57 protein-coding genes and 1 riboswitch (2 of these 58 running past the window's edge) are annotated in these 54,509 nt (G+C 70.7%); of the genes, 35 read left to right on the top strand and 22 right to left on the bottom strand.

Going from position 1 to position 54,509, the window contains the following annotated elements; all coding sequences use genetic code 11:
* Window positions 1-782, bottom strand: the 5' portion of a protein-coding gene (coxB, locus tag JUB13_RS06900; RefSeq protein ID WP_207478041.1) for a cytochrome c oxidase subunit II. 73 nt of this gene lie to the left of the window's left edge; only the first 782 of its 855 coding nucleotides appear in the window; its start codon is at window positions 780-782; its stop codon lies off the left edge, out of view.
* A gap of 325 nt (window positions 783-1,107) precedes the next feature.
* Window positions 1,108-2,427, bottom strand: coding sequence for a DUF3422 family protein (locus tag JUB13_RS06895; protein ID WP_207478040.1), 1,320 nt, complete (start codon window positions 2,425-2,427; stop codon window positions 1,108-1,110).
* 127 nt (window positions 2,428-2,554) lie between these two features.
* Here JUB13_RS06895 and tldD point away from each other — a divergent pair, with 127 nt between their 5' ends.
* Together tldD and JUB13_RS06885 are read left to right on the top strand one after the other, a co-directional pair.
* The gene (gene tldD, locus JUB13_RS06890) at window positions 2,555-3,988 is read left to right on the top strand and encodes a metalloprotease TldD (protein WP_207478039.1); all 1,434 of its coding nucleotides are present in this window, start codon (window positions 2,555-2,557) and stop codon (window positions 3,986-3,988) included.
* A 100-nt stretch (window positions 3,989-4,088) separates the two neighbouring features.
* Entirely contained in the window at window positions 4,089-4,472 is a 384-nt protein-coding gene (locus JUB13_RS06885) for a hypothetical protein (RefSeq protein WP_207478038.1), read from the top strand.
* A 22-nt stretch (window positions 4,473-4,494) separates the two neighbouring features.
* Here the strand turns inward: JUB13_RS06885 and JUB13_RS06880 are convergent, their stop codons facing one another.
* The 3 genes from JUB13_RS06880 to JUB13_RS06870 all read right to left on the bottom strand — a co-directional run bounded on the left by JUB13_RS06880 (window position 4,495) and on the right by JUB13_RS06870 (window position 6,909).
* A complete protein-coding gene (locus JUB13_RS06880) occupies window positions 4,495-4,689 on the bottom strand; it encodes a hypothetical protein (protein WP_207478037.1) in 195 nt (64 codons plus the stop codon).
* Between the two features lie 63 nt (window positions 4,690-4,752).
* Window positions 4,753-6,120 carry a glutamate--cysteine ligase gene (locus JUB13_RS06875; protein WP_207478036.1) on the bottom strand — a complete coding sequence of 456 codons (1,368 nt, stop codon included), beginning with the start codon at window positions 6,118-6,120 and terminating at the stop codon, window positions 4,753-4,755.
* Between the two features lie 6 nt (window positions 6,121-6,126).
* Window positions 6,127-6,909: a 16S rRNA (uracil(1498)-N(3))-methyltransferase gene (locus JUB13_RS06870; protein WP_207478035.1), complete on the bottom strand. Its 783-nt coding sequence runs from the start codon at window positions 6,907-6,909 to the stop codon at window positions 6,127-6,129.
* 318 nt (window positions 6,910-7,227) lie between these two features.
* On the opposite strand from JUB13_RS06870, the gene ubiA reads away from it, so the two are divergent.
* The 6 genes from ubiA to JUB13_RS06840 all read left to right on the top strand — a co-directional run bounded on the left by ubiA (window position 7,228) and on the right by JUB13_RS06840 (window position 13,379).
* Complete coding sequence (gene ubiA / locus JUB13_RS06865) at window positions 7,228-8,181, top strand: 4-hydroxybenzoate octaprenyltransferase (RefSeq protein ID WP_207478112.1); 954 nt, start codon at window positions 7,228-7,230, stop codon at window positions 8,179-8,181.
* Entirely contained in the window at window positions 8,178-8,861 is a 684-nt protein-coding gene (locus JUB13_RS06860; RefSeq protein ID WP_207478034.1) for a class I SAM-dependent methyltransferase, read from the top strand. The genes ubiA and JUB13_RS06860 overlap by 4 nt, the downstream gene beginning before the upstream one ends.
* 131 nt (window positions 8,862-8,992) lie before the next feature.
* Complete coding sequence (locus JUB13_RS06855) at window positions 8,993-10,504, top strand: UbiD family decarboxylase (RefSeq protein WP_207478033.1); 1,512 nt, start codon at window positions 8,993-8,995, stop codon at window positions 10,502-10,504.
* 140 nt (window positions 10,505-10,644) lie between these two features.
* Window positions 10,645-11,181, top strand: a complete 537-nt coding sequence (locus tag JUB13_RS06850; RefSeq protein ID WP_207478032.1) for an SNF7 family protein — start codon at window positions 10,645-10,647, stop codon at window positions 11,179-11,181.
* A gap of 6 nt (window positions 11,182-11,187) precedes the next feature.
* Window positions 11,188-11,859, top strand: coding sequence for a hypothetical protein (locus JUB13_RS06845; protein ID WP_207478031.1), 672 nt, complete (start codon window positions 11,188-11,190; stop codon window positions 11,857-11,859).
* 170 nt (window positions 11,860-12,029) lie between these two features.
* A complete protein-coding gene (locus JUB13_RS06840) occupies window positions 12,030-13,379 on the top strand; it encodes a TldD/PmbA family protein (protein WP_207478030.1) in 1,350 nt (449 codons plus the stop codon).
* 154 nt (window positions 13,380-13,533) lie between these two features.
* Here the strand turns inward: JUB13_RS06840 and JUB13_RS06835 are convergent, their stop codons facing one another.
* From JUB13_RS06835 to JUB13_RS06820, 4 genes are all read right to left on the bottom strand, one after another.
* Complete coding sequence (locus tag JUB13_RS06835; RefSeq protein ID WP_207478029.1) at window positions 13,534-13,986, bottom strand: Rrf2 family transcriptional regulator; 453 nt, start codon at window positions 13,984-13,986, stop codon at window positions 13,534-13,536.
* A gap of 77 nt (window positions 13,987-14,063) precedes the next feature.
* A complete protein-coding gene (locus JUB13_RS06830; RefSeq protein ID WP_207478028.1) occupies window positions 14,064-15,533 on the bottom strand; it encodes an oligosaccharide flippase family protein in 1,470 nt (489 codons plus the stop codon).
* A gap of 23 nt (window positions 15,534-15,556) precedes the next feature.
* Entirely contained in the window at window positions 15,557-16,621 is a 1,065-nt protein-coding gene (locus JUB13_RS06825) for a glycosyltransferase family 2 protein (protein ID WP_207478027.1), read from the bottom strand.
* 22 nt (window positions 16,622-16,643) lie between these two features.
* Complete coding sequence (locus JUB13_RS06820; RefSeq protein ID WP_207478026.1) at window positions 16,644-17,693, bottom strand: polysaccharide deacetylase family protein; 1,050 nt, start codon at window positions 17,691-17,693, stop codon at window positions 16,644-16,646.
* Window positions 17,694-17,913: 220 nt separating this feature from the next.
* Between JUB13_RS06820 and JUB13_RS06815 the strand changes: the two genes are divergently transcribed.
* Together JUB13_RS06815 and JUB13_RS06810 are read left to right on the top strand one after the other, a co-directional pair.
* Window positions 17,914-19,071 carry a GNAT family N-acetyltransferase gene (locus JUB13_RS06815; protein WP_207478025.1) on the top strand — a complete coding sequence of 386 codons (1,158 nt, stop codon included), beginning with the start codon at window positions 17,914-17,916 and terminating at the stop codon, window positions 19,069-19,071.
* A 178-nt stretch (window positions 19,072-19,249) separates the two neighbouring features.
* The gene (locus JUB13_RS06810; protein ID WP_207478024.1) at window positions 19,250-19,588 is read left to right on the top strand and encodes a Rieske (2Fe-2S) protein; all 339 of its coding nucleotides are present in this window, start codon (window positions 19,250-19,252) and stop codon (window positions 19,586-19,588) included.
* 51 nt (window positions 19,589-19,639) lie between these two features.
* Here JUB13_RS06810 and JUB13_RS06805 read toward each other — a convergent pair whose 3' ends face one another.
* Entirely contained in the window at window positions 19,640-20,215 is a 576-nt protein-coding gene (locus tag JUB13_RS06805; RefSeq protein WP_207478023.1) for a YqgE/AlgH family protein, read from the bottom strand.
* A gap of 132 nt (window positions 20,216-20,347) precedes the next feature.
* Between JUB13_RS06805 and JUB13_RS31785 the strand changes: the two genes are divergently transcribed.
* Entirely contained in the window at window positions 20,348-22,513 is a 2,166-nt protein-coding gene (locus tag JUB13_RS31785; RefSeq protein WP_207478022.1) for a protein-disulfide reductase DsbD family protein, read from the top strand.
* Between the two features lie 43 nt (window positions 22,514-22,556).
* The gene (locus tag JUB13_RS06795; RefSeq protein ID WP_207478021.1) at window positions 22,557-23,036 is read left to right on the top strand and encodes a peroxiredoxin; all 480 of its coding nucleotides are present in this window, start codon (window positions 22,557-22,559) and stop codon (window positions 23,034-23,036) included.
* Window positions 23,037-23,070: 34 nt separating this feature from the next.
* On the opposite strand, the gene JUB13_RS06790 is transcribed toward JUB13_RS06795, so the two are convergent.
* Window positions 23,071-23,736 (bottom strand): glutathione S-transferase, encoded by a 666-nt coding sequence (locus tag JUB13_RS06790; protein ID WP_207478020.1) that lies wholly within the window; start codon window positions 23,734-23,736, stop codon window positions 23,071-23,073.
* Between the two features lie 122 nt (window positions 23,737-23,858).
* Between JUB13_RS06790 and JUB13_RS06785 the strand changes: the two genes are divergently transcribed.
* From JUB13_RS06785 to JUB13_RS06755, 7 genes are all read left to right on the top strand, one after another.
* Window positions 23,859-24,749 (top strand): DMT family transporter, encoded by an 891-nt coding sequence (locus JUB13_RS06785; RefSeq protein WP_207478019.1) that lies wholly within the window; start codon window positions 23,859-23,861, stop codon window positions 24,747-24,749.
* Window positions 24,750-24,990: 241 nt separating this feature from the next.
* The gene (locus JUB13_RS06780) at window positions 24,991-26,049 is read left to right on the top strand and encodes an ATP-grasp domain-containing protein (protein ID WP_207478018.1); all 1,059 of its coding nucleotides are present in this window, start codon (window positions 24,991-24,993) and stop codon (window positions 26,047-26,049) included.
* Between the two features lie 139 nt (window positions 26,050-26,188).
* Entirely contained in the window at window positions 26,189-26,650 is a 462-nt protein-coding gene (locus JUB13_RS06775) for an acetyltransferase (protein WP_207478017.1), read from the top strand.
* A gap of 148 nt (window positions 26,651-26,798) precedes the next feature.
* On the top strand, window positions 26,799-28,292 hold the full coding sequence (locus JUB13_RS06770; protein WP_207478016.1) for a malonyl-CoA decarboxylase: 1,494 nt from the start codon (window positions 26,799-26,801) through the stop codon (window positions 28,290-28,292).
* A gap of 109 nt (window positions 28,293-28,401) precedes the next feature.
* Entirely contained in the window at window positions 28,402-28,662 is a 261-nt protein-coding gene (locus JUB13_RS06765) for a hypothetical protein (protein ID WP_207478015.1), read from the top strand.
* A gap of 99 nt (window positions 28,663-28,761) precedes the next feature.
* On the top strand, window positions 28,762-29,328 hold the full coding sequence (locus JUB13_RS06760; RefSeq protein ID WP_207478014.1) for a hypothetical protein: 567 nt from the start codon (window positions 28,762-28,764) through the stop codon (window positions 29,326-29,328).
* A 16-nt stretch (window positions 29,329-29,344) separates the two neighbouring features.
* Window positions 29,345-29,833: a hypothetical protein gene (locus tag JUB13_RS06755; RefSeq protein ID WP_207478013.1), complete on the top strand. Its 489-nt coding sequence runs from the start codon at window positions 29,345-29,347 to the stop codon at window positions 29,831-29,833.
* A gap of 198 nt (window positions 29,834-30,031) precedes the next feature.
* Here JUB13_RS06755 and JUB13_RS06750 read toward each other — a convergent pair whose 3' ends face one another.
* Window positions 30,032-30,199 (bottom strand): hypothetical protein, encoded by a 168-nt coding sequence (locus JUB13_RS06750; protein WP_207478012.1) that lies wholly within the window; start codon window positions 30,197-30,199, stop codon window positions 30,032-30,034.
* A gap of 57 nt (window positions 30,200-30,256) precedes the next feature.
* On the opposite strand from JUB13_RS06750, the gene JUB13_RS06745 reads away from it, so the two are divergent.
* The 4 genes from JUB13_RS06745 to JUB13_RS06730 all read left to right on the top strand — a co-directional run bounded on the left by JUB13_RS06745 (window position 30,257) and on the right by JUB13_RS06730 (window position 34,137).
* On the top strand, window positions 30,257-31,177 hold the full coding sequence (locus JUB13_RS06745) for an ABC transporter permease (RefSeq protein ID WP_207478011.1): 921 nt from the start codon (window positions 30,257-30,259) through the stop codon (window positions 31,175-31,177).
* Window positions 31,167-31,904 (top strand): ABC transporter ATP-binding protein, encoded by a 738-nt coding sequence (locus JUB13_RS06740; RefSeq protein WP_207478010.1) that lies wholly within the window; start codon window positions 31,167-31,169, stop codon window positions 31,902-31,904. The genes JUB13_RS06745 and JUB13_RS06740 overlap by 11 nt, the downstream gene beginning before the upstream one ends.
* Before the next feature lie 66 nt (window positions 31,905-31,970).
* Window positions 31,971-33,104, top strand: coding sequence for an ABC transporter substrate-binding protein (locus tag JUB13_RS06735; protein WP_207478009.1), 1,134 nt, complete (start codon window positions 31,971-31,973; stop codon window positions 33,102-33,104).
* A 52-nt stretch (window positions 33,105-33,156) separates the two neighbouring features.
* Complete coding sequence (locus JUB13_RS06730) at window positions 33,157-34,137, top strand: TauD/TfdA dioxygenase family protein (RefSeq protein ID WP_207478008.1); 981 nt, start codon at window positions 33,157-33,159, stop codon at window positions 34,135-34,137.
* Window positions 34,138-34,209: 72 nt separating this feature from the next.
* On the opposite strand, the gene JUB13_RS06725 is transcribed toward JUB13_RS06730, so the two are convergent.
* Window positions 34,210-35,289: a hypothetical protein gene (locus JUB13_RS06725; RefSeq protein WP_207478007.1), complete on the bottom strand. Its 1,080-nt coding sequence runs from the start codon at window positions 35,287-35,289 to the stop codon at window positions 34,210-34,212.
* A gap of 238 nt (window positions 35,290-35,527) precedes the next feature.
* On the opposite strand from JUB13_RS06725, the gene JUB13_RS06720 reads away from it, so the two are divergent.
* On the top strand, window positions 35,528-36,268 hold the full coding sequence (locus tag JUB13_RS06720) for a 3-oxoacyl-ACP reductase family protein (protein WP_207478006.1): 741 nt from the start codon (window positions 35,528-35,530) through the stop codon (window positions 36,266-36,268).
* A gap of 45 nt (window positions 36,269-36,313) precedes the next feature.
* Here JUB13_RS06720 and rnhA read toward each other — a convergent pair whose 3' ends face one another.
* The 6 genes from rnhA to ispH all read right to left on the bottom strand — a co-directional run bounded on the left by rnhA (window position 36,314) and on the right by ispH (window position 40,924).
* Window positions 36,314-36,772 (bottom strand): ribonuclease HI, encoded by a 459-nt coding sequence (rnhA, locus tag JUB13_RS06715; RefSeq protein ID WP_207478005.1) that lies wholly within the window; start codon window positions 36,770-36,772, stop codon window positions 36,314-36,316.
* Entirely contained in the window at window positions 36,769-37,734 is a 966-nt protein-coding gene (locus tag JUB13_RS06710; protein ID WP_207478004.1) for a homoserine kinase, read from the bottom strand. The genes rnhA and JUB13_RS06710 overlap by 4 nt, the downstream gene beginning before the upstream one ends.
* An 88-nt stretch (window positions 37,735-37,822) precedes the next feature.
* The gene (locus tag JUB13_RS31780) at window positions 37,823-38,188 is read right to left on the bottom strand and encodes a hypothetical protein (protein WP_207478121.1); all 366 of its coding nucleotides are present in this window, start codon (window positions 38,186-38,188) and stop codon (window positions 37,823-37,825) included.
* Between the two features lie 405 nt (window positions 38,189-38,593).
* Window positions 38,594-39,079, bottom strand: coding sequence for an HlyD family secretion protein (locus tag JUB13_RS06700; protein ID WP_207478003.1), 486 nt, complete (start codon window positions 39,077-39,079; stop codon window positions 38,594-38,596).
* Between the two features lie 187 nt (window positions 39,080-39,266).
* A complete protein-coding gene (locus JUB13_RS06695) occupies window positions 39,267-39,773 on the bottom strand; it encodes a MarR family winged helix-turn-helix transcriptional regulator (RefSeq protein ID WP_207478002.1) in 507 nt (168 codons plus the stop codon).
* Between the two features lie 191 nt (window positions 39,774-39,964).
* Window positions 39,965-40,924: a 4-hydroxy-3-methylbut-2-enyl diphosphate reductase gene (gene ispH, locus JUB13_RS06690; RefSeq protein WP_207478001.1), complete on the bottom strand. Its 960-nt coding sequence runs from the start codon at window positions 40,922-40,924 to the stop codon at window positions 39,965-39,967.
* Between the two features lie 102 nt (window positions 40,925-41,026).
* On the opposite strand from ispH, the gene JUB13_RS06685 reads away from it, so the two are divergent.
* Entirely contained in the window at window positions 41,027-41,635 is a 609-nt protein-coding gene (locus JUB13_RS06685; RefSeq protein WP_236024758.1) for a hypothetical protein, read from the top strand.
* Between the two features lie 7 nt (window positions 41,636-41,642).
* Window positions 41,643-42,323: a ribonuclease T2 family protein gene (locus JUB13_RS06680; RefSeq protein ID WP_207478000.1), complete on the top strand. Its 681-nt coding sequence runs from the start codon at window positions 41,643-41,645 to the stop codon at window positions 42,321-42,323.
* Window positions 42,324-42,336: 13 nt separating this feature from the next.
* Here the strand turns inward: JUB13_RS06680 and JUB13_RS06675 are convergent, their stop codons facing one another.
* Together JUB13_RS06675 and JUB13_RS06670 are read right to left on the bottom strand one after the other, a co-directional pair.
* Window positions 42,337-42,609: a hypothetical protein gene (locus tag JUB13_RS06675; RefSeq protein WP_207477999.1), complete on the bottom strand. Its 273-nt coding sequence runs from the start codon at window positions 42,607-42,609 to the stop codon at window positions 42,337-42,339.
* Between the two features lie 76 nt (window positions 42,610-42,685).
* On the bottom strand, window positions 42,686-42,877 hold the full coding sequence (locus tag JUB13_RS06670; protein ID WP_207477998.1) for a hypothetical protein: 192 nt from the start codon (window positions 42,875-42,877) through the stop codon (window positions 42,686-42,688).
* Between the two features lie 141 nt (window positions 42,878-43,018).
* Between JUB13_RS06670 and JUB13_RS06665 the strand changes: the two genes are divergently transcribed.
* Genes JUB13_RS06665 through JUB13_RS06655 form a run of 3 tightly spaced genes read left to right on the top strand, consistent with a single transcriptional unit; the run spans window position 43,019 to window position 46,746 of the window.
* A complete protein-coding gene (locus tag JUB13_RS06665; RefSeq protein ID WP_207477997.1) occupies window positions 43,019-46,039 on the top strand; it encodes an ATP-binding protein in 3,021 nt (1,006 codons plus the stop codon).
* Window positions 46,032-46,421 carry a response regulator gene (locus JUB13_RS06660; protein ID WP_207477996.1) on the top strand — a complete coding sequence of 130 codons (390 nt, stop codon included), beginning with the start codon at window positions 46,032-46,034 and terminating at the stop codon, window positions 46,419-46,421. The genes JUB13_RS06665 and JUB13_RS06660 overlap by 8 nt, the downstream gene beginning before the upstream one ends.
* A complete protein-coding gene (locus JUB13_RS06655; RefSeq protein WP_207477995.1) occupies window positions 46,414-46,746 on the top strand; it encodes an Hpt domain-containing protein in 333 nt (110 codons plus the stop codon). Before JUB13_RS06660 ends, JUB13_RS06655 begins: the two co-directional genes overlap by 8 nt.
* Before the next feature lie 27 nt (window positions 46,747-46,773).
* Here JUB13_RS06655 and JUB13_RS06650 read toward each other — a convergent pair whose 3' ends face one another.
* Window positions 46,774-47,136, bottom strand: coding sequence for a response regulator (locus JUB13_RS06650; RefSeq protein WP_207477994.1), 363 nt, complete (start codon window positions 47,134-47,136; stop codon window positions 46,774-46,776).
* Between the two features lie 172 nt (window positions 47,137-47,308).
* Window positions 47,309-47,396, top strand: a riboswitch (glycine riboswitch).
* Window positions 47,397-47,544: 148 nt separating this feature from the next.
* On the opposite strand from JUB13_RS06650, the gene gcvT reads away from it, so the two are divergent.
* The 6 genes from gcvT to nadE all read left to right on the top strand — a co-directional run.
* Complete coding sequence (gene gcvT / locus JUB13_RS06645) at window positions 47,545-48,657, top strand: glycine cleavage system aminomethyltransferase GcvT (RefSeq protein WP_207477993.1); 1,113 nt, start codon at window positions 47,545-47,547, stop codon at window positions 48,655-48,657.
* 23 nt (window positions 48,658-48,680) lie between these two features.
* A complete protein-coding gene (gene gcvH / locus JUB13_RS06640) occupies window positions 48,681-49,058 on the top strand; it encodes a glycine cleavage system protein GcvH (RefSeq protein ID WP_207477992.1) in 378 nt (125 codons plus the stop codon).
* The gene (gene gcvPA / locus JUB13_RS06635) at window positions 49,058-50,407 is read left to right on the top strand and encodes an aminomethyl-transferring glycine dehydrogenase subunit GcvPA (RefSeq protein ID WP_207477991.1); all 1,350 of its coding nucleotides are present in this window, start codon (window positions 49,058-49,060) and stop codon (window positions 50,405-50,407) included. The genes gcvH and gcvPA overlap by 1 nt, the downstream gene beginning before the upstream one ends.
* Window positions 50,404-51,969, top strand: a complete 1,566-nt coding sequence (gcvPB, locus tag JUB13_RS06630) for an aminomethyl-transferring glycine dehydrogenase subunit GcvPB (protein ID WP_207477990.1) — start codon at window positions 50,404-50,406, stop codon at window positions 51,967-51,969. Before gcvPA ends, gcvPB begins: the two co-directional genes overlap by 4 nt.
* A gap of 286 nt (window positions 51,970-52,255) precedes the next feature.
* A complete protein-coding gene (locus JUB13_RS06625) occupies window positions 52,256-53,632 on the top strand; it encodes a dicarboxylate/amino acid:cation symporter (RefSeq protein WP_207477989.1) in 1,377 nt (458 codons plus the stop codon).
* Between the two features lie 77 nt (window positions 53,633-53,709).
* Window positions 53,710-54,509: the 5' portion of an NAD(+) synthase gene (nadE, locus tag JUB13_RS06620; RefSeq protein WP_207477988.1), read on the top strand. The gene runs 736 nt beyond the window's last position; only the first 800 of its 1,536 coding nucleotides appear in the window; it begins with the start codon at window positions 53,710-53,712; the stop codon falls past the right edge of the window.

The following is a 54,509-nucleotide window of genomic DNA, read 5'->3' as shown; positions in this document are numbered from 1 at the left end:
ACCCACTGGTCGAAGCGCTCCTTCGAGACGGCCTCGACTGCGATCGGCATGTAGGCGTGGCCGGTGCCGCAGATCTCGGAGCACTGGCCGAAATAGACGCCCTCGCGCTCGACGCGCATCCAGGTCTCGTTCACGCGGCCCGGGATCGCGTCCATCTTCACGCCCAGTGCCGGCATCGCCCAGGAATGGATCACGTCGCCGCCGCTCATCAGCATGCGGATGTTGGTGCCGACCGGCACCACGACGCGGTTGTCGACCTCCAGCAACCGCCGCTGGCCCGGCTTGATCTCGTCTTCCGGGATCATGTAGCTGGAGAAGGCGATGCCATCCTGGTCGGGATACTCGTAGTCCCAGTACCACTGGCGGCCGGTGACCTTGATCGTCATCTCGGCGACCTCGGTGCGGTCCATGAAGTACAGCACCTTGAACGACGGCACCGCGATGATGATCAGGATCAGCACCGGAACCGCCGTCCACAGGACCTCGAGCACGGTGTTGTGCGAGGTCCGGGTGGGCGTGGGGTTTCGCTTCGCGTTGAAGCGCAGCACCACGTAGACCAGCAGCGCCAGCACGAAGAGGCTGATCAGGCTGATGATCACGAGGAGCAGGTTGTGGAAATCGGCAAGCTGTTGCTTGACCGGAGAAGCGCTGACCTGCAGGCCCAGCTGCCACGGGTGGGGCTCGCCCACAGTTCCGCCGGAGTCCTGGGCCATCGCCGGCATCCCGGCGAGCAGCGCGGTGACGAAGGCCGTAAAGACGGCGCCGATCCCTTTCACGGTCATCCCCAACCACTCATCCTTTTCGGCGAGCCCGGGCGGGCTGCCCATTGTCCCTGCGGTCCCGGCCGTCGTCGTCGACGCGGACGGGGATGCCCTTCCGGCCCGGGGTTCCCGGGGTCGGGCAGGCGGCGGAAGCTACATGGCCTGACAACAGGCTACCAAGACGATCACCGGCCACCCCTTGGCACATTTTGTCGCAGGGCTGCGCGGCTTGATCTGCGTCAACGACGAAAATCGTGCACCTGATACCTGGGCCAGGGGTGCGGGTCAACTTGCCGCAGAGTTTCCGCGCCGCAGCGGCCCCCCTAGGAGGCGTGCCCGGCATTTCTCAGTGCCGTCCGGCCAGGGCCCGGCGCAGCCGGCGCACCCCAGTCCAGACCAGCGCCAGAACCACCGGAATGGCCGCCGCGGCGGCTATGTCGGGGTCGACGGCCGCGCCCGCGGCCTTCAACCCTTTGGCCGCGTAGCCGACCAGACCCAGCAGATAGTAGCTGATCGCGACGACTGACAGCCCCTCGACGGTCTCCTGAAGGCGGAGCTGGAGCTGCGCGCGCCGGTCCATGCTCTGCAGCAGGTCGCGGTTCTGGCTCTCCAGGGCCAGGTCGACCCGCGTGCGCAGGAGGTTGCTCGCGCGCGCGATGCGCGCCGACAGCGCCTCGAGCCGCCCGGCGACCGCCTCGCAGGTCCGGATCGCAGGCTGCAGGCGCCGTGCCATGAACTCGCCCAGCGTCTGCAACCCCTCGATCCGGGACTCGCGGAGCTCGGACATGCGGCGGTCCACCAGGTCGGAATAGGCCCGGGCCGCCGAGAACCGGTAGCTGGTCTCGGCCGCGATCTGTTCCGCTGCCGCGGCGAGCCGCGTCAGGGCACGCAGCAGCGCCTGCTCGTCCTCGTGCCCCGCGGCGGTCGCCGTGCGCTGCGTCAGCGCGGCCAGCTCGGCCTCGATGCCGCTGATCCGCGGGAGCACGCTGCGCGCCGGGGGCAGGGCCAGCAGGGCCATCATGCGGTAGGTCTCGATCTCAAGGATCCGCTGCACGGTCCGGCCGGCCTGGCGGGGCGACAGGTGGAAGTCGGCGAGCACGACGCGCGAGAAGCCGTCGCCATGGATCCGGAAATCCGTCCAGAAGCGCGCCGCCTCGCCCGAGACCACGGATCCTACGAAGCTGTCCGTGCCGAAGGCGCCGACCAGCCCTTCCGGCGAGGCCAGGGTCGAATCGCGGGGCACCAGCGCCAAGTGGATGCCGACCAGCCGCTCGCCGGGCAGCTCGGCCAGCCAGTCCACCGGCAGCGCCGCGATGGCCGTGTCCGAGAAGGCCGCGCCGGCCGGGTCGGGCCGGAAGACGGTCCAGGTCGAGAACTCGGTGTGCCGCTCCCATTTCAGGCGGAAAGGGCCCAGGTCGGCGCTGTGGTGCGTGGCCTCGTCCGGTGGCGGCGGCGCGCCGGCGCGGCTGCAGAGCCGGGCGAGGTGCCGTCGCTCGGCCTCGTCCGCGCCCTCGCCCGACAGCATGGCGAGGTGGGTCACGCGTAGGGGCGTCTGCAGCCGCTCGTGGGGCCGCGCATGGACCTCATTGGTCAGGAGGTCGCGCAACGCGTGATCGCGCAGCACGGTGAGGGCGCTGGCCGGGGGGCCGAGGGTGCCGATGGACATGCCGGATCTTTATCTCACGGATGGCACGCCGCTGGAAACCGGCCCTGCGCGCTTCCCGTCCTGGTGCGGCCTTGCCGCCCCCGCTCCGCTGCCCACATAGTATTCCTGCCCATTTCCGGAGTTCCCCATGAGCAATCTCGCCGTGACAGACGACCTGTTCTTCAACCGCGCCGGCCTCGATCGCGCGCGGGTCGAGACGATCGTCGCCGACGCTCTGAACGGCGCCGACGACGGCGAGCTCTTCCTGGAATACGGCCAGTCCGAGAGCCTGGCCTGGGACGACGGCAAGCTGAAGAGCGCGTCGTTCGATACCGCCCAGGGCTTCGGGCTGCGCGCGATCTCGGGCGAGGCCACGGGCTACGCTCACGCGGCCTCGCTCAGCGAGGATGCGATCCGCCGCGCGGCCGCCACGGTCCGGGCGGTGCATGCCGGGCATGGCGGCACGCTCGCCGAGCCGCCCGCGGGCACCAACCGCGCCCTCTACGCCGCGGAGAACCCGCTCTCGCAGGTGGATTTCGAGGACAAGGTCAAGCTGCTGGCGGCCATCGACGCCTATGCCCGTTCCAAGAACCCCCGGGTGCGCCAGGTCTCCTGCTCGCTGTCCGGCGAGTGGCAGGCGGTGCAGATCATCCGGCCGGACGGGTTGCGCGTGGCCGACGTGCGCCCGCTGGTCCGCCTGAACGTCTCGGTCGTGGTGGCCGACGGCGACCGCATGGAGAGCGGCAGCCACGGCGCCGGTGGCCGCACGGCCTATGAGCTGTATCTCCGGCCCGAGACCTGGCAGGCCCATGTGGACGAGGCGCTCCGCCAAGCCCTGGTGAACCTGGAATCGATTCCGGCGCCGGCCGGCGAGATGCCGATCGTGCTGGGCCCGGGCTGGCCCGGCATCCTGCTGCACGAGGCCATCGGCCACGGGCTCGAGGGCGACTTCAACCGCAAGAAGACCTCGGCCTTCGCTAGCCTGATGGGCCAGCGGGTCGCCGCGCCCGGCGTCACCGTGGTGGACGACGGCACGCTCGAGAACCGACGCGGCTCGCTGACGGTCGACGACGAGGGCACGCCCACCCAGTCGACCACGCTGATCGAGGACGGCATCCTGGTGGGCTTCATGCAGGACCGCATGAACGCCCGCCTCATGGGCGTACGTCCCACCGGAAACGGCCGGCGCCAGAGCTTCGCCCATCACCCGATGCCGCGCATGACCAACACGGTGATGCGCCCCGGCGACCGCGACCCCGCCGAGATCATCGCCTCGGTCGACCGCGGCCTCTATGCCGTGAACTTCGGCGGCGGGCAGGTGGACATCACTTCGGGCAAGTTCGTCTTCTCGGCCTCGGAGGCCTATCTGATCGAGGGCGGCAAGATCGGCCCCGCGGTGAAGGGCGCCACCATCATCGGCAACGGGCCGGACGCGCTGACCAAGGTGACCCTGGTCGGCAACGACACCCAGCTCGACCCCGGCATCGGCACCTGCGGCAAGGAGGGCCAGGGCGTTCCGGTCGGCGTCGGGCAGCCGACGCTGCGCATCGACGGCCTGACGGTCGGCGGCACCGCCGCCTGACCACGCCCGGCGCCGCCCCGGATCCGACCGGGCGCCGGAGGGGCTTGCCAGCCTGCGGGCCGGCGGCTATCTCCGGCGTTCCGGAACGGAAGGGCGGTACATGGAACAGCCGGGCGACACGGCGGGCGACGGCGCGATCGCCCCGGGCCTGATGCGCGGCGTCAAGATCGCCATGGCGGTCATGGGCGTCCTGATCCTGGCGGGATTCGCCTTCATCGGGTTCGAGATCTATCACCGCGCGACCGACCCGGAATACCGCGCCGGGCTCGATGAGCGCGGCCGGACCGTACGGCCGGAGGCTGCGCTGCGCGAAGGCGGCGCCTACCTGCTGCCGGCAGGGGCCGAGATCGTTGCAGCGGTGCCCGTGGGCAACCGCCTTGCCGTCACCGTGCGCCACGCCGACGGCACGCAGTCGCTTCTCTTCGTCCATCCCGGGACCGACGAGATCGTCGAGGCCCTGCGTACCCAGCCCGCGCGGCGCTAGGCGCGGGGCAGCGCCTGCCGCGTCAGGCCGCGTCGCGCGGCGGGGCATCGCCGGACGGCTGGCCCGGCACCATCACTTGGTCGACCAGGGTCGAGGCGAGCTCGGTGCGTCCGCAGAGCGGGCATTCGACCGATATCGCCAGCCGGTCCGACATGAAGACATGCCCGTCCGGGCATTCGATTCGATAGCCGCCGTGCTCGCGGGCGAGGATCCTCATGGGGCTCTCCGTTCCGGAACCTGCATATTCTCATAGCGGTGCAGGCGCCGGTGGGGCGAAGCCTCAGTAGGCGTACTCCCGGAAGACATGGTCCAGCCTGCCGTCCCAGGGGCCTTCGAACCGGCGCAGCATCTCCTCGGCCTGGGTCACGCCGGTCTCCGCCGTGCTGTCGAGCACGTCCAGGAAGCGGGTCTCGTCCCGCCCCGCGGCATCGCGCCGGGCGCGGGCGGCAAGGCCCGCCCGTGCGATCGCCAGCGCCTCGCGTGCGACCGGCTGCAGCGTGGCGCCGCGGAAGGGCGTGCGCAGCCCCTGGCGGGGAACCTCGCTGCGCAGGCGCGCACGGTCCTCGGCCGTCCATCCCTTCACGAGACTCCAGGCGGCATCGAGCGCCGCGCCGTCGTAGAGCAGACCGGTCCAGAACGCGGGAAGCGCCGTCAGGCGGCTGGCGGGGCCGCTGTCGGCGCCCCGCATCTCGAGGTAGCGTTTCAGCCGGACCTCTGGGAAGGCGGTGGTGACGTGGTCCGCCCAGTCCGTGATCCGCGGCAGCTCGCCCGGCAGGCCCGGCAGGCGGCCCTGGAGGAAGTCGCGGAAGGACTGGCCCGCCACGTCCACGTAGCGGCCGTCGCGATAGACGAAGTACATGGGGACGTCGAGCAGCCAGTCCACGTAGCGCTCGATCCCGAAGCCGTCCTCGAAGACGAAGGGTAGATCGCCGGTCCGGTCCGGGTCCGTGTCGGTCCAGACATGGGCGCGGTAGCTCAGGAAGCCGTTGGCCCTGCCTTCCTTGAAGGGCGAGTTCGCGAAGAGCGCCGTCGCCACGGGCTGCAGCGCCAGGCCGACTCGCAGCTTCTTGACGAGGTCCGGCTCGTCCGAGAAGTCCAGGTTCACCTGCACCGTGCAGGTCCGCAGCATCATGTCGAGGCCCAGCGAGCCGCGCTTGGGCATGTAGTCCCGCATGATCCTGTAGCGGCCCTTGGGCATCCACGGGACCTCGTCGCGCGTCCAGGTCGGAGAGAAGCCCAGGGCCAGCATCCCGATACCGAGGGCGTCGCCGACGCTGCGGACCTCGTCCAGGTGGCGGGCGATCTCGGCCTCGGTCTCGTGGATCGTCGGCAGCGGCGCGCCCGAGAGCTCGAACTGCCCGCCGGGCTCCAGGCTCACATTCGCGCCGCCCGGTCCGGCCAGCGCGATGATGCGCCCGTCCTCGCGCACGGGTTCCCACCCGAACCGGGTCAGCCCCTCCAGCAAGGCGCCGATCCCGCGGGCGCCCTCGTAGGGGACCGGCCGCAGATCGTCCGTCCGGAAGGGGATCTTCTCGTGCTCCGTACCGATCAGCCACTCTGCGGCCGGCTTGAATCCCTTCTCGATCCAGGCCACGAGCTCGCGGCGGTCGGTGATCGGCTCGCCGCTGGTGCTGGGAGGGGCGGACATGGTCGCTCAGGTCTCCGGATCGGATCGGAATGGGGGTCTCGAATCGCTCCCCGCCGCGGTCCAATCCCCGGCGAGGGCCTGCCAGCAGGCCAGGGCCGCGAGCGCCGCCGTGTCTGCGCGCAGGACCCGGGGGCCCAGCCCGACGGGCACAACAAAGTCGAGCCGCCGCATCCGGTCAAGCTCGTCCTTGGAAAACCCGCCCTCCGGCCCGGTCAGGACCGCCGCCGGACGGCCGCGGAATGCCTGGGCAGCCTCGGCGATCGGGCGGACGGGGCCGGCCTCGGCGCAGGCCAGCAGCACACGGCCGGCAGGCCAGGACGCAAGGATCGCCTCCAGGCGCTCGGGCTCGCGCAGCTCGGGGACCGACAGACGCTCGGACTGCTCGGCGGCCTCGATCGCGTTGGCGCGCAGGCGTTCGGTGTTCACGCGCGCCACGTCGGTGTGCCGGGTCGTCACGGGCCAGACCACGGAGACGCCGAGCTCGGCCGCCTTCTCGGCGACGAAGTCGATGCGGGAGCGCTTGATGGGCGCGAAGAGAAGCCACAGGTCGGCATCGGCCGACTGCTCGCGGGTGCGCCGCTCGACCGCAAGGCTGCACCAGCCCTTGCCGAGCCCCTCGATGCGGGCCAGCCACTCGCCGTCCCGGCCGTTGAAAAGCGCCAGGCGGGCTCCGCGGTCGAGGCGCAGCACGGTGCGGAGATAGTGGGCGCGTTCGGAATCAAGGCCGACTACCGTCCCATCGGCCAGTGGTTCCTCGACGAACAGACGGGTCTCGTATTCCTCGCGCATGCCGGCACTCTAGCGGGGCGCGCCGGCTGCGCAAGGTGCCGCCGTCCAGGAGCGCGCCCGGACGCGGTGCCCGGGCCGGAAGTCCCGGCCCGACCCGACGCGCGCTTGCCCCCCATGCCTGCCGCTCCTCCGCCGTCCCGCTGCCGGACCTGGTCCGGATCTCGCCGGGTCCTACCCCGCGGCGCGACTTGATGCCGCTCCGAAGCGGGCGTCAAAATCGTCTTTCTCATGCACTGGGTGAGAATTCCTAATGCGAAGCGGGCGGCCTTGCCGGTGTCCACCGTCCCGGTATGATGCCGCGCCATGAACCCGACCGAGATGCCGGCGCCGAGCCGGACCGAAAGCGGCCATTCCGGCATCGGTCACACCGACATAGTCCGGGGCGACTGGATCGACAGGTACGCGCCGGCGGGCTGGCGCCCCTACATGCGGCTGGCCCGGCTTGACCGGCCCATCGGGACCTGGCTGCTGCTGTTCCCGGGCTGGTGGAGCATCGCGCTCGCCGTCGAAGGCTGGCCGGACCTGCGCCTGATGACGCTGTTCGGCTTGGGCGCGGTGGTGATGCGCGGGGCCGGCTGCGTGGTCAACGATATCCTGGACCGCGACTTCGACGCGCGGGTCGAGCGCACGCGCGGCCGGCCCATTCCCAGCGGCCAGGTCAGCGTGCGCCAGGCGCTCGCCTTCCTCGCCTTCCTGCTGCTGCTGGGGCTCGCCGTGCTCCTTCAGCTCCGGCCTGCGGCGATCGGGCTGGGGGTGCTGTCGCTGGCGCTGGTGTTCACCTATCCCCTGATGAAGCGGATCACCTGGTGGCCGCAGGCCTTCCTGGGCCTGACCTTCAACTGGGGCGCGCTGATGGGCTGGGCATCCGTGACCGGCGGGCTGGAGCTTCCGGCGCTGGTTCTCTACGCGGCCGGGATCGTCTGGACGCTGGGCTACGACACGATCTACGCCCACCAGGACAAGGAGGACGATGCGCGAATCGGCGTGAAGTCCACCGCCCTGCGCCTGGGCGCGGCATCGCGTCCCTGGGTCGCGGGCTTCTATGCCGCCACCGCGGCCGGGCTGGTCCTGACGGGCCAGGCGGCCGGGTTGGCCGGGCCGTGGTGGCTGCCGCTCATGGCCATCGCCGCTGCACAGCTCGCCTGGCAGGTCGCGGGCTGGCGGCCGGACGACCCCGCCGACTGCCTGCTGCGCTTCCGGTCCAACCGCTGGTTCGGCTGGCTGGTGCTGGCCGCGATCGTCGCCGGCCGCGTGGGAGGCGGAGCGCCATGACCGGGCAGGGGCAAGAACGGGCACAGGCGCATGCCGCCTTCATCCGGGAGAACACGGAGGTCGTCTCGCCACCGCTCGTCCCCGAGCTGCGCATCCACATGGCGACGGAGGTGACGCCGCTCTGGCTCGCCACGGAAGCGGAGATGGCGCGCGTCAACCTGCCGCCGCCCTACTGGGCCTTCGCCTGGCCCGGCGGGCAGGCGCTGGCCCGCCATGTCCTGGACAATCCCGGCATCGTGCGCGGACGGACCGTCCTGGATTTCGCGGCAGGCAGCGGGATGCTGGGCATCGCCTGCGTCCTGGCGGGCGCCGGCCGGGTGATCGCCGCCGAGATCGACCCCATCGCGGTGAGCGCGATCGCGCTGAACGCCGCGATCAACGACGTGACGATCGAGGTCGTCTCCACCGACCTCGTGGGCGATCCTCTGGACGGCGTGGATCTCGTCCTGTGCGGCGACGTCTGCTACGAGCGCCCCATGGCCGACCGGGTCATCTCCTGGCTACGGCCGCTCGCCGCGGACAGGACGGTGCTGCTGGGGGATCCCGGTCGCGCCTACCTGCCGGACAGCGGGCTCGAGCTCCTGGCCCGCCATGCCGTCCCGACGCCACTCGACCTCGAGGATCGGACCGTCCGCGACACCGCGGTCTGGCGCCTGCTGCCAAATCAGCGGGCGGGCTAGGCGAGGGGCGGCGCGACCGCTTCTCCGCTTGACGGCGCGTGCGTGCCGTCGGATCTCACTGGGGCCTCCAGGAGACGGCGCCGCCCGGTCCCGTCCTCCTGGTCGGCGTTCCGTCCCCGAAGGCCCAAGCCATGCCCTATTCCTCGCTGCGCGACTTCATGGACCGGCTCGAGCGCACGGGGAGGCTCGTCCGCGTCGGGGCGCCGGTCTCCCCCGAGCTGGAGATGACCGAGATCCAGACCAGGCTGCTCGCCCAGAAGGGGCCGGCGGTGCTGTTCGAGAACCCCGTCCGTGCCGACGGGACGCCCTACGGCATGCCGGTGCTCGTCAACCTGTTCGGCACGGTGGAGCGCGTCGCCTGGGGCATGGATCGCGAGCCTGCCCAGCTCCGCGAAGTCGGCGAGACCCTGGCCTTCCTGCGCCAGCCCGAGCCGCCCGGCGGCCTGCGCGAGGCGTTCGAGATGCTGCCCCTGGCCCGGACGGTGCTGGCGATGAAGCCCAGGACGGTCTCCTCGGCGCCCTGTCAGGAGGTGGTGCTGCGGGGCGACGAGATCGATCTCGGCCGCCTGCCGGTCCAGACCTGCTGGCCCGGGGAGCCGGCTCCGCTGATCACCTGGCCGCTTGTCGTGACAAAGGGGCCGACGGGGAAGCGCGAGGACGACTTCAACCTTGGCATCTACCGCATGCAGGTGCTGGGCCGGGACCGCACGCTGATGCGCTGGCTGCGCCACCGCGGCGGCGCCCAGCACCACCGTCGTTGGCAGGCCGCCGGCAAGCGCGAGCCGCTGCCTGCCGCGGCGGTGATCGGTGCCGATCCCGGCACGATCCTTGCCGCGGTGACGCCGGTTCCCGACACGCTGAGCGAGTACCAGTTCGCCGGGTTGCTGCGCGGGCGCAAAGTCGAGCTCGTCGACTGCGTGTCGGTCCCGCTGAAGGTGCCCGCCCAGGCGGAGATCGTGATCGAGGGCCTCGTGAGCCTGGACGAGTACGGCGACGAGGGTCCCTACGGCGACCACACCGGCTACTACAACGCGGTCGAGCCCTTCCCCGTGTTCCAGGTCACCGCCGTCACCATGCGGCGCCAGCCGATCTATCTCTCGACCTTCACCGGCCGCCCGCCCGACGAGCCCAGCGTTCTGGGCGAGGCGCTGAACGAAGTCTTCATCCCGTTGCTGCGCCAGCAGTTCCCGGAGATCGTGGATTTCTGGCTGCCGCCGGAGGGATGCAGCTACCGCATCGCCGTCGTCTCCATGCGCAAGGCCTATCCCGGCCACGCCAAGCGCGTGATGATGGGGGTCTGGTCCTATCTGCGGCAGTTCATGTACACGAAGTGGGTCATCGTCGTGGACGAGGACATCGACGCGCGGGACTGGAAGGACGTCATGTGGGCGGTCAGCACCCGCATGGACCCCGCGCGCGACCTGACGGTGATCGAGGGGACCCCGATCGACTACCTGGACTTCGCGAGTCCCGAGAGCGGGCTCGGCGGCAAGGTCGGGCTGGACGCCACCAACAAGTGGCCGCCCGAGACCAAGCGCGAATGGGGCGAGCAGATCCGCATGGACCCCGATGTCGTCGAGCGCGTGACGCGGCGCTGGGACGAGCTGGGCATACCCCTTCCCGGGCGCCCCATCTGGAAATGACGCCGGCAGCATTCTTGCGGGCTTCATTTCGTTTTCTGCTTTCGTGTTGCCGGGCGGCAGCGAGATGTCGCGATTCGTTGCATAATCGCGGTATTTGATTCATATTTATAAAATAGGGCGAAGATGCGGGGAAAATACGCATGGGCGCGAACCAGCTGTTCGACTTGGCCCGGCTCGGGATCTTCGGCGTCAGCCTGATCGTCTTCGCCTATGAGCTCGTAATGCCGTTCATCCGCTTTCTCGTGATCAAGGCCGACCAGGAGGCCATCTCGGCACGCAGGGCGGGCATCGACGGCCGGCTCGCCAAGGCGCAGGAGGAGGTGAAGAGCCTCTCCGCGGACCGGCAGAAGGCGGAGGTCCGCCTGCTGCAGCTCACGCGGCGCAAGGAGGCGCTGCAACAGGAGATGACCCGGCAGCAGAGCGCCAATTTCGAGCTCGTCCACGAGGTCGGCGAGCCCCGGCCCGGCGCCCGCGTCTTCATGGCCCCGATCGCCGTGCGGCCCGACTTCGTCCACCTGCCGGACCAGGAGGTGCCCTTCGCGCGGGAGATCTGGCGCCATCGCAACGTGGCGCAGGTGCTGGCGGCGAACGAGGTCGACGCCAAGCGGTTCCTCGCCACCGCCTTTCCGCGCCAGTCGGGGCTGGATCCCGCGGCGCCGGCGCCCCAGGCGGGGTGAGCGTCGATGGACCCCGTCCTGATCCTGTCGCTCTTCATGATTGCGGGCGCCGCCTTCCTGCATACGCGGCTGCTGCGCCGGACCCTGCGCGACCAGCGCGCCCGGCTCGAGGAGGCGCGGCTCGCCCTCGGAAAGGCGCGGCGCGCGGCCGACGAGGCCGAGCTGGCGCGCCGGAACGTCTCCGAGACGCTGGAGCGCAGGGCGGCGGAGCTCGCCGAGGCCGAGAAGGCCGTCGACGCGCTCGAGCAGCGCTTCGCCGAGCTCAAGCTCAAGCCGCCGCGGCGCTACTTCGTAATCGACCGGCAGTCGCCTCGGGGCCTGCCGATCTGGGAGGTGCCCGTGCGTGCCCGCGACGGCGCCCATGTCCCGGAGATCACGCGGCCGTCCTGGTCGGCCGGCCGCACCTATCTCGTCACGGCGCAGACCAGCCACGAGGCCGGGTTCCGCTGCATCTCGCGGTTCCCGGCGAAATCCGGCTTCGAGGTTGGGCAGGCCTCGCCCTTCCAGGCCGGCGGGAACGCCGGCGCCGCCCGCGGGCCGCGGGTGGTGGGCCGCCAGGGCGCTACGGAGCCGGATCCCGCGCCGGACCCCGCGCCGGACGAGGCGCCGACCGCGGAATCACAGGAGGCGGCCGCGGCGCCTCCCCCCGCGACCGTGGCGGCCGAGGGCGCGGCCTGACCCGGGCAGGCGCGGCCTGACCCCGGGAAGGTATCCTGCCCCCAGGCAGGCGCCGCCGTCCGCGCGGACTTCTTGCCCGTTCCCCCGTGCTCCCATGCCCGTGCCCCCTACCGGAACGTGGTCCGGCACCCCATACTCTCGGGGACCGAAGGAAGACGGAGACCGGATAGATGCCCGCGGACGCCAAGGCCGATGCCCTGAACCTGCTGCAGGACCTGATCGGCAAGGCAAGGGCCGCCGGCGCTGACGCCGCGGATGCGGTGCTCTTCGACGCCGCGTCCCTGTCCCTCTCGCAACGGCTCGGCAAGCCCGAGCGGCTGGAGCGCTCGGAATCCGGCGATCTCGGGCTGCGCGTCTTCGTGGGGCGCCGCCAGGCCATCGTGTCCAGCACCGATCGCAGCCCGCAGGCCCTGGCCGAGCTGGTCGAGCGCGCCGTTGCCATGGCGCGCACCGTCCCCGAGGACCCGTATTGCGGCCTCGCCGATCCCGTCGAACTGGCGCAGAGCTGGCCGGACCTCGACATCTGCGATTCCGAGGAGCCCGAGGCCGAGCTGCTGATCGCCCAGTGCCGCGCGGCCGAGGAGGCGGCCCTGGCCGTCCAGGGCGTCACCAATTCCGAAGGTGCCGAGGCGGGGTGGAGCCGCTCGTCGATCGCCATCGCGGCCTCCAACGGCTTCGCGGGCGGCTACGACGTCTCGCGCCGGTCCCTCTCGGTGTCGGTGCTCGCCGGCAGCGGTACGGGAATGGAGCGGGACTACGACTACAGCTCGACCGTCTATGGCGGGGATCTCGATGATCCCGCGAAGATCGGTCGGAACGCCGGCGAGCGGGCGGTGCGCCGGCTGAACCCGCGCAAGGTCCGCACGGGCAAGGTGCCTGTGATCTACGATCCCCGGGTCTCGCGCGGGTTGCTGGGCCACCTTTCGGGCGCGATCACCGGACCCGCCATCGCCCGCGGCACCAGCTTCCTGAAGGACAAGATGGGCCAGCGCCTGTTCCGCGAGGGCATCAGCGTGGTCGACGATCCCCACATCCGCCGCGGCCTGCGGTCCAAGCCCTTCGACGGCGAGGGCGTCGCCATGGAGCGGCGCGAGGTGATCCGCGACGGTGTGCTGACGACCTGGCTCCTGGACCTGCGCTCGGCCCGGCAACTCGGGCTGCGCACGACCGGCCATGCCTCGCGCGGGACCTCCTCTCCGCCGTCGCCGGCGCCTTCCAACTTCTATCTCGCGCCGGGACGGCGCAGCCCGGCCGAGCTGATGGCCGATATCGGCCAGGGCCTCTACGTGACCGAGCTGATGGGCATGGGCGTCAACGGGGTGACCGGCGACTACAGCCGCGGCGCCGCGGGCTACTGGATCGAGAACGGCGAGATCGCCTATCCCGTGAGCGAGCTGACGGTCGCCGGCAACGTGAAGGACATGTTCATGGAGCTGGAGCCCGCCAACGATCTGGAGCTGCGCTACGGCATGGATGCCCCGACGGTGCGCATCGACGGCATGACGGTGGCCGGCCAGTAGCACTGGGCCGCCTGCCGGCCGGTCATTTATTCCGCATCCGGAATGAAGCGTCTGCGCGGCAGGGGGGTGGTCTGCCGGCCGCCGTGGTCGCGCCAGCCATTTCGAGTTCGGAACGAAATGGGGCATGCCCCGGTGCGCCATCGGCGTGCCGGGATCAGGATGCCTGCAGCCTCTCCGCGGTGCAGGCTTTCAGCCGTGCGCCGAAATCGGCCGCGAGCGCGGCCAGCGTGACGTGCCGCAGCCGGGCCAGAAGGACCGCCTCGGCCTCGCGGAAGGCATCCTCCAGCGCGGCGTTCACGGACTGCTCCACAAGGCAGCCCGGGCTCTCGGTCCGGTGCCCCATCGCGAAGACCGGGGGCGAGCCGAGCGCCCGGTAGATATCGTCCAGCGTGATCGTGGCGGGATCGCAGGCCAGGGTCCACCCGCCTCCGTGCCCCTTCTCCGAGCGCAGATAGCCGGCCTCGCGCAGCCCCGCCATGACCCGCCGCACGACGACGGGATTGGTTCCCATCATCGCCGCGAGCCGGTCGGAGGTGACCGCTTCCCGGGCCGAGATCATGTGAAGAAGGACGTGGAGCACGCCCGACAACCTGCTGTCGCGTCTCATGCAACACAATGTGTTGCGAGGCTGCGCGGGGTCAAGGTGGGTGATGCCGCGCCGCGGCTCCTTCGGCCGCCGCTCCTTCAGCCGCCGAGCCCGGCCGCGGCAGGAGGCCTGCGGCCGAGGATGCGCAGCTTGCCCAGGACAAGGGCAACCTCGGCCTTGATGGGATGGTCGGCCAGCCAGACGCCGGCCAGCCAGCCGGCGGCGCAGCCGGCACCCGCCATGGCTATGGCGGCTGGTCCCATGGAACCGGGCGGCACGGCCAGGCTGACGGCGGCGGGCACGACGAGCGCAGAGGCGCTCACAAACGCACTGGGACGCAGGGCGCGGAGCGTGGCGCCGAAGCGGATCGTGGAGACGCCGGCCAGCATCCGGAAGCAGGCCGCGACCATGCCGATGGCCACCACGATCTGGGCCGCCGCCACGGCCTCGAGGCTGATCAACGCGCCCAGCGGGATCAGGGCGGCGCGCAGCGCGAAGAAGCTGAGCTCCAGCCGGAAGTGGCGGCGCACCTGGCCGAGGCCGATCAGCACGCCTTCGGCGAGCGATGCCATGGCCATGATGGCGAAGGCGACGGCAAGCAGGCGCAGGACCGGCGCCGAGGCCTCCCACTGGGCGCCGAACAGCAGGACCAGCAGCGGCTGCGCCATCAGCCCCAGGAAGCCGAAGAACGGCCAGGCCACCGCCGAGATCAGGGCCATTCCGTGGCGGAACTGGGCCGCGGTCTCGGCCTCGCTGCGCAGGCGCGCGAAGGCGGGCAGGGCGACCGCGACCACCGCGGCCTCGACGCCGCTTCGATAGATCATGGTCAGCGCGTGCGCGCGGTCGTAGAAGGCGACGGCGCTGAAGTCCATCAGGCGTCCCAGGACCAGGTTCTGCAGGTAGATCCCGGCTTCGTAGATCAGCGCCGCGGCGCTGTAGTAGCTGCCGAAGCCGACCACATGCGACCAGCCGCGGAAGCTCGGCATCATGAAGACCAAGCCCGGGCGCAGCGCCGCCAGCATCGCGATCCCCGCAACCTGCCCGCACAGGGCGCCCCATGCCATGCTCATGTAGCCGAACCCGCGGGCGGCGAGCGCCAGGGTCACTGCCACTTGGGTCGCGATGGTCGCGAGATGCATCGCGCATTCCGCTCCGAAGCGCATCTCACGCACGATCATCGCCCGTGCGGGAAGCCCGAATGGCACCAGGAAGAAGCCCAGCGCCAGAAGGGCCAGCACCTCTGCCATCCCGGGCTCGCCATAGAAGCCCGCCACCAGATGGCGGCCCAGCAGGACCAGCGTGGCGATGGCCCAGGAGACCAGCAGCGCGAAGCCGTAGGCCGAGCGCAGCTTGCCGGGTGTCAGGTCCTTCTCCTGGATGATGTAGGTGGAGACGCCGAACTCCCGGAAGGACTGGGCGATCACCACGAAGGTCATGCAGACCGAGAAGACGCCGAGCTCCGTCGGCGTCAGCATTCTCGCCAGCACCATGGTCGAGGCGAACTGGGCCACGAAGCCGACGTATTTGGACAGGGTCGACCAGTAGACCGACCGCCGCAGATCCGACATGGCGCGTCCTTCCCCGGCCGCGCTCAGGCGCCGTGCGGCTGCGCCGTCCGGCCCGGCTTCATCCGGTGCCAGACGCCGCGGAGCGTGTCGGCGATGCCGGGCGGCATCGCGCACAAGGCGAGCTGGGCGTAGGCGCGGGGCTGCCACGGGCCGTGGGCGAGGCTCTTTAGGTAGTGGCGCCGCGCCTCGGCGATGTCGCCGGCGGCCACCGCCTCCTCGGCGTTCCAGGCATGCGCGCGGCGGAACACCTCGCGCAGCATCCAGGGCGGCAGGTCGATGCGGTGGCGGTCGCGCCCCAGGGTGCGCGTCAGCGTGCCCAGGAAGGCTGCCGCCATGGCGCGGGAGCGGTGGCTGATCGCGCCGGGAACGCCGGTCTGGTATTCGATCGTCGGCAAGTCCACGTAGGCGACCGGCCCCTCGCGCGTGGTCCGCAGGTGGTACTCGTAGTCCTCGCCCGCGACCTTCAGGCCCTCGTCGAAGAACCCGACCTTCTCGAACCGGTCGCGCCGCAGCAGGACGGTGGGCGTGTGCACGAGGTTGCCCATGATCATCGGCGAGTAGATCTCGCCGCACCAAGCCTCGGCCGGGCCGGCCGCGTCCCAGGGGCCGCCCCCGAGCGTGGCGCGCTTCGGGAAGAGCTGCTCGCGCGTGAACCAGCGGTAGCTGTCGGCGTACATGGTGCGCAGGTGGCGTGGGTCCCAGGCGCGTCCCGCCGGATCGATGGCCTCCATGTCCGTCCAGACCATCCCCGCCTCGGGGAAGGCCCGGAAGCAGGCGAGCTGGAGCTCCAGCTTCCAGGGCTTCCAGACATCGTCTGAATCCAGGAAGGCAAGATAGTCCCCGGACGCGGCGCGCATGGCCCGATTGCGGGCGGCGGGCGCCCCGGCATTGTCCTGCCGCATGAAGCGCACGCGCGGCTCGGCGCCATAGCGCCGCTCCATCACCGCGGCCGTCGCGTCGGTCGATCCATCATCGACGACGATCGCCTCGACGGCACGGTGCGTCTGGTTCAGCGCGCTGTCGACGGCGCGCGTCAGCGTGTCCGCTCGGTTGTAGGTCGGAATGATGACGCTGACGAGATCGGCCATGGATGGCTCCGGTGTCCTGGGCTCAGGCGGAAAGGCGGGCGGGCTCGGGCGTTCCGGCCGGCGCCGCGCGGGCCGCCCGGCACGCGTCGAGGATTTCCGCCGCAGTGGCGAAGCGGCCGCCCGCCTCGCTGGCGAAGAAGTCGAAGAAGGCGTCGCAGGTCGCAAGGAAGGCGCGAAGCTGCGCCTCGTCGCGGACATAGGGCGTGTGTCCGGGAACGAGGGATGGGCTGTGATAGCAGAGGGTCAGGACGCGGTGCCCGTCGGCCAGCATGGCGCGCGCGACCCGCTTCAGGTCCTCCAGCCCGCAGCCCTCGGGCGTCAGGGGGATGCGCTCCAGCAGGCCGGTCCTGGCCGCGATGCCGGGCAGGCGCAGCGTCCGGCCAATCCGCCCTTCGAGCCAGGGGAACAGCGCGGGGCCGCGGGCGGACAGGCGGCCGGCGAAACCGGTCGAGACCGGCAGCTCCAGAAGCCGGTCACCGGGACCGAACCAGAAGGGCCGGTCCGGCCCGGCGCGGAAGTCGGGCCCGCCGTCGCCGCGGAAGCTCGTATGGGGCACGACGCTCGCGTCGATCTCGTAGCCGAGCTCGGCCAGGATGCCGGGCGTCTGCGGCCCGATGCCGTAGCGCCCCGCCTTGTAGAGGCGCGGGTGACGCCCGAAGTTCCGCTCGATCAGGCGGGTCAGCGCGTCGATCTTGCGACGCTCCAGCTCGCGCGGCAGGTTGCCGGCATAGGAGTTCGGGGCCGAGAGCGTCTCCTCGTGCGGCGGGTTCACCCAGGGGTGCAGGTGCGCGCCGATCTCGCATTCGCCGCGGTCCAGCAGGCGGCGCATGAAGGCGATGGAGACGGGGGTGGCCGCGACCGGCCAGTCGATGGCGTAGGTCGGAGCGATGCCATGGCGGCGGAAGACCGCCTGCATGGAGGCCTGGGCCGGGATCGAGGCGACTCCCACGGCGCTCCGCGAGAAGGGCTTCGACCAGTCGAACTCCTCTTCAGTGTCCACGATCACCGCCAGGACGGGCGTGCTGCCTGGCGGAAGGGCGGCCGGTTCAAGAGCCTGTCTGAGCGCGTCCAAGGAGTTCCTCCATGACCGGACGCCGCCCGACCGAAAGGGGCGCCCTTGGCTGGAAGGCTAAGCGCCTCTCTCCACAATTGAAGGGAACATCCGGGTTAACCGGTCCCGTCCGTCGGGGCGCGCCGATCGCGCCGGCCGTCGCGCGCATGAGCCTTTGCCCCGGCCCTGCCGCCCGCCGTAACCCTTTAGCCTGGAACCCGAAGCCAGGAGTGCCGGACCCATGGAGGTGATGCGCGTCAGCATCGAGCCGCTCGGCGACCCCGCGGCCCTAGAGGCCGCCTGGCGCGATCTGGAGGCGCGGGCGACGCCGTCCTTCTTCACGAGCTGGACCTGGGTCGGCTGCTGGCTTGCCGAAACGGGCGCCGCGCCATGGATCGTGCGCGTGCGGGCCCAAGGACGCATCGTCGGGCTCGGGCTGATCGCGGGCGCGCGGAGGATGCGCCATGGCTGGCTGCGCAGCAACGCCCTGCTGCTTCAGGAGACCGGCGATCCCGGCATCGACGAGATCTACGCCGAATACAACGGCCTGCTGGCCGAGACCGGCCGCGAGGCGGAGGTGCTGGCGGCCTTCCTGGACCACCTGACTGCCGGGCGGGACCTGCCGCCCGGCGTCGGCGGCTGGGACGAGCTGCGCCTGGGCGGCGTCGGCCAGGCCTGCCTGGACGCGGCGGCGCGCACCGGCCTGCCGGTCCGGCTCGAGGACGTCCAGCCCTCGGCGGCAGTGGATCTCGAGGCCGTCCGCGCCGCGGGCGGCGACTATCTGGCGGGGCTCAGCGCGAACACGCGCCAGCAGCTCCGGCGGGCCTGCCGGCTCTACGAGGCCCGCGGCCCTCTGGCGGTCGAGGTCGCCCGCGACCTGCCCGAGGCGCTGGATTTCCTCGACGCGCTGGCCGAGCTGCACCAGCGGACCTGGGAGGCGCGAGGCAGGGCCGGCGCCTTCGCATCGCCCTTCTTCGGGCGCTTCCACCGCGCGCTGATCGCGCGCGGCCTGCCGCGCGGCGAAGTCGAGCTGCTTCGGATCCGGGCGGGCGGCACGACGCTCGGCTATCTCTACGACTTCGCGCGGGGCGGCTGGGTCGGGAACTATGCCAGCGGCTTCGCCTACGAGGAGGACCCCAAGCTCAAGCCCGGCCTCGTCTGCTTCCGCATGACGATCGAGCATCACCTCGCGCGCGGCGCGTCCAGCTTCGACTTCATGGCCGGCGGCCAGCGCTATAAGACGTCGCTGGGCTCTCCCGGCCCGACCCTCTACTGGATCGACCTGCGCCGCCCGCGGCTGAAGTTCCGGGTCGAGGGGGCGCTTCGCCGGCTGCGCGACCTGGTGCGCCCGCGCCCGGGCCAACACCCCGACCCGGCCGCGGCCGCGGCCGAGGCCTGAGCCGCCCGCAGGCGCCGTACCCGGTGGTTCCTTGCGGGCGGCGCGCCGCCTACATCATCCGATTGCACCGGTGGGCCCGGAAGGGCCGGCCTTCGCGGGGATCGTGCAATCCCTGCGCGCTATGTTCGGGCAGCGCGGGGCCGCAGCGGCCGCGCGGCGACCGGCAGGAGGGCAGGGCGTGACGGCGATCGCACGGGTGGACGAGCTGGCTTGCGGGAAGGTGCTGACCAGGACGGCCCGCCGCCCCACGGGGGAGGAGGTCGGCATCCTGCTCCTGCAGGCGGGCGAGGGGATCTTCGCCTACGAGAACCTGTGCCCGCACATGGGAGTGCCGCTCGATGGCGGCACCGGCCGGGTCCCGCGCAAGCGCGACCACGTCTTCTGCGCCGCCCATTTCGCCACCTTCGACGCAGCCACGGGCGTCTGCATCTGGGGTCCCTGTCAGGGCCGGGCGCTGGAGCCCGTCCCGATCGCCGTCGTCGACGGCGAGGTGCGGCTGCACTGGGCTGCGTCCTGATCCGCGGACGAGCCGGAACTGCCGGAACGGAGCGCTGAGGACGAGCCCGGCTCAGGCGTGTCCGGCCTCGCCGCTCAGCATCGCGGGATGGGCGCCGATCTTGGCGATCGCACGCTCCCACTTGGTTTCGAGCTCTTCGTCGAACAGCAGCGCGGCGTCTGCCGGCACGTTCAGCCAGCCATTGGCCTGGATCTCCGCGTCGAGCTGCCCGGGACCCCAGCCGGCATAACCCAGCGCGAACAGCCGGTGCTTCGGTCCGCGCCCCTCGGCGATGGCGCGCAGGATGTCGACCGTGGCCGTCAGCGCCACTTCGTCGTCGATCACCAGCGAGCCCTCGCGCACGAAGTCGGTCGAATGCAGCACGAAGCCGCGCGCCTGCTCGACCGGGCCGCCGAAGTGGACGCGCACGGTGGGCACGATGCCGGGAGGCTCGATCTCGAGCTGGTCCAGCAGCTCGTGGAAGGTGATGGCGTCCATGAGCCGGTTCACGACGATCCCCATGGCGCCTTCCTCGCCATGGGCGCACAGGTAGATCACGCTGCGGGCGAACCTGGGGTCCGGCATGCCGGGCATGGCGATCAGCAGATGACCGGCAAGGGTGTCCGGGTTCTGCGACACATAGGTCATTGGCGAATTCCCCGCTGTCGGTCCCCGATCGGACCAGGATATCACAGCCACAACAGCGCATCACCGAAGAGTACCGGTGTACCGGGCGTGCATCCCCTATAAGGTCGGGTCTCGGGAACCAATCTAATGGCCATGTTGGGCAGAATTCTGACCTTGCTGCTGCTGCTGTTCCTGGCCGTGCCGGCCGGGACGGCGTCCGCCGCCCCGGCCGGAGCCACTCCAGCCGGCGCTTGGGTGCGCTCCGACATGGTCGAGGCGCGGCTGGTGGCGGCGGTACGGGGGACCGGCACGCTGGCGGAGGTACCGCTGGGCCTTCAGGTCAGGCTCGCGCCGGGTTGGAAGACCTACTGGCGCTCGCCGGGCGATGCGGGGCAGCCGCCGGCCATCGACTGGGCCGCATCCCGGAACCTTGCCTCTGCGAGCATCGCCTGGCCGGCACCCGAGCGTTTCACGCTGTTCGGGCTCGAGACCTTCGGCTATGCGGGGGAGGTCACCTTCCCCATCGCGGCGGTGCCGGCCACCCCGGGCGAGCCCATGTCCCTGGCGGCCGCGGTCGACCTGCTGGTGTGCAGCGACATCTGCGTGCCGCGGCGGCTGGACCTGGCGCTGGACCTACCGGCCGGCCCGGCCGGGCCCTCGGACGAGGCGAACCTTCTGGCCCGTGCCGTGGCCGCGGTGCCGGTCGGTGGCGAGGCGGCGGGGCTGTCGCTCGAAGGCGCGGTGCTGACGCCGGGGCGGGCGCCGTCCCTCTCGGTCACCCTGAGGGCGCGCGAGCCGCTGGTCGAGCCCGATGTCTTCGTCGAGGGCGTCGATCTTGCCTTCGCAGCGCCGCGGGCGTCCTTCTCGGATGGCAACCGCCGCGTCGTGCTGCAGCTTCCGGTGGCGCATGCGCCGGCAGGCAAGGCGCCCGAACTGGCCGCGCTGGCGGGCCGGATGCTGACCCTGACGGTGGTCGATGGCCGCCGCGCCGCCGAGTTCCAGGCGGCCGCGACCGTCGCGGCGGCCCCCGTGGCGGTGGACGGCACCCTGGGCGGAATGCTGGCGCTGGCGCTGCTGGGCGGCCTCATTCTGAACCTGATGCCCTGCGTGCTGCCGGTCCTGTCCCTGAAGCTCGCCTCGGCCGTCGGTCTCGCCGGTGCCGCGCCCGGCCGCGTGCGTCTGGGCTTCCTGGCCTCGGCAGCGGGGATCCTCGCCTCGTTCCTGGCGCTGGCGGCGGCGCTGGCCGGGCTGAAGGCGGCGGGGGCGGCGGTCGGCTGGGGCATCCAGTTCCAGCAGCCGCTCTTCCTGGTCTTCATGACCGTGCTGGTCACGGCCTTCGCCGCCAACCTCTGGGGCCTGTTCGAAGTGCCGCTGCCGCGCGGCATCGCCGATGCGCTGGGCTCCCATCCCGGGAACCCCGGGTCGCTGGCAGGCAACTTCGCGACGGGTGCCCTTGCCACGCTGCTCGCAACGCCGTGCTCGGCGCCGTTCCTGGGCACCGCCGTGGGTTTCGCTCTGGCGCGCGGCCCGTTGGAGATCCTGGCCGTCTTCGCGGCGCTGGGCACGGGCCTTGCCTTGCCGTACCTGCTGGTCGCGGCGGTGCCCGGCATCGCCCGGCTGCTGCCCCGGCCGGGGCGCTGGATGGTGACCCTGCGCCGGGTCCTGGGCGTGGCCCTCGCCCTGACGGGGCTCTGGCTTCTAGCCGTGCTCGCCGCGCAGGAGGGCACGCCGACGGCCGCGGCGGTCGGAGGGCTGATGATCGCGGCGCTCGTGCTGCTGGCGATCCTGCGGGGTGCCGGGCGGCGCATCGGCACCGCCGCCGCGGCGGTGCTGGCGCTGCTCGCCTTCGGCGCCCCCGCGGTCCTCGGAGGCAGCTCCGATGCGGGGCGGCCCGGTGCCGCTCACGACGGAGCCTGGGCCGCCTTCGACCGCATGGCGATCGCGCCGTTGGTGGCCGAGGGGCGGACCGTCTTCGTGGACGTGACCGCCGACTGGTGCATCACCTGCCAGGCCAACAAGACGCTGGTCCTCGGCCGCGGCGAGGCGGCCCGCCGGCTGTTCGGCGGCGAGGTGGTCGCCATGCAGGCGGATTGGACGCGGCCCGATCCCTCCATCGCCGACTACCTGGCGGCCCATGGCCGCTACGGCATCCCCTTCAACATCGTCTACGGCCCCGGCGCGCCGGAGGGGATCGCCCTGCCGGAGCTGCTGAGCGAGGGTGCCGTGCTCGATGCGCTCGACCGCGCCGCCCGCGCGCCCGACCGTTCCACCCCGGGCCGCACAACCCCGGGCCTTGCCGCGATCCCCGACCGGGAATAAAGCTCAGCGGGTTCAACCACGGAAACAAGAGGAAGGGAGAGACATGGCGATCCAGGTCGGCGACCGCATTCCGTCGGTCACGCTCAAGCACATCACCGAATCCGGCGCGCAGGAGATCAGCACCGACGCCGTCTTCGGCGGGAAGAAGGTCGTGCTCTTCGCGGTTCCCGGCGCCTTCACGCCGACCTGCTCGGCCCGCCACCTGCCGGGCTTCGTCGAGCGCGCGGACGAGTTCCTGGCCAAGGGCTACGCGCTGGCCTGCACCGCCGTGAACGATCCCTTCGTGATGAAGGCCTGGGCCGAGCAGGGTGGCGCCGCCGGCAAAATCACCATGCTTCCCGACGGCAACGGCGCGTTCGCCAAGGCCCTCGGCCTGGATTTCGACGCCTCGGCCTTCCACATGGGCACGCGCTCGCAGCGCTATGCCCTGGTCGCCGAGGACGGCGTCGTGAGGCAGCTCTGGGTCGAGAAGCCCGGCGCCTTCGAGGTCTCCAGCGCCGACGCGGTTCTCGCACAGCTCTGAGGGGCGCACACTCGCGCCAGGACGCGCTGGCGGTTCAGGCGGATCCCCCGGTCCCGGGGGATCCGAAGTTTCGCGCCCAGACCGGGGCCAGCGCCGGCAGGGCGTCAGCCGCCGCCGCGACCGCGGCAAGGCGCGGGCATTCGGCGGCGAACCAAGCGCGCCGGGGGCGCCAGCGCGTCATCACGCAAACGAAGATGTCCAGCGCCGAGAATCGCTCGCCGAGCACCCAGGGGCCATGGCCTGCCCCCGGGACCGGATCGGCCTCGAAGCTGCGCCAGAGCTCCTTCCGGTGGGCCTCCACCGCGGCGCGCAGCCCCTCGGTGTCGCCGCACCAGCGCTCGGGATAGTCGCCGAAGGTGAAGGTCGGGTAGACATTGGCCACCAGCCAGACCAGGCGCCGCAGGAAAGCGGGGCGCTCGGGCGCGCCCGGCGGAGGGGCGAGCCCCGATTCCGGATGCCGCTCGGCCAGCAGCAGCGCGATCGCGGCCGATTCGGTCATCACCGTGCCGTCCGGCAGGACCAGCGCCGGCACTTGGGCCAGCGGGTTGACGGCCTTCAGCCGCGCGCGGGCGGGGCCCTCGCGATCGAACCCATCGACCTCCTCATGCCGCACCGGCTGCCGGCACCAGGCGAGCATCGCCTCGGCCAGCACCGACCCCCAGCCGGGCACGCCGTAGAGCACATAGGATGCCGCGTCCATGCTGCGCCTCCCAGAATGCCTGTCTGCCGAAGGCAGCCTAGAAGCGTCCCGCGGCGCGATCCAGCGCGACCGGCGCGAATGGCATTGGTTTCCCGCGGCGCCATCACCTAGCTTGCGCCGCCATGACCGTGTCCTACCTCGCTTCCCTCGGGGCCGCCCTCTGCTGGGCGATCGGCGGCCTGATCGCCATCGGTCCCGTCCGTACCCTCGGTGCCTTTTCGTTCAATCGGCTCCGCATGGTGATCGTGCTGGTCATGCTGCTGGCCGTGACGCTGGCGCTCGGGACCTGGCGCACGCTCGAGGCCGGACACCTCCTGGGGCTGGCGGCGTCGGGCATCGTCGGCATCCTGGTCGGTGACAGCCTGCTGTTCCGGGGGCTTCAGGTGATCGGACCGCGGCGCAATGCCGTTGTCTATGCCACCGCCGCGCCGATGGCGGCGCTGATGAGCTGGCTCGTCCTGGACGAGCTGCTGGGGCCGGCCGGGCTGCTGGGGCTGCTGCTGTGCACGGGCGGCGTCATGGTCGCCGTCTTCTTCGGCCGCCCGTCCGGGGATGGGCATGCGGTGGAGCGGCTGGAGGGACGGCTGATCGGCGGCGTCGCCTTCGCGCTCGCCGCCGCGTTCTGCCAGGCGGCGGGCACGATCCTCGCCAAGCCGGTGATGGCGGCCGGCGTCGACCCCATCGCGGCGAGCTGCGTGCGCGTGGCGGTCGCCTGCGCGGGCCTTCTGGTGTCGGGGCTGCTGCCCGGCACGTCCGGCCTCTTCTGCGGCGTCACGCCGCGCCTGTTCGGTCTCGTCGCCGTCAACGGTATGCTCGGCATGGGGATCGGGATGACGCTGGTCCTGGTGGCCCTGTCGGACGGCAATCCGGGGATCGTCTCGACGCTGTCCTCGACCACGCCAGTGCTGATCCTTCCTCTGCTGTGGGCCTATACCGGCCGGCGGCCGCCCCTTGGCGGCTGGATCGGCGCCGCGGTCACCGTCGGGGGCATCGCGCTGATCTTCAACCGATAGTATTTTTGGCCAATTCTAAAGAACTGTCCGGATCGGGGTCCGGGTGCCGTTACGGAAATCACCATAGAAGCCGGTCTGTCGCCAGAACGGACGTTCATGGATTTTTAAAGCTGCGCGGAGAGGCTTTCCACTTCTCGGCCCATGTTGCGGCGCAGACATGCGCAGGTTCGCGGATGGTCAAAGAATAATGCCGAACTTGATCCTTTTTTCTACCGCTTCCAGTTGGGCCAGCTCGGCGCGCATGCCCCATGCGCTGAAGAAGGCCGGCTTCGGCGTCTGGGTCTTCTGTCCGCACGGCGCGATGCTGCTGAAGAGCGAATGCCTCGATGGCGGGCGCGCCTTCAGCGGGCCGATCGTCATGGAGCAGCTTGCCGGATCCATTGTCGAGCTGGTGGCCGAGAGCGCGGCGCAGGTGATCGTTCCCTGCGACGACGCGGCCTCCAGGCTGCTGGAGATGTTCTGCAGACAGCCCGGCATGGACGCCGCCTTCGAGCGGGCGCGGAGCCTCGCCGCGGACTGGCTCGGCCTAGCGGATCCCGGGCTGCGCCGCCGATCCGCGACACTCGCCGCGGCAGCCCGGATCGGCATCCGCGCGCCGCGCCAGATCCTGATCACGCCGGCGCTCACGCGTGCGGACGAGCTGGCGCAGCTGGGATGCCCGATCGTCGTGAAGGCCGATCACACGAGCGGCGGGGGCGGCATCCTCATCGTCCGGACACCCGAGGAGGCGATCGACGGCGCCCGAGTCCTCGCCGCGCGCCGCCACGCGCTGTTTCCGGACGGCGAGATCGCGGCGCAGGAGTTCGTACCGGGCATCGCCGCCGCAGTGTCCTTCAGCGCGCTGAAGGGCGAGGTGCTCGCCCAGTTCGCATACAGGATCGTTCACCGGCACCCGCAACCCCTGGGCCCCTCCTCGGTGATCGAGATCGTGGACGACCCCGGCATGATGGAGGCCACGCGCCGCCTAGTCGCCCATCTGGGATATTCCGGCTTCGGCGGGATCGATTTCGTGCTGCCGCAGGATGGCGGGCCGCCGGTGTTCCTGGAGCTGAACGCGCGCCCGACCCAGACGACGCATCTCGGCGGCAGCATCGGTGCCGACCTGTGCGGCGCCTTGGCCTGCGCCGTGAGCGGCCGCCCCTACCGGCCCGCCCCCGACCGGGTGGCAGGCCGGACCATCGCGCTGTTCCCGTCGGAATGGCGACGCGACCGGAACAGCCCCTATCTCTCAGGCGCGTACCATGACGTCCCCTGGTCCGAGCAGCGCATCGCGGCCTCCATGATCGCCGCCGGCGCGTGACAGGTTCCGCTCCGGCCCGCGGCCTCAGCGCGGGCTTCCGAAGCCGCCGCAGAACCAGTATGAGGTCGGGCAGCGTTGAGGCAAATCATGGCCGGGCGGCCGTTCTGCTTCTTCAGCGACACCGGAGACCGCGTGCGAAATGATCCTGATCCGCCTCTCCAATCCCGGCGACGCGCCCGTTCTCTTCGATATCTGGCACTCGGCGGTGCGCAGCACGCATCATTTCCTGACCGACGAGGACATCGCGTTCTACGCGCGATGCGTTCGTGACGACTACATTCCGAGCACGCAGTTCGTGGTCGCCACCACCGAAGCCGATCGTCCCCTGGGATTCATGGGGATGACGGGACGCATGATCGACTCGCTCTTCGTCGATCCCGCGTGGCACGGACGCGGCATCGGCCGTGCGCTGATTGCCTCGGCCCTCCGGGACGGCCCCGATCTCCGCGTGGACGTCAACGCGCAGAACCCGGGAGCGCTGGAGTTCTACAGGCGGCTCGGCTTCCGCGAGGTGGGCCGGTCCGAGTTGGATGGCAGCGGCCGCCCGTTCCCGCTGATTCACCTCGCGCGTGGCGATCGCGACGCGAGCCGACGGTCCTGACCGTTCCGCGCGGGACGGCGACGCCCCGCAACGGAACTATGCCCTCCGGACGGTTTCACCCGCGGCGCGCCCCTGTATCCTGCCCGGAGGGCGCAGCGCCGCGGCTTCCGACGCCCGCACCGGCGCCGTCATTCGGCGGAGACACAGCATGACGGGCCTTTTCGGCGCCCTGGCGCTCGATCGATCCCTCACCTCTCTCCTCGCCCGGTGGCGGGATCTGTCGTCGGCGGCGGGCTTCCTGGCCCAGGCACCCTCGACCCCGGACCTCGCGCCGGGGGACCTGGACATGCTGGCCGGTGCGATGCGCGAGAGCCTGGAGGCGCGCGGCGGCGAGGTCTCGGCAAGGGCCCGCGCGGCCGCCCTGGGCCAGGTCTACCTGAAGCTCAGCACCCTTGGGCGGTGTCGCTTCCTCGGCCTTCTGGCCCGGGATTTCGGCGCGGATCCCCGGGCACTGTCCGATGCGGCGCGCCGTTATCTCGAGGCTGCCTCGACCGAGCAGCGCGCCGAGGCCGAGCGGGCCCTGCGCGAGGCGGCGGAGGCGCCGCGGGTGCGCCTGCTGACGCGCTTCACCAGCCTGCCGGCCGGGGTCAAGTTCCTGGTCGACATGCGCACCGACCTGCTGGCCATGCAGGGGGACGACCCGGTGCTGCGTGCGCTCGACTGGGATTTGCGGCACCTGCTCGCCACCTGGTTCGACGTAGGCTTCCTGGAACTCCGGCGCATCACCTGGGACAGCCCTGCCTCGCTCCTCGAAAGGCTGGTCACATACGAGGCCGTGCACGAGGTGCGCTCGTGGTCGGACCTGAAGAACCGGTTGGACGCGGACCGGCGGGTCTATGCCTTCTTCCACCCCCGCATGCCGGGGGAACCGCTGATCTTCGTTCAGGTCGCCTTTACCCGCGGCATCGCGGACAATGTCCAGACCCTGCTGGACGAGACGGCCCCCGTGCTCGACCCGCGTGCCGCCGATACGGCGATCTTCTACTCGATCACCAACACGCAGGAAGGGCTGCGCGGCATCAGCTTCGGCAACTTCCTGATCAAGCGGGTCGTCGACGATCTCGGCGCCGAGTTCCCGGGCATCGAGGTCTTCTCGACCCTGTCGCCGGTTCCGGGCTTCCTGCGCTGGCTTCGTCGGCTCGACCAGGGAGCCGTTGCGCAGGCCGCGGGCCTGGTGGAGGAGGATGCCGAGGCCCTGGCGCCGCTCCTGGCCGTGCCGGACTGGCAGCAGGATCCACAGCTCGCCGAGGCGCTGCGCGAGCCGCTGCTTCGGCTGTGCGCCCGCTACATCGCCGGTCCCGGCGCCGAGACGGGGAAGGAGGTCCAGGCCTCCGCCTTCGACCCCGTCGCGCGGTTCCATCTCGGCAATGGGGCGCGGGTCGAGCGGCTGAACTGGCTCGGCGACACCTCGCCGAAGGGGATGCGGCAGTCGGCCGCGATCATGGTGAACTACCGCTACGAATCCGGCGAGATCGAGCGAAACCACGAGCGGTTCGCGGCGACCCATGCGGTCGCCCTGTCGCCGGCGGTCGAGAAACTGCTTCGGCCGGTGCGCCGCCGCCGCCCGGCCGGCCTTGCGCGGCTGCTGCAGCAGCGCCAGCCGGACCCGCAGCCTGATCCAACCGCGCATGAGAGCGTGTGAGCGCCGTCACGGAAACATCCCTTCCCGCGTTGCACAATGATCCTGTACGGATGGCAGCGGCCATTCGGCCGGCGGGGGCAACCCGCGACACGAAGACGGACGGAACATCTTGGACTCCCGGAAGACCATCACGCTGGACGAGCTGCGCAACCGCCTTCAGGGCAACGGCCTCGTGACCGAGGGCGAGGGCGTGTTCCGCGCGGACCACATCCTGATCGCCGCGCGCGGCGATGGCGGTTTCGTCGTGAAAGCGGTCAACGAGAACGCCGAGGACGGCAGCCGGGTGCTCCAACGCCTGCGCGCGCAGCTCTCCGACGTCGCCAATGTCGAGCTGATGAGCACCGGCAACCCGCTGCGCTCGGCCTCCTGATCCCGGCCCCGGCGGCGCACCGCATCTTCACGCGGCCGGTGCGTCCGATCGGGTCTTCGGGCATAGTCGGACGTCCGCACGTCCCACCGGCCCGGAGCCATGCTCGATATCGCCGCGACCGCCGTGGCCTTCGCGATCGCCATCCTCGTGGTCTGGAGGTTTCCGACCTGGTCGGGGCTGCGCGCGCGGCTGGCAGGCTTGGACGTGCGCGTCGATGCCTATCTGAAGATCGGCGCCCGGCTGGGACTGAGGCAGACGCGGCTGGGCTCGGAGGTCGCCGACGTTGCCTCGGAGCGCGCGCGCCTGGAGTTCGAGAAGGCCAATCTCGAGGCCGAGCTGCGGACCGCCCAAGCGCTGAACGAGGCGGTCCTGCGCATCCTCGACGACGAGCACGTGCCGCCAGGGGCAAGTCTCTGGCTGTTCCTGATCGCCAACAAGAAGCAGGATGCGCTGACCATCCGGGGCGGTGGCAGCTATTTCTTCGACGGATCCTGGACCCGGCCCCAGGCCGTTCTTGTCCCCGCGGTCAATCTGGACCGCGCCCGCTCCCAGGCCGAGCAGCGCTTTCCTCCCGCGCTGGGCTTCACGATCGTGAAATCCGACATGGCGCCGCCGCACCTCACCCGCCTGGCTGGCCCCACCGCGGTGGGCGAGGCCCTGGTCTGAACGGGCGGAGCGGAGCATGGGGGGACTCGGCTTTTACGGCGTGCTCGCCGCGGTCCTGATCGGCGCCTTCCGCGTCTCGCACCAGATGCGCACGGCAGGGGCCATGCAGAAGCAGCGCGAAGGCCGGCTCCGCAAGCTGTCGGACCATGCTCGCCAGCTCGCCCGGGAAACGCTGAAGCTGACGCGCCTGAAAGCGACCGAGCAGGAGCGGCGCTCGGCGGTCGCCGCGGAGATCGAGGCCCAGAAGCGCATTCTCAGGGAGCTGCGGCTGAAGGCCGCGCCCCTGGTCGTCTTCGACGAGCGCAAGGTCATGGGGGACCGGCTGTGGCGGGTCGCCATCGAGCGCGTGCCGCCCGGCGGCGGGCCCGTGCCCTGGCGCAGCTTCCTGGTCTGGGCGTCGAGCTCGGACCGCGCCCTGGCCAAGCTGCGCGCCCGCTACGCCCAGCCCGAGCGCTTCCTCTTCGGCGAGCCCGAGGAGCGCCTGCAGATGCCGCCGAGTGCCTGAATCGCAGTGCACCGCGCCGCGGCGGCCCGGAGAAGAAGCTCTTCGATCGACGCCGCTGTAGGAGAAAAAGCTTCTCCCTGAAGCCGGAACAAAAAAATTCTGTTTGGCTTCACAGCAGAATGAAAAGCGTCCAACATCTTCGTGACCGATCAAGACGCCAGGCGGAATTCTCCTGTATCGGCTGCGAGTTTGGCGGGATCATGATCCTTTTTTGTTGCTGCGGAATGGATCCGCAACTTTCGGGAAATCCAGCCCGCATCTGATCGGGTTGGCCGCAAGTCCTCTCCTTTGATCGCGAATGCCTGAAGGAATGCCGCGCAGCCCGCGCGGCGAACCACCCGTCGTGACTGCAAGGGATCGTTCCATGGCTTCCTCCCCCATCGCCGCGGCCGCCGCCGGGATCGCTGCTCCCAAGGGGGGCGCATGACACCCGCATCGGCATCCCTGGCAAGCACGGCATCCGTCGATGCCCTGGCCGCATGCGAGGGCGATTTGGCCTGGGAAGCGGACCGGTCCACGGATCCGACCGGCCTCGGCCTCGTCGATCCCCGCACGCAGGGCATCGTCCCTGCCGCCGCGTCCCGGGTGCCGCGCTGGCTGCAGCGCCTGCTGGGACCCGTGGCGCTGATCGTGGCCTGGCAGGTGCTGTCCATGGCGGAGATCTTTGATGCCAGGACCACCCCGGGCCCGGCGACCGTCCTGAACACGGCCTTCGTCATGCTCGGCTCCGGCGAGCTGCAGGCCCATGTCCTGGCGTCGCTCGGGCGCGTCCTGCACGGCCTCGCGGTCGGCGTGGCCCTGGGTGTCGCGGGGGCCCTCGTCTCTGGCCTGACCCGCTGGGGCGAGAACCTGATCGACGCCAACATGGAGATCCTGCACGCCGTCCCGAACTTCGCCTTCCTGCCCGTGCTGATCGCCTGGTTCGGGATCGGCGAGGAGCCAAAGGTGGCTCTGATCTCGCTCAGCGTGTGCATCGCCGTCTACATCAACACCTACAGCGCCATCAGGAACGTGGACGCCTCCCTTGTCGAGGCTGCGCGGACCTTCGGCGTCGGCCGGCGCGAACTGATCACGGCCGTGATCCTGCCCGGCGCGCTGCCGGGCTTCCTCGTGGGGCTGCGCCTCGCCCTGACGGCGGCTTGGCTCGCCCTGATCTTCGCCGAGACCATCAACGCGCCGGCCGGGCTTGGACGCATGATGAGCGATGCCCGGGAGTATTTCCGCGTCGACGTGATCTTCGTGCTGCTGGGGATCTACGCGCTGCTGGGCCTCTTCTCCCTGGCCCTGGCGCGGTTCCTGGAGGCCCGGCTCCTGAGCTGGCGGAGGGCGTTCGATGGCGCTTGAGCAGCCGGACTTCGGAACGGTGGGCGGCCCGCTTGCCGTCCAGGCACTGGACGTCCGGAAGGCGTTCAGGGACCACGCGGTCCTCAGGGACCTTTCGCTCGAGATGCGCCCCAGCGAATTCGTCGCGCTCCTGGGACGTAGCGGATCCGGCAAGAGCACGTTCCTGCGCGTGCTGGGCGCGCTGGACGCCGAGGTCGAAGGGCATATCCGCGTGCCAAGGCGCCGCGCCGTCGTGTTCCAGGATCCGAGGCTGATGCCCTGGCTTTCGGTCCTGCGCAACGTCACCCTCGGACTTCCGCAGACGCAGGAGACCAGGCAGCGCGGCCTTGCGACCCTTGCCGAGGTCGGACTGCATGATCGCGCCCAGGCCTGGCCGCGGACGCTCTCGGGCGGGGAGGCGCAGCGCGTCGCCCTGGCGCGGGCGATGGTGCGCGAGCCGCAGCTTCTGCTTCTCGACGAGCCCTTCGGGGCGCTGGATGCGCTGACCCGTATTCGCATGCATGCGCTGCTGAAGGACCTTTACCAGCGGCATCGGCCGGCCGTGCTCCTCGTGACCCATGACGTGGACGAGGCGATCCTTCTCGCCGACCGCGTGCTGGTGCTGACCGAGGGGCGGATCTCCCTGAGCGCCCCGGTCGAGGTGCCGGCACCCCGGAGCCGCTCCGATCCCCGCTTCGCCGCGCTGCGCCGACGCCTGCTGTCCGAGCTCGGCGTGGACGCCGACTGACGACACCTTCCCCACTGCCGTCCCGCCACGGCCGCGGGATCCGGCCCCTCGACAAGGAAGCCAGACGTGACCGACCGATCCTTCTCAGCCCCGGCGCCGCATCGCCGCCCCCCGTCGGGCCTCGCCTGGCTGGCGCGTCTCGCGATGCTGGCCCTGTTCGGCTCCCTCGTGGCGACGCCGGCCCCGGCCGGGGAGGGCGACCTCGCCGCCCGGCTGGCTTCGGCCGTTCCGAAGGGCGTCCGGCTGGTGGTCGCCGAGCAGAACGACCAAGCCTCGATCCCCTGGAGGCTCTCGGGGGTCGCGGCCGGGGCGCCCTACGAGATCGCCTTCGCCAACTTCAACGGCGGTCCCGCCGTGCTGGAGGCCCTGATCGCCGGAGGGGCCGATATCGGCTATGTCGGCGAGGCGCCACTGCCCATCGCCCTGGCGGCCGGGGTCGATGACGTCGTCGCCGTCGCGCTGATCGCCAATCCCGGCAGCACGGGGAACTACTATCTCGTGGCGCAGCCGGGATCGGGGATCCGGTCCGTCGCCGACCTCAGGGACAGGACCGTCGCCTATCCGCCGGGCACCGGGCGCCACATGGCGCTCGCCGGGATCCTGCATGCGAACGGGCTCAGCCTCGGATCCTCGGTGAAGGGCGTTCAGCTCGCCGGCGCCGAGGTCGCGCCGACTTTCTCCTCGCGCGGGGTCGACGCTGCCATGGTCCTCGGCCAGCAGTACTTCCGTCTGGGTCAGCCGCCGGTGCTTGCCGACGGGCGCGGGCACAACTGGGGCCTGAACGTCGTCCTCGTGCGCAGGAAGCTGCTGGAGGATCCCGCGAAATCCGCGGCCCTTGCGGATTTCCTGCGCCGGACCGTCCAGTCCTACAACTGGCAGGAGGCCAATCCCGATGAATGGATCAGGGCCAGCTACGTCCAGGTCCAGGGCCTGACCTTCGAGCAGGGCAAGTTCCTGCTCGAGAACGAGGGGAACGGGGCGTTCTACCCCATCGATGCGCGATCGGCGGCGGTCTTCCAGCAGATCGCCGACGGGTTGCGGGCCACGGGCGCCCTGAAGCGCGAGGTCACGATCGCTCCCTACCTGGACGCCCGCTTCAACGACATCGTCGCCTGGCAGAACAGGGCCGACGGGGTGACGCCCCGCGATCTCGTCCAGCCGCCCGCCGCGGCACCGGCCGCCACGGCCGCCGCGAACTGAATCCCTCCGTCCCCCGCGCGGCCTGGCCGTGCAGAACCCGAAGAGGCATGACATGACCGCTACCGCACTGACGACGCCCCGGACCGCTCCCGATTCCCTGCAGGACTTCGTCCCGCGGCACATCGCCGTGCATCCCCTGACCGGGCATATCGGCGCGGAGATCGAGGGGGCGGACCTGAGCCGCCCCCTCGATCCCGCCGTGGTCGAAGAAATCCAGGCCGCGCTGCTGAAATGGAAGGTCGTGTTCTTCCGCGACCAGCCGCTCACCCACGACCAGCATGTCGCCTTCGCCAGCGCCTTCGGCCAGCCGACCATCGGCCACGCGGTTTACGGCTTCGTGGAAGGGCATCCGCAGGTCTACTCCGTCGCCCGCAACCGCTTCTCCGACCGCCACACGGGCGAGCAGCTGATCCGCCCCTGGACCGGCTGGCACTCGGACATCACGGCAGCGGTGAACCCGCCGGCCGCCTCCATTCTGCGCGGGGACGTGATTCCGCCCTATGGCGGCGACACGCTGTGGACCAACCTTGCCGAAGCCTATGCCGGCCTGTCAGAGACGCTCCGCGGCTTCGTCGACACCCTGCGCGGGGTCCACTACTTCACCCCGCCCGAGGGGCAGGATCCGACCGAGGATTTCATCAGGAGGAACTCCGCCCGGCCGCTAATCAGCGAGCATCCGCTGGTCCGCGTCATCCCCGAGACCGGCGAGCGCGTGCTGTTCGTCAGCCCCTCCTTCCTAAAGCGCATCACCGGCCTCAAGCCGCGCGAGAGCCAGCAGCTCCTGGAGCTGCTGTGGGAGCATGTGACGCGGCCCGAATACACCGTCCGGTTCCGGTGGCATCCCGGCAGCATTGCGTTCTGGGACAACCGCACGACGGCCCATCTGGCGCCGCGGGACATCTACAGCCTCGACTTCGACCGCCAGCTCTACCGTATCACCCTGCGCGGCGACGTGCCCGTGGGCGTCGACGGGAGGCCGTCGACGGCGATTAAGGGAGAGCCCATCGACGCCTACGAGCCCGAGAACGCGTGACCGGCAGGTCGTCCGCAAGTCCCGGAGCACCATCAGGGCCGTCTCGGACCCGGATGGTGCTACGGTCCCCGGCTATCCCGACGGGATGGTGATCACCGGCAGCGGCGAATGGCCCGCCGTCTCCATGACCGCGGCCAGCAGCATCAGCAGGCCGAAGGTCCGTTTCGATGCGAAGTCTCCGTTGTCGATGGAGTACCAGACGCCGCCATAGTCCACCGTGACGAAGGCGTCGTCTGGCCGGGTGGCGTGCGAGCGAATGCGCACGGAGACTTCCGCCGGATAGGCCGGGCCCCGCGTCGCGTAGGTCTGGCCGCCGTGGACGAGGTCGAGCGGCACCTGGATCTCGTCCGCCACGGCGTTCAGGATCTCGACCAGAGAGCGCGTGTAGATCGATATCTCGTCGGGCCGGTTCCGGTGGAAGCCGAAGACGATCCGGAACTTGCGGCGCGACGGATCCAGGCGGAAACGCTCGATCAGCTTGCGCGCGTCGGGGTCGAGCCTGCCATCCGTCTCGTTCACCAGAAGCGACACGTGCCGTTCGCCGCCGCTCGTCTCGAACTCCGTTCCCAGGATGCCCCTGGCGCGCAGCATCTCCAGCAGCTCCAGCGTCTCGATGCTGCGGGGGTCCGGCGGCGTGCCGTCGCCCGGCTTCCGCCCAATGGGCACGCCGTTCAGACTCTTGACCGCGAGCCGCAGGGTCGCGTCCGCCGGGGCGCCGGAGGTCAGCATCGCGATCAGCTCGTAGGGCGGCAGCGGCGTGAGCAGCATGCGCGCGTAGTCGCTGCCGCGGACGGGATTGTAGGTGATGGTCGGACGATCGCTGAAGGTGCCACCCACCCCGACGGACACATCGTCGCCGAGCCAGTATCCGGGCCGCAGCAGGTTCGTCCCGACATCGACCCGCCCCTCGATCGTGTAGCCCGCGACGATCTGGCTGACGGAGCTGAGCGTCGGCGGCTCGCCGAAACGCAGCTTGACGATGTTCAGGAGCATCTCGCGTTGGGCGGACCGGGCGACCGCCTGGGCGTAGTCGATCCGGTCCCGACCGACCGCGGCGGGGCCGAAGCCCGTGCAGCCATGAAGGAGGAGGGCGAGCGCCGCAAGGCGCAGCGTCCGGCCGAGATGGCGGCAGCGGTCGTCATCCAGGGCCATGATCCTCCTCCCTCCCCAGGCTCAAGGACGTGCAACGCTTCTGATCGTGAAAAGGCGCCTCGGGGCAAGCCTGTCCCATTGGGACCCCTGGGCCGAAAATGTAGAGGCATCGGCGCGGGGTGTATCCACCTCCGCCGGCCATGGAGCTTTTTTGTGCTGATCGATACGGAAATGGCTTGACCGCGGGACTCGCGATCGCCACCAATTATGTATCGATTGACACAGAATGGGGCCTGTCATGGCCGATCTCAGTGGGAAGGTAGCTCTCGTGACGGGTGGCAGCCGCGGCATCGGTGCCGCGATCACCCGGCGCTTGGCGGCCGATGGCGCGGCCGTCGCCCTGACCTATGCGCGCGCGACCGAGGAGGCGCGGGCCGTCGCGGCGGGCATCGCGAGCAATGGTGGGAGCGCTGTTCCGCTGGCGGCGGACAACCGCGATCCCGCGGCCGTCGAAGCCGCGGTGGAACAAACCGTCGCCGAACTGGGGCGCCTCGACATCCTCGTCAACAACGCAGGAATCTTCGTCGCCAAGCCGCTGCAGGAGCTGACGCTGCGGGACTTCGAGGAGTCAATCGCGATCAACCTGCGCGCCGCCTTCATCGCTTCGCAGGCCGCCGCGCGGCACATGGGCGATGGCGGCCGGATCATCTCCATCGGCAGCAGCTTCGCCCAGCGCGTGCCGGGGCCGGGGGTCAGCCTCTACGCCCTCAGCAAGGCCGGCATAATCGGCATGACCAAGGGCATGGCACGCGACCTCGGATCGCGTGGAATCACGGTGAACGTGGTTCATCCCGGGTCCACCGACACCGACATGAACCCGGCCGACAGCCGCGATGCCGACCTCCAACGGGCCCGGATGGCGATCCCGCGCTTCGGCGATCCCCGCGACGTGGCGGGTCTGGTGGCCTGGCTTGCGGGTGCTGAGGCGCGGTCGGTGACCGGCGCCGAATTCACCATCGATGGTGGGGCGAACACCTGACCCCGGGCGGCGGGGGCGAGGCTGGCCGCCGCCAGCGACGGGGCCTCAGCCGCGGCCGCCGAACTCCCGGCAGCCCTGGCGGGCCAGCGCATCGGCGCGCTCGTTCTCCGGATGGCCGGCATGGCCGCGGACCCAGTGGAACTCGATGTCGTGCCGGGCCTTCGCGGCTTCCAGCCGCTGCCAGAGGTCGACGTTCTTCACGGGCTTGCGGTCGGCCGTCAGCCAGCCCTTGGCCTTCCAGCCGTGGATCCACTTGGTGATGCCGTCGCGGACATACTGGCTGTCCGTGTGCAGCCGCACCTTCACGGGCCGCTTCAGCGCCTCAAGCGCCATGATGGCGGCGGTGAGCTCCATGCGGTTGTTGGTGGTCTCCGGCTCGCCGCCGAAGAGCTCCTTCTCCGTGGTGCCCCAGCGCAGGATGGCGCCCCAGCCGCCGGGGCCGGGATTCCCGCTGCAGGCCCCGTCGGTGAAGACGTCGACGATGCCGGGTCCGGTCGCCGTCACCGGTCCAACCCGTAGTCGCCGGGGCCGCGGACCCGCTGGTGGAAGCGCAGCTTGTGCAGGTATTCCAGCGGGTCCTTGGGCTTCACGAAAGCTCCCGGCGGGTGGTTCAGCCAGTCGTAGAGCCGCGTCAGCAGGAAGCGCAGCGCGCTGCCGCGGGCCAGCAGCGGCAGGGCGTCCATCTCGGCGGGTTCGAAGGGCCGTACGCGCCGGTAGCTCGCCAGCATCAGCCGCGCCTTGGTCGCGTTGAACTGCCCGTCGCTCTCGAAGCACCAGGCGTTCAGGCAGATCGCCACGTCGTAGGCGAAGGCGTCGGTGCAGGCGAAGTAGAAGTCGATCAGGCCCGACAGCCGGTCGCCCCGGAAGAACACGTTGTCCGGGAAGAGGTCGGCATGGATCACGCCGCGCGGCAGGCTCGTGGGCCACTGCGCCTCCAGCGCCGCCAGCTCGGAGGTGATCGCCGCGGCCAGGCCGGGCTTGACCTCGTCGGCACGTGGCGCGCAGGCCTCAACCAGCGTGCGCCAGCCGGACACCGACAGGTTGTTCTCTCGGGCCAGGGCGAAGTCGGCGCCCGCCAGGTGCATGGAGGCGAGCGCGCCGCCCAGCGCCGAGCAGTGCCAGGGGAGGATGCGGCGGGGCCACATGCCGGACAGGAAGCTGACGATGGCCGCCGGGCGGCCGCACAGGGTGCGCAGCGCGGCGCCGTCGCGCGCCTTGACCGGCAGGGGGCATTCGATGCCCTTGGCCGCGAGATGCTCCATCAGGCCCAGGAAGAAGGGCAGGTCGTCCGGGCGGACCCGCTTCTCGTAGAGCGTGAGGATGTGGCTGCCGGCCTCGGTGACCAGCAGGAAATTGGAATTCTCGACCCCTTCGGCGATGCCCTTCAGCGAGAGCACGGCGCCCAGGTCGTACTGGGCGACGAAGGCTTCGAGATCCTCGTCCGTGACATCGGTGTAGACGGCCATGCCCCGCGATTACCGGGAAAGCCGGCGCCGGTCAATCGCCGACGCCGCCCTGCCGCCGCCATCCCCGCCGGCCGATCCACGACCGCGTCTATTCCATCACGGCATGACCGCCCCCGGGCGCGGAGGGCCGGGCCGGACGGCGCAGGAGGACGAGCAGGGGCAGGGCCGCCAGGGTGATGGACATCATCAGCTTGAAGTCGTCGAGATAGGCGATCATCGCCGCCTGCTGCGTGACCATGGCATCGAGCTGGGCGAGCGCCTGGGGGGTGATGTCGAGCAGCACCGACTGGGACAGCGGGACGAGCGCGGCGCCCAGCGAGCCCTGCATGCTCGGCAGGGCGACGTTGGCGATGGTGGTGTCCAGCACCTGCATGATGGTGGCGAGCATGATCGCCACGGTGATCAGCCCCCGGTGCCGGACGGAGCCGGCGGGGGAGGGCGTGCCCGGATTCATGGCGGTGCCCGTCAGTTCGCCGCCTGCCGGGTCTCGGCCGGGGCCGGCAGCCCCAGGGCCGAGCGGATCGGCGAGAGCAGGTCGCGGCTGTGTCCGGTATCGACCTCCACCGAGGCGCTCAGGCCGTTGCGCGGCGGCGGACCGGACTGGCCGCCATCGACCTTCAGTCGTACCCGGCACGCGCTGCACCACCTTCACCCAGTTTCCGGTGGCGTTCTGGGCCGGCAGCAGCGGGAACTCGGCCCCCGTGCCGGCGCCGATGCTCTACACATGGGCCGTGAAGCTGCGGTCGGGATAGGCATCGAAGGCGGCGGTGGCCGGCTGGCCCACGGCCATGTGGGCCAGGTCGGTCTCCTTGAAGTTGGCCTCGACCCAGGATTCCCGGGTCTCGACGAGGCTCAGGACCTAGGTGCCGCTCGGGATACACTGGCCGACGAGGAGACGGCCGGTCTGGCTGACGATGCCGTCGGCCGGCGCGCGCACCGTCGCGTGCTCGAGGTCGAGCGCGGCCTTGTCCCGGCGCGCCAGCGCCTCGGCCACCTGGGGATGCCGGTCCGTGGCGACGTCCGGGTCGCCGCCCAGGGCCGCCCGAAGCTCGTTCAGCGCCTCGTCGTAGCGGGACTGCGCCGCACAGCCGTTCCTGGTCAGCGCCTGCTGGCGGTCGAAGTCGTGCTGGCGGTATTCGACCTCCTGTTTGGCGGCGCGCCGGGAGGCCAGGCTTTCCTGGTAAGCCGCCCAAAGCTGCTCGACCTGAAGGCGCGCCGATGCGATGGCGGCATCGGCCTGGCGGACCGCCACCTCGAAGGGGGCGGGATCGAGACGGAACAGCAGGTCCCCCGCGCCGACCTGCTGGTTCTCGTGCACGGCCACCTCGACGATGCGCCCGGACACGTCCGGGCTGACGGCGACCTTGTCCTGCGGAGATAGGCGTTGTCGGTCGCGACGTGGCGTCCCCCGGTCACCCAGAGATAGCCGCCGCCGACGGCGAGGGCGATCGGCAGGGATGCCATGAGCGCGAAGCGGCGCCAGCGGGTCGGGCGCCTGTCTGCGGCGGTGGTGCGGACGGAGAGGGTGTCGGTTACTGGGGCAGGCCTTCTCGGCGGCGGCGCTGGTCAGGAAGCGGTGACGGAAGCTCGGGCTGGTGCTCGGGCTGACGGTCCGAGAGGTTGGCGCGCAGGCGGGCGAGGCCCTCGGCCATGATCGCGCGAACCCCCGGGTCCAGCCCCTCCAGCCCCTCGGCGTGGACCTCCTCGGCCAGGGCGCGCATGCGGGCGAGCACCGGGCGCGCCTTGTCGGTCATGAAGAGCAGGCGGGCGCGGCGGTCCGCGGGATCGGGCCGGCGGCTGACCCAGCCGCCTTCCTCCATCCGGTCGACCAGCCGGCACAGGGTGATGGGCTCGACGTCCAGGAGGTCCGCGAGGCTGGACTGGTTCGCCCCCTCGTTGCGGGCGAGGCGGGCCAGAAGCTGCCATTGCGCGCGCGTCAGGCCGAGATCGCGCGCCTTCTGGTCGAAGCGGCGGCGCATCAGCCGCGCGGCGTCGCTCAGCAGGAAACCGAAGCTGTCGGCGGGGGGCACTTTTTCCATGCGCTAGATATTATGAGCGTGCTTCTAATATGCAAGCAACATGGACCGTCGTCGCGAGCGGGCGCGGCGCCGGGCTCGCGCCGGGCAGGCGGACGGGCACCGCGGGGAGCGCCGGCTTCGCGTGGAATCGAAATGGGGAGGGGCGGCGCCGGGCCGGCGCTTCCGACGGCGCAGCGGCGCTGGAGCCGCCGTCAGGCCGTCGTTTCGGGCTCGAGCAGGATGCGCGGCAGCTTGAAGGTGATGCTCTCGGTTCCGATCGAGATTTCCTCCACCGTGACGTCACGGTGGGCGCGGGCGTCGCGCAGGATCTCTTCGATCAGGACCTCGGGCGCCGATGCGCCGGCGGTGATGCCGAGCCGCCCTATGCCGTCGAGTTCCGACCAGTCGATCTCGTCGGCGCGCCGCACCAGCCGGGAGGCGGGGCAGCCGTGGAGCTTCGCGACCTCGACCAGCCGCATGGAATTCGAGGAATTGGGCGCGCCCACGACCAGCAGCATGTCGACCTTGGGCGCGATAGCCTTGACGGCCGCCTGCCGGTTCGTCGTGGCATAGCAGATATCCTCGCGGCGCGGGCCGTGGAGGTTCGGGAAGCGGGCGCGCAGCGCATCGACCACGCGCGCAGTGTCGTCCACGGACAGGGTGGTCTGGGTGACGTAGGCGAGGTTGTCGGGATCCTTGACCTGCAGCGCCGCCACGTCATCCAGGTCCTCGACAAGCAGGACCGTGCCCTCGGGGAGCTGGCCCATGGTCCCGATCACCTCGGGATGGCCGGCATGGCCAACCAGGACAATCTGCCGCCCCTCGGAGAAGTGGCGCTCGGCCTCGCGATGGACCTTGCTGACCAGCGGGCAGGTGGCGTCCACGTACAGCATCTCGCGGCGCCGGGCCTCGGCGGGGATCGACTTCGGCACGCCATGGGCCGAGAAGATCACCGGGAATCCGTCGGGCACCTGGTCGAGTTCCTCGACGAAGACGGCTCCCTTGGCTTCCAGGCTCTCGACCACGAAGCGGTTGTGCACGATCTCGTGCCGCACGTAGACCGGCGCGCCATACTTCTCGAGCGCGACCTCGACGATCTGGATGGCGCGGTCCACGCCCGCGCAGAAACCGCGGGGACTGGCCAGCAGGATGGTGAGCGGGGAGGTGCTCATGGTGTCGGGCTCGCCTGGGGGCTGATGCGCGGCCGGCTTGTGCCGGCCCGATGCGCCCACTAAAGTCGCGGGGCCTCAGGAACCTAGTCACGAGAGACCGCCTTGTCCACGAAGACCCGCCTCGCCCATCCCAAAGGGTCGGGGGCCGAGGGGCGGCGCCTGTCCGCCGTGCTCGCCGCGCTGACCCTGCCCGTGCTGCTGGCGGGCTGCTCCAGCCTGTTCGGCGGCGACGACGAGGAACGGCAGGCCGCGCAGGCGATGGCGCCCGCGCGCTGCCCGCGCGTCGCCGTCCTGCGGGACGCCTCCGAGGTGACGGAGTTCCGCCAGGGCGCCGGCCGCGACCTCACCGACGTGCTCTCCCGCGCGGCGGTCGTGGACTTCAGCGGCAATTGCCGCCCGGAGCAGGGCCGCGTCACCGTCGACTTCCGCCTGGTCCTCGGCGCCGAGCGCGGTCCGGCCTGGCAGGGCCAGCAGCCGACCTACCAGTACTTCGTGGCGGTCGCCGACCAGCAGGGCCAAGTGCTATCCAAGCAGCTCTTCGACGCCCCAATGCAGTTCGCCGAAGGCCAGAGCCGGACCGGCTCCATCGAGGAGCTCAGCCAGACGATCCCGCTGCCGGAGAACCGGCGTGCCCAGGACTACCAGGTGTTCGTGGGGTTCCAGCTCACCCCCGACCAGGTCCGTTTCAACCGGTCGAACCGCGCCTTCTGAGCCGGGCATGCCGGCCTTGCGCCTCCTGCGGGTCCTCGCCGCGCTGACGGCGCTGGCGGCTTCGTCCGATGCCCTCGCGCAGGAGTCCGGCCGCGAGCGCCGTGGAGAGCCCGGGCGCTTCGACTACTGGGTGCTGAGCCTGTCCTGGTCGCCGGCCCATTGCGCCGAGGAGCCGGACGCCGACCCGCGTCAATGCGGACCCGGGCGGCGCTTCGCCTTCGTGCTGCACGGGCTGTGGCCGCAATGGGAGCGCGGCTCCTGGCCGCAATACTGCGCGGTCGAGCAGGACGTCCCCCGCGAGGTCCCCCGTGACGTCGAGGACGCGATGCTGCCGGTCATGCCGAGCCGCGGGCTCGTCCGGCACCAGTGGAACCGCCACGGGACCTGCAGCGGCCTGAGTGCTGCGGAGTATTTCCGCCTCGCGCGCGAGGCCTTCGGGCGGATCCGCATCCCCGAGGCGCTGATCTCGGCCCGCCAGCCCGTGACCCTGGAGGTGGATGCTGTCGAGCGCCTGTTCGCCGAGGTCAATCCCGGCTTCTCCGAGGAGAACGGCGCGGTGGTCTGCCGCAAGGGGCTCCTGGCGGAGATCCGCATCTGCCTCGATCGGAAGCTGGGCTTCCGCAACTGCGGCCGCGGCGTCCAGGATCGCTGCCCGCTCGGCGAGGCGACAATACCCCCGCTGCCGTGATCACTCGGCGGCCTCAGTCCCGCCAGTCCTCGGGCCGGGCGATCCCGTGCCGGCGCGCCGCGGCGTCGAAGGCGCGGTCGTAGATCAGCCGCCAGGCGCTCTTGCGGGGCCCATCGCCCCGCAAGCGGGCCTCGGTCTCGGCAGCGAGCTCGGGCGCATGGCGGGCGACCGTTTCCGCCGCCGCGGCGACCTGCGCGCGCAACCCCGCGACCCGGGCCTTTTCGAGCGCGAGCTCGTGCCGCAGCCTTTCGATCTCGTCGATTTCGCCGTCCGGACTTCCGTTCATGGCGCGCCTCCCGGGGTGAGCGAGCGGAAATGAATGCCACGGAGCGTCCGGAGCTCCAAGACCGCACGCCGGGCGATCAGTCCCGGTCCGGCGATCCCGACGCGGGCGGCGTGTCCGGCGGCGCGCCGCCTTCGCCGGTCCAGTCGTCCGTGACGAGGCTCTGCGCCTTGCTGACCTCCTCCACCTCCTCGGGTGTCGGCGGGCGCGGCACCTTGGCCTGCCCGCGCTCCGGCGCGCGTTCGGGATCCTCCTTCGATGCCGGGTCCATCGCCTTCTCCTGTCGATTGCCTGTGACGTGAACCCGCAGGAGCCGCACCCGTCCCATGTGTTCACCGATTCTTTAGCGGCGCTGCACGACCGTGCCCGCCCAGCCCGCGTGGTTCCGACGGGCTGGCAGGGAGTCCGGCACATGCGCTCATTTCGCCCGTCCATTCGTATCGTGATCGGCCTTTGCCTCGGCGCGGTGGGGCTGGGCGCCTCGATCCTGGCGGCGACGCTCGCCGGAGAGATCGCGTCGACCAACAGCCAGAGGCAGGCCGAAGGCCGGGTGCATCGGCTCGCCCAGACCATCCGCGAGAGGCTCGACGACGGGCTGGCTGAGCGCGAGCGCGAAATCTCCGTTGCCGCATCGATGCTGTCGGTGCTGAGCCCGCTCCTGGAGCCCGGCACCTCCCAGGACGTGCGGCGCGCCTGGCTCTCGAAGATCTCGGCGAGCTATCCGCTCTACGCCTGGCTCGGCCTCGCGGACCAGCAAGGGCAGGTGGTGGTGGCCGCCAACGGCCTGCTGGAGGGGCGCAGCGTCGCCGAGCGCGACTGGTTCCGGGCCGGGCTCGAAGGTCCCGTTCTGGGAGACGTGCACGAGGCCAAGCTCTTGGCAAGCCTGCTGCCGCGCGAACGGGCCGACGAAGCCCTCCGCTTCGTGGACGTCGCCGCGCCCATCCGCACGGTCGAGGGGAAGGTGGCGGGCGTCCTCGGCGCGCACCTGCACTGGCGCTGGGCGGAGCAGATCGGCGCCGCGGTCCTCGATGACTCGCCATACACGATCGACGACCTCTTCTACGTGCTGTCGCGCGACGGCAAGATCCTGATCGAGCCGCGCGGCCAGGAAGCCAGCCGGCCTTCGGCCGAGGCGCTGCAGGCGGCTGTCCGAAGCGGTTCGTCCGAGGTGGTCGGTGCCGAAGGCAGGCGGTTCCTGATGGGCCTCTCCAAGCCGGCGGGCGCTCAACCGGCCCTTCTTGGCTGGACCGTGGTCGTGCTGGAGGATGCCGAGCAGGTCCTCCGCCCGGTCCGCGAGATGGAGCGGCAGATCCTGACCACCGGCGTCGTGGTCGGCCTGTCCCTGGCCATCCTCGGCTGGCTTCTCGGAGCCGTGATCGCGGCTCCGCTGGAGGCCATCGCGGCCGGCGCCCGCCGGATCCGGGAGACTGGAGGAGCACTCAACTTCGTCGGCGGCATCACGGCCGAGATCCGCTCGCTTGCCGACAGCCTGGCCGAGCTCACCGGTGAGCTCGACGCGAGGCAGGAAAGGCTGCGTCAGCTCAATTCCACGCTGGAGGTCCGCGTCAGCGAACGCACCGAGGCGCTGTCCGCCACTAACCGGCAGCTTGCCCTGCGCGAGGCGGAGCTGCGCGCGGTCTTCGACAGTGTCGAGGACAGCATCGTCACCATCGACGCCCGCGGCACGATCGTCGGATGCAACGCCAGCGCCGAGCGCATGTTCGGGATCTCCGCCAAGGACCTCCTGGGGCGCGATGTCTCGACCCTGATGCCGGAGCCTTTCCGCAGCGCCCATGGTGGCTATCTCGCGCGCTTTTTCGCAACTGGAGAGGCCAAGATCATCGGCAAGGGGCGGGAGGTCGAGGGCATCCGCGCGGACGGCTCGGTATTCCCGCTCGACCTCTCTGTCAGCGAGACCAGCTTTGGCGGCGAGCGCCGGTTCGTCGGCGTCATGCGGGACATCACGCAGCGTCGGGCGGCCGAGCGCGCCAAGAGCGAATTCGTCTCCACGGTCAGCCATGAGCTGCGCACGCCCTTGACCTCGATCGCAGGCTCGCTGGGCCTGCTGGTCGGAGGGGCCGTCGGGCCCGTGCCGGACAAGGCGATGAACCTGCTTGGAATCGCCAGGAAGAACAGCGAGCGGCTGGTCCGCCTGATCAACGACATTCTCGACATCGAGAAGATCGATTCCGGCAAGCTCGAGTTCAAGTTCCAGCCGGTCGACCTCGTGGAGCTCGCCCGGCAGGCGGTCGAGCAGGACCGCCCCTTCGCGGAGGGCCTGGGCGTCACGCTCGATCTCGCCCCCGGACCCGACCGGCTCATGGTCAATGCCGATCCCGCGCGGATCGGCCAGGTGATCGCCAACCTCGTCTCCAACGCGGCCAAGTTCTCGCCCCAGGGCGGTACCGTCACCGTCGCGGTGGCGCACCGGGCCGGCAGCGCTCGCCTGTCCGTCGAGGACCGGGGGCCCGGCATTCCGGAGGCGTTCCGGAGCCGGATCTTCCAGCGCTTCGCCCAGGCCGACAGCTCGGACACCCGGCGGACCGGCGGCACGGGGCTCGGGCTCAGCATCTCGCGCGGGATCGTCGAACGGCACGGCGGGCGCCTCGGCTTCGAGACCGAGACCGGCCGCGGGACCGTCTTCCATGTGGACCTTCCCCTGATCCCCGAGGCGGGGCAGGGCAATACGACGCGGCCGCGGATCCTCGTCTGCGAGGACGACGTCGACATCGCCGAGGTCCTGCGGCTGTCCCTCGAGCGAGACGGGTTCGCCGTGGACACGGCGCATCAAGGGGCCGACGCGCTGCACCTTCTGGCGTCGCAACGCTACGCGGCCATGACCCTGGACATCAATCTGCCTGACCGCTGCGGCCTCGATCTCGCCCGGGAGATCCGCGAGATGCCGAATGGCGCCAGCCTTCCAATTCTCGTCGTCTCCGCCCGAGACGGCGCCGAGAGCGGCGGGGCCGCGGTCCTGGACTGGTTCGGCAAGCCCGTCGACATGGACCGCCTGGTGCAGACGCTGCGCCAGGCCGTGCAGGGCCGGTGGTCCGATCTGCCGGAGATCCTGCATCTCGAGGACGATCATGACACCGTCCAGCTCGTCCGTGTCGCGCTCGAAGGCATCTCGCGCGTCACCGGGGCGCGGACGCTGGCGGAGGCGCGCGGACTGCTGGCCGAGCGCAGCTTCGACCTGCTGCTTCTGGACCTGGACCTGCCCGACGGATCAGGGCTCGAAATCCTGCCCCTGACCGACCGCGAGGCGCCCCTGCCGGTGGTCGTCTTCTCGGCGATCGATGTCGGCTCCTCAGCGGCACGGCATGTCGAGCGCGTCGTGACGAAGTCGCGCACGGATATCGGCGAGCTGGTGGCCACCATCCGATCGGTCCTGGATGGGCAGCGAACCACGCGGAAGGAGACGATGGATGCCTGATGAACTGGTCCGACTGCTGCTGGTGGAGGACGACCCTGACATCCAGGAGGTGGCACGGATGAGCCTGGAGCTCGTCGGGGGCTTTTCCCTGACCGTGTGCTCCTCCGGCGCGGAGGCCCTTCGGGTCGCGCCGACGAGCGGCGCGCAGTTGGTGCTGCTCGACGTCATGATGCCGGGCATGGACGGGCCCGAGACACTGGCGGCACTGCGCGGGCTCGACGGGTTCGCCCAGGTTCCGACGGTCTTCATGACCGCCAAGGTCCAGCCCACGGAGGTGGCGCGCTTCTTGGAGCTGGGCGCTGTCGGCGTCATCGCGAAGCCGTTCGACCCGATGGCCCTGCCGGACCAGGTCCGCAGCCTCTGGAGGAACGCTCATGTCTGAGGGGCCGGTCGAGGCGCGGCTGGCTGCCCTGCGCGAGGCCTATCTCGCGCGCTGTCGGCTTCGGGTCGAGCGCGTCCGGATCCTTCTGGTGGCGGTGGCCGCGGCGCCGGACGCGTCGGACGAGCCGCTGGCAGAGCTGCTCCGCATCGGCCACGAGCTCCATGGCAGCGGCGCGAGTTTCGGCATTCCCGAGATCAGCACCTGGGGCGGCCGGCTGGAGAGCCTCTGCGGCGCCGCGCTGGACGGCGGGGCGGAAGGGCGGCTTGCCGACCTGTCCGCGCTGGGCTCGGCGATCGACGGGCTCGACCGGGCCTGCGCCTCCTGAACGGTGCGGGCGCCCCCGAAGGGCTCGTCAGGTGAGGGCCCTGCGGGTGCGGACCGGTGCCGTCAGCCTGCGGACCATCCCGATCAGCTGCTCCTCGGTGAAGGGCTTGGCGAGGCAGGGAACGACAAGCTCGGACGGCGGGCGCGCCGACATCACCACCACCTGTATTCCCAGCCTTTCAAGCACGTCGCAGGCGACGTCGTAGCCGACCGGCGCCGCCGTCAGGAAGAGGTCGATGAGGCAAAGGTCGGCGCCCTCGGACCTCGCGAGGGCGATGGCCTCCGCCGGGTCTGCGGTGATCCCGCACACCACATAGGCGTTGCGCTCCAGCCAAGCCGCGATCAGGGCGGCGAAGATGGGGTCGTCCTCGACGACCAGGATGCGGGCCATGGCTTTCCGCTGGACGATTGTTGACGCGGCCGACTACCGGCCGGGACCCATACATTAGTCGTAACGCGTTAATGCACAAATACATAGTCGGTGACTTCGGCGCGACCGCTGCCTCGGCCGTTGCCTCGATTGACTTTCCAGCTTCAGACGGTAGCCTGTCGGCACATGCTGACGACCCCTCGCGGGAGAGACCGGCCGGTGCCGGCGCCGAAGGAGCAACCGCCCCGGAAACTCTCAGGCAGAAGGACCGCAGGGGGAAGCACTCTGGAAAGCAGGGAAGCCGGAATCGGCGACCCTCACCGACGGAGTAAGCCGGGATCCCGATCCCGGTGAATCTCTCAGGGTCCGCGACAGAGGGGGCTTTCGCCGCGCTTATCCGCGGCATGGTGCCCTGTCGGAGGACTCCTGGTGGCCGAATCGAATGATGGTCTGAAGACGACGCCTCTCCATGCCCTGCATCAGGAGCTCGGGGGGCGCATGGTGCCCTTCGCGGGCTATGCGATGCCGGTGCAGTATCCGCTCGGCATCCTGCGCGAGCATCTCCATACCCGTGACAAGGCAGGGCTCTTCGACGTCTCGCATATGGGCCAGCTCCGCCTGCGCGGCGACGACCCCGCGGGCGCGCTCGAGACGCTGGTGCCCGGCGACCTGCGTGCCCTGGCCGAGGGGCGGATCCGTTACACCCTGCTGACCAACGAGCGGGCGGGCATTCTTGACGACCTGATGGTGACCAGGGCCGCCGACCACCTGTTCGTGGTCGTCAACGCCGCGACCAAGGACGCCGACATCGCGCATCTGCGCACTGGGCTCGGCGACCGAATCGAGATCGAGCATCTCGAGGATCGCGCGCTGCTCGCCCTGCAGGGGCCGGCCGCTGCCGCCGTGCTGGCGGGCTTCGTCCCGGACGCGGCCGCCATGGCGTTCATGAGCGCGCGTGCTCTGGAGATCGGCGGCATCCCCGCACTGGTCAGCCGGTCCGGCTATACCGGCGAGGACGGATACGAGATCTCGGTCGAAGCGGCACGTGCGGAGGATCTCGCCCGCATGCTGCTTGCGAGGCCCGAGGTCGAGCCCATCGGGCTCGGCGCACGCGATTCGCTCCGCCTAGAGGCGGGCCTGTGCCTGTACGGGCATGACATCGACGAGACCACCACGCCGGTCGAGGCGGCGCTGACCTGGACGATCTCCAAGCGCCGCCGCGCCGAGGGCGGCTATCCCGGCGATGCCGTCGTGGCGGCGCAGCTTCGCGACGGTCCGGGGCGGCTGCGCGTGGGCATCCGCCCCGACGGCCGTGCGCCGGCGCGCGAGCACACCGAGATCACCGGCGCCGACAGCGCGAAGCTGGGCGAGGTCACCAGCGGCGGCTTCGGCCCAACGGTCGACGGGCCCGTCGCCATGGGCTACGTGCCCGCCAGCCTCGCCGCGCCAGGAACGCCCCTGACGCTGCTCGTGCGCGGCAAGCCCCTCCCGGCGCGAGTGGCGACGCTGCCCTTCGCACCCCATCGCTACCACCGCGGCTGAGCCGCCCTCCGAGGAACGGAACCATGACCATGCTGAAGTTCACCAAGGACCACGAATGGATCCGTGTCGAGGGCGACACCGGAACCGTCGGCATCACCGACTACGCCCAGCAGCAGCTCGGCGATGTCGTCTTCGTCGAGCTGCCCGAGGTCGGCCGCAAGCTCGAAACCGGCAAGGAGGCTGCCGTGGTCGAATCGGTCAAGGCCGCCTCCGAGGTCTACGCGCCGGTGGCGGGCGAGGTGGTCGCCGTCAACGACGCGGTTGCCGGCGATCCGTCGCTGATCAACAGCGCGGCCGAGGGAGACGGGTGGTTCATGCGCATCCGGCTCGCCAACCCGTCCGAACTGGACGGGCTGATGGACCGCGCCGCGTACGATGCCTATGTCGAGGGCCTCGCCTGATGCGCTACCTGCCCCTCACTCCGGAGGACCGGCGCGAGATGCTGGGCGCCATCGGGGTCGGCTCGGTGGACGAGCTGTTCCGCGACGTGCCCGAGGCCGCGCGCCTGAAGGGCCCCATCGAGGGCCTTCCCGCGCACAAGGGCGAGCTCGAGGTCGAGCGGATCCTCTCGCGCATGGCGGCGCGGAACGTAACCGCCGGCAGCGCGCCCAGCTTCCTCGGCGCCGGCGCCTACCGCCATCACGTCCCGGCGGCCGTCGACCATCTGGTCCAGCGCGGCGAGTTCCTGACATCCTACACGCCCTACCAGCCCGAGATCACCCAGGGTACCCTGCAGGCCCTGTTCGAGTTCCAGACCCAGGTGGCCCTGATCACCGGGATGGATGTCGCCAACGCCTCCATGTATGACGGCGCGACCGCCTGCGGCGAGGCGGTGCTGATGGCGCAGCGCGTGACGCGGCGCAGCCGGGCCGTGCTCTCTGGCGGGCTGCACCCGCACTATGCCGAGGTGGCGGCCACGCTTGGCCGGCACCTGGATCTGGAGACGCGCATCATGCCCCCGGCGCCCCAGGGCGGCGAGGACCTGATGGCCGAGGTCGACGAGCGCACCTCCTGCGTTGTCGTCCAGAACCCGGACGTCTTCGGGAACGTGCGCGACTACACCGAGCTGGGTGCGGCCTGCCGCGCGAAGGGCGTGCTGCTGATCGTGGCGGTGACCGAGGTGGTCTCGCTGGGCCTGCTGCCGCCACCGGGCGAGATGGGCGCCGATATCGTCGTGGCGGAAGGCCAGTCCATCGGCAATGCGCTGAACTTCGGAGGGCCCTATGTGGGCCTGTTCGCGACGCGCGAGCGGTTCGTGCGGCAGATGCCGGGACGCCTCGCCGGCCAGACCGTGGATGCCGACGGGCGGCGGGGCTTCGTCCTGACGCTGTCCACCCGCGAGCAGCACATCCGGCGCGAGAAGGCGACATCCAACATCTGCACCAATTCCGGCCTGTGCGCGCTGGCCTTCTCGATCCACATGACCCTGCTCGGGGAGGTGGGATTCCGGAACCTGGCGCGGATCAACCACGCCAACGCCGTGAAGCTCGCGGGCAAGCTCGCCGCGGTGCCTGGGGTGCAGGTCCTGAACGACGGCTTCTTCAACGAGTTCACCCTGCGCCTGAACCGGCCTGCCGCCGCCGTGGTCGATGCGCTCGCCGCCAAGGGCGTGCTGGCCGGCGTTCCGGTCTCGCGCCTCGCGCCCGGCCGCAAGGAGGTCGAGGACCTGCTTCTGGTCGCCGTCACCGAAACCAACACCGAGGACGACATGGACGCCCTCGCCGCCGGCCTTCAGGAGGTCCTGCGATGAACAACCAGGGACGCCCGACGTCCATCCCCTCCGCCTCCGGCGAGGTGGCGCCGACGATCAGCGGCAACCGCGCGCTGCAGATCGAGGAGGCGCTGATCTTCGAGCAGGACAGCCCCGGCAGCACCGGCGTCGACCTGCCCGAGCCCGCCACCGACGAGCTCCGCCTGGGCGGGCTGCGCCCGCGCGGCCAGATCGGCCTTCCCGGCCTGGCCGAGCCGACCGTGGTGCGCCACTACACGCGCCTGTCGCAGAAGAACTACGCCATTGACCTCGGCCTCTATCCGCTGGGCTCGTGCACCATGAAGCACAACCCGCGGCTCAACGAGCGCATGGCGCGGCTGCCCGGCTTCGCCGACATCCACCCCCTGCAGCCGCAATCCACGGTCCAGGGCGCGCTGGCGCTGATCGACGAACTGGCCGGCTGGCTCAAGACCCTGACCGGCATGCCGGCCGTTGCCATGTCGCCGGCGGCCGGTGCCCAAGGCGAGCTGTGCGGGCTGATGGCGATCCACGCGGCACTGGACGACCGGGGCGAGGGGCACCGTCGCCGCGTGCTGGTGCCCGAAAGCGCGCATGGCACCAACCCCGCGACGGCGGCGCTGGTAGGCTTCACCATCGACCCGATCCCCGCCACCGCGGACGGCCGCGTCGACCTGGCGGCGCTCGAGGCCAAGCTCGGTCCCGACGTTGCCGGCATCATGCTGACCAATCCCAACACCTGCGGCCTTTTCGAGCGGGACATTCGCCGGATCGCCGAGCTGATCCACGGAGCGGGCGGCTACTTCTACTGCGACGGCGCGAACTTCAATGCGATCGTCGGGCGCGTGCGTCCGGCCGATCTCGGCATCGACGCCATGCACATCAACCTGCACAAGACCTTCTCGACGCCCCACGGCGGCGGCGGGCCGGGCTCGGGCCCGGTCGTCCTTTCGGACGCGCTGGCGGCTTTCGTGCCCTTCCCCCACGTCGCCCACGGGCCCGACGGCTTCCGCCTGATCGAGGGACCGCAGGACCCTGGCGCGACCGGCAAGGAATTCGGCCGGCTCAAGGGCTTCCACGGCCAGATGGGCATGTTCGTGCGGGCCCTCGCCTACATCCTGAGCCACGGGGCGGACGGGCTGTGGCAGGTGGCCTCGGACGCCGTGCTGAACGCGAACTACGTGATGGCGCGCCTGCAGGACGTGATGACCCCGTCCTTCGACGGACCCTGCATGCACGAAGCGCTGTTCGACGACAGGTTCCTGAAGGGGACGGGCGTCACGACGCTCGACTTCGCGAAGGCCCTGATCGACGAGGGCTTCCATCCCATGACCATGTACTTCCCGCTGGTCGTGCACGGAGCGCTGCTGATCGAGCCCACCGAGACCGAGAGCAAGCGCGGCCTCGACCAGTTCATTGATGTCCTGCGAGGTCTCGCCGCCCGGGCCAGGGCGGGCGAGGCCGAGGCCTTCCAGGCGGCGCCGCGCCTGACCCCGCGCCGCCGGCTCGACGAGACCCTGGCGGCCCGCAGGCCGGTGCTGCGCTGGCAGCCCGAAGCGCCGCAGGCCGAAGCGGCGGAGTAGGCGCCGGAACGTTCCCGGGGCGGCCCTCGCGCCGCCCCGGAAATGTCGCATCCCGGTCGCCGGAGCCGCCGGGAACCCGAACTGGGCATCGTTGTTACGCCTGTGCGCGACCCCGCTCCGGACCGGAGAGGCGGCGGGCGCGGCCTCTGCCGCGGTTCGGAATGCTTCCGGCGGCGGGTCCGGATCGCCCCGAGCTTCCCCGATCGCGTCCGGCCTCGGACCCCCGTCCAAAGGCCGGTCCATCCGGCGGCTGCGCCCGGACGCGCCGGGCTTCGGGAGATCTGCAATGGCCCAGGTTCATGCTGCGGCCGCGGCGCCGCGCCACCGGTTCTACCGGCACCTCTACGTCCAGGTTCTCTTCGCTATCCTGCTCGGCGTGCTGCTCGGCGTCTATTTCCCGCAGACCGGCGAGAGCATGAAGTGGCTCGGCGACCTCTTCATCAAGCTCATCAAGATGCTGATCGCGCCGATCATCTTCTGCACCGTGGTGCACGGCATCGCGAGCATGGAGGACATGCGCAAGGTCGGCCGGGTCGGGCTCAAGGCGCTGATCTACTTCGAGGTCATGACCACGCTGGCCCTGGTGGTGGGCCTGGTGGTCGTGAACCTCTGGGGACCCGGCAGGGGAATGAACGTCGATCCCGCGACCCTCGACGCCTCGGCGATCTCCAGCTTCACGAACCAGGCGCAGCAGCAGTCGACCGTCGGCTACATCCTGCACATCGTCCCCGACACGGTGGTCGGCGCCTTCGCCGGCGGCGAGATCCTGCAGGTCCTGTTCGTCGCCCTGCTCTTCGGATTCGCGCTGTTCAGCCTGGGTGAGCGCGGCAAGCCGCTGCTCGGCATCATCGACCAGACCGCCCACGTCTTCTTCAAGATCGTCGGCATCGTGATGCGCGTGGCCCCCATCGGCGCATTCGGAGCCATGGCCTTCACCATCGGCCGGTACGGCATCGACACCCTGTTCTCGCTCGGTCAGCTGATGGCCGCCTTCTATGCGACCTGCCTGATCTTCATCTTCGGTGCACTCGGGCTGGTGGCGCGCCTCTGCGGCCTCTCGATCCTGAAGTTCATCCGCTACATCAAGGAGGAGCTGCTGATCGTGCTCGGCACGTCCTCGTCGGAATCGGTGCTGCCGCGCATGATGGCGAAGATGGAGAATCTCGGCTGCCAGAAATCGGTGGTCGGGCTGGTGATCCCGACGGGCTATTCCTTCAACCTCGACGGCACCTGCATCTATCTGACAATGGCGGCGGTGTTCCTTGCCCAGGCCACCAACACCGACCTCACGCTGGGCCAGGAGATCGGCATCCTCGCCGTGCTGCTCCTGACATCCAAGGGTGCGGCCGGCGTCACCGGCAGCGGCTTCATCGTGCTGGCCGCGACACTGGCATCGGTCGGCACCATCCCGGTGGCGAGCATCGCACTGATCCTGGGAGTCGATCGCTTCATGTCCGAGGCGCGGGCGCTGACGAACCTGATCGGAAACGGCATCGCGACCGTCGTGGTGGCCAAGTGGGAAGGCGCGCTCGACACGACCCGCATGAACCGCGTGCTCGACCAGGAGACAGAGGAGGAGGCCGACGCCCCCGAGGACGCGCTGGTCGAGGAGGAGGAAGCCCACGGCATCGGCGCAGGGAGGGGCGCCAGCGCCCAGGTGTGACGACGGGCATCAGCCCGAAGGCGGGAGCGAAGCCGATCCCGAAGCGTTGAGGTCGTGCAACCACTGCAGGACGCGCGATGACGACGCTTCGGGACAGCATCCTCGACCTCAGCCGCCAGGCGCGGACCGGCGCCTTGTCACCCTGGTTCGCCCGGCAGCTCGACAGCCAGATCGACCGCGGGCTGTTCCTGCCCGAGGACGGCCTGGCGGAGGCGGGCGCAAAGCTGCTGCGTTCGCTGAAGCGCTACCGGACCGAGGCCGGGGTGGCCACGGCCGTGCTCGGCATGTCGGGCGGCGTCGACAGCGCGCTCACGGCGGCCCTGCTGAAGCGGGCGGGCTGGCGTGTTATCGGCTTCACCCTTCCCATCGACCAGGTGCCCGAGGAGACCGAGCGCGGCGTCGAGGCCTGCGCGGCACTGGGAATCGAGCATCAGCATATCGACCTGTCGCGCCAGTACCACGCCCTGGTCGGCGAGCTCGCATCCCTCGACCCGCGGATCGCGGAGGGGGACGACGAGCCGCTGCGGACCCGGAGGGGGAACATGCGGGCCCGGCTGCGCATGATCACGCTCTACGACCAGGCCCACCGCTTCGGCGGGCTGGTGGCGAGCACCGACAACTTCTCCGAGCTCGGCGCAGGGTTCTGGACGCTGCACGGCGACGTTGGCGACCTGGCCCCGGTCCAGTCGCTGCTGAAGTCGTGGGAGGTGCCGTGGATGGCCCGTGCCTATGGCGTCCCGGAGCGGACCTGGCGTGCGACACCGACCGACGGGCTCGGCATCGGCGGGGGCGACGAGGCGCAAATCGGCTCCACCTACCTGGAATGGGACCTGATGGTCTTCGCGCTGATGGAGACCGTGCTCGGCGATCCCTCGGC

Source organism: Arenibaculum pallidiluteum, from assembly GCF_017355985.1.
Lineage (GTDB): Bacteria > Pseudomonadota > Alphaproteobacteria > Azospirillales > Azospirillaceae > Arenibaculum > Arenibaculum pallidiluteum.
This window is presented reverse-complemented; position numbering and strand designations above follow the sequence as displayed.

Excerpts from the sequence above, each read along its gene's own strand:
- JUB13_RS06750 (WP_207478012.1), bottom strand. The coding sequence starts at position 30,199 with ATGGAACGATCCCTTGCAGTCACGACGGGTGGTTCGCCGCGCGGGCTG.
- JUB13_RS06805 (WP_207478023.1), bottom strand. The coding sequence starts at position 20,215 with ATGACCTATGTGTCGCAGAACCCGGACACCCTTGCCGGTCATCTGCTG.
- JUB13_RS06825 (WP_207478027.1), bottom strand. The coding sequence starts at position 16,621 with ATGGCCGATCTCGTCAGCGTCATCATTCCGACCTACAACCGAGCGGAC.
- JUB13_RS06875 (WP_207478036.1), bottom strand. The coding sequence starts at position 6,120 with ATGTCCGCCCCTCCCAGCACCAGCGGCGAGCCGATCACCGACCGCCGC.
- JUB13_RS06830 (WP_207478028.1), bottom strand. The coding sequence starts at position 15,533 with ATGTCGGATCTGCGGCGGTCGGTCTACTGGTCGACCCTGTCCAAATAC.
- JUB13_RS06755 (WP_207478013.1), top strand. The coding sequence starts at position 29,345 with ATGGGGGGACTCGGCTTTTACGGCGTGCTCGCCGCGGTCCTGATCGGC.
- JUB13_RS06775 (WP_207478017.1), top strand. The coding sequence starts at position 26,189 with ATGATCCTGATCCGCCTCTCCAATCCCGGCGACGCGCCCGTTCTCTTC.
- JUB13_RS06670 (WP_207477998.1), bottom strand. The coding sequence starts at position 42,877 with ATGGACCCGGCATCGAAGGAGGATCCCGAACGCGCGCCGGAGCGCGGG.
- JUB13_RS06870 (WP_207478035.1), bottom strand. The coding sequence starts at position 6,909 with ATGCGCGAGGAATACGAGACCCGTCTGTTCGTCGAGGAACCACTGGCC.
- tldD (WP_207478039.1), top strand. The coding sequence starts at position 2,555 with ATGAGCAATCTCGCCGTGACAGACGACCTGTTCTTCAACCGCGCCGGC.
- JUB13_RS06675 (WP_207477999.1), bottom strand. The coding sequence starts at position 42,609 with ATGAACGGAAGTCCGGACGGCGAAATCGACGAGATCGAAAGGCTGCGG.
- JUB13_RS06655 (WP_207477995.1), top strand. The coding sequence starts at position 46,414 with ATGTCTGAGGGGCCGGTCGAGGCGCGGCTGGCTGCCCTGCGCGAGGCC.
- JUB13_RS06695 (WP_207478002.1), bottom strand. The coding sequence starts at position 39,773 with ATGGAAAAAGTGCCCCCCGCCGACAGCTTCGGTTTCCTGCTGAGCGAC.
- JUB13_RS06625 (WP_207477989.1), top strand. The coding sequence starts at position 52,256 with ATGGCCCAGGTTCATGCTGCGGCCGCGGCGCCGCGCCACCGGTTCTAC.
- JUB13_RS06795 (WP_207478021.1), top strand. The coding sequence starts at position 22,557 with ATGGCGATCCAGGTCGGCGACCGCATTCCGTCGGTCACGCTCAAGCAC.
- ubiA (WP_207478112.1), top strand. The coding sequence starts at position 7,228 with ATGCCGGCGCCGAGCCGGACCGAAAGCGGCCATTCCGGCATCGGTCAC.
- JUB13_RS06730 (WP_207478008.1), top strand. The coding sequence starts at position 33,157 with ATGACCGCTACCGCACTGACGACGCCCCGGACCGCTCCCGATTCCCTG.
- JUB13_RS06895 (WP_207478040.1), bottom strand. The coding sequence starts at position 2,427 with ATGTCCATCGGCACCCTCGGCCCCCCGGCCAGCGCCCTCACCGTGCTG.
- JUB13_RS06770 (WP_207478016.1), top strand. The coding sequence starts at position 26,799 with ATGACGGGCCTTTTCGGCGCCCTGGCGCTCGATCGATCCCTCACCTCT.
- JUB13_RS06745 (WP_207478011.1), top strand. The coding sequence starts at position 30,257 with ATGACACCCGCATCGGCATCCCTGGCAAGCACGGCATCCGTCGATGCC.
- JUB13_RS06790 (WP_207478020.1), bottom strand. The coding sequence starts at position 23,736 with ATGGACGCGGCATCCTATGTGCTCTACGGCGTGCCCGGCTGGGGGTCG.
- JUB13_RS06885 (WP_207478038.1), top strand. The coding sequence starts at position 4,089 with ATGGAACAGCCGGGCGACACGGCGGGCGACGGCGCGATCGCCCCGGGC.
- JUB13_RS06665 (WP_207477997.1), top strand. The coding sequence starts at position 43,019 with ATGCGCTCATTTCGCCCGTCCATTCGTATCGTGATCGGCCTTTGCCTC.
- JUB13_RS31785 (WP_207478022.1), top strand. The coding sequence starts at position 20,348 with ATGTTGGGCAGAATTCTGACCTTGCTGCTGCTGCTGTTCCTGGCCGTG.
- JUB13_RS06660 (WP_207477996.1), top strand. The coding sequence starts at position 46,032 with ATGCCTGATGAACTGGTCCGACTGCTGCTGGTGGAGGACGACCCTGAC.
- JUB13_RS06840 (WP_207478030.1), top strand. The coding sequence starts at position 12,030 with ATGCCCGCGGACGCCAAGGCCGATGCCCTGAACCTGCTGCAGGACCTG.
- gcvPB (WP_207477990.1), top strand. The coding sequence starts at position 50,404 with ATGAACAACCAGGGACGCCCGACGTCCATCCCCTCCGCCTCCGGCGAG.
- JUB13_RS06740 (WP_207478010.1), top strand. The coding sequence starts at position 31,167 with ATGGCGCTTGAGCAGCCGGACTTCGGAACGGTGGGCGGCCCGCTTGCC.
- JUB13_RS06860 (WP_207478034.1), top strand. The coding sequence starts at position 8,178 with ATGACCGGGCAGGGGCAAGAACGGGCACAGGCGCATGCCGCCTTCATC.
- gcvH (WP_207477992.1), top strand. The coding sequence starts at position 48,681 with ATGACCATGCTGAAGTTCACCAAGGACCACGAATGGATCCGTGTCGAG.
- JUB13_RS31780 (WP_207478121.1), bottom strand. The coding sequence starts at position 38,188 with ATGAATCCGGGCACGCCCTCCCCCGCCGGCTCCGTCCGGCACCGGGGG.
- gcvPA (WP_207477991.1), top strand. The coding sequence starts at position 49,058 with ATGCGCTACCTGCCCCTCACTCCGGAGGACCGGCGCGAGATGCTGGGC.
- JUB13_RS06880 (WP_207478037.1), bottom strand. The coding sequence starts at position 4,689 with ATGAGGATCCTCGCCCGCGAGCACGGCGGCTATCGAATCGAATGCCCG.
- JUB13_RS06815 (WP_207478025.1), top strand. The coding sequence starts at position 17,914 with ATGGAGGTGATGCGCGTCAGCATCGAGCCGCTCGGCGACCCCGCGGCC.
- JUB13_RS06845 (WP_207478031.1), top strand. The coding sequence starts at position 11,188 with ATGGACCCCGTCCTGATCCTGTCGCTCTTCATGATTGCGGGCGCCGCC.
- JUB13_RS06855 (WP_207478033.1), top strand. The coding sequence starts at position 8,993 with ATGCCCTATTCCTCGCTGCGCGACTTCATGGACCGGCTCGAGCGCACG.
- JUB13_RS06680 (WP_207478000.1), top strand. The coding sequence starts at position 41,643 with ATGCCGGCCTTGCGCCTCCTGCGGGTCCTCGCCGCGCTGACGGCGCTG.
- JUB13_RS06710 (WP_207478004.1), bottom strand. The coding sequence starts at position 37,734 with ATGGCCGTCTACACCGATGTCACGGACGAGGATCTCGAAGCCTTCGTC.
- JUB13_RS06785 (WP_207478019.1), top strand. The coding sequence starts at position 23,859 with ATGACCGTGTCCTACCTCGCTTCCCTCGGGGCCGCCCTCTGCTGGGCG.
- JUB13_RS06780 (WP_207478018.1), top strand. The coding sequence starts at position 24,991 with ATGCCCCATGCGCTGAAGAAGGCCGGCTTCGGCGTCTGGGTCTTCTGT.
- JUB13_RS06835 (WP_207478029.1), bottom strand. The coding sequence starts at position 13,986 with ATGAGACGCGACAGCAGGTTGTCGGGCGTGCTCCACGTCCTTCTTCAC.
- JUB13_RS06760 (WP_207478014.1), top strand. The coding sequence starts at position 28,762 with ATGCTCGATATCGCCGCGACCGCCGTGGCCTTCGCGATCGCCATCCTC.
- ispH (WP_207478001.1), bottom strand. The coding sequence starts at position 40,924 with ATGAGCACCTCCCCGCTCACCATCCTGCTGGCCAGTCCCCGCGGTTTC.
- JUB13_RS06720 (WP_207478006.1), top strand. The coding sequence starts at position 35,528 with ATGGCCGATCTCAGTGGGAAGGTAGCTCTCGTGACGGGTGGCAGCCGC.
- JUB13_RS06850 (WP_207478032.1), top strand. The coding sequence starts at position 10,645 with ATGGGCGCGAACCAGCTGTTCGACTTGGCCCGGCTCGGGATCTTCGGC.
- JUB13_RS06725 (WP_207478007.1), bottom strand. The coding sequence starts at position 35,289 with ATGGCCCTGGATGACGACCGCTGCCGCCATCTCGGCCGGACGCTGCGC.
- JUB13_RS06650 (WP_207477994.1), bottom strand. The coding sequence starts at position 47,136 with ATGGCCCGCATCCTGGTCGTCGAGGACGACCCCATCTTCGCCGCCCTG.